Raw genomic sequence first — 57,671 nt, 5'->3', positions numbered from 1 at the left:
TCACTTATAGGAGTTGTTCAAATTTACGGATCCATCTCTGCTTGTCTATTAAGTCATGCTGCATTATGGCAAAAGGCAATCGATGAAAATTTGAGTCATATCGCAATTTTTGAAGACGATATTCATTTAGGAGAAGAAGCTACTATTTTCTTAACTAAAAGTGATTGGATTCCTGAGGGCTGCTCAATTATTAAGTTGGAAGCTTTTTATCCTAAAGTGGGGGTGGAGTCTTCTTTTAGAAGTTTGCCTTCAAAGCGTAAATTATCTTTATTAAAGACCGTACATATGGGGTGTGGTGGCTATATTCTATCGCAGCAAGCAGCTCGTGATTTACTCAATTTATTAGCAACTTATGAACAGTTGATTCCAGTTGATCATATTGTTTTTAAAGACTATATGACAAAGTTCCCTAATCAGATTTTCCAAATGCTACCAGCACTTTGTATTCAAGATCATCTTTTGGGGCAGCATGTTAACTTCCCAAGTTTTTTAGAAAAAGATAGGAACATTCGCAAAGGAGAGTACGAATATCAAATTAAGCCTAAGCTTAACTTTGTTCAAAAAATACAACGAGAGAGACTGAGACTCTCGGCGCAAATAATTAAATTGTTGAAAGAGTTTGTTTTAGTGTTGAAAGGAAAAAGGCTCACAAAAGTTAAGTTTAAATAATCACTTTGAAAAGATAAGATTATTTTTTATATAATTCATCTGAAGCATTCTCGCCCCTAAACCTTTTATATCCCCACATGTACTCTGTAGGAAAGCGGTTGATCATCTGTTCAACTGCTTTATTCAATGCTGTCGTTGCGACTTCAATATTTCGATCATAGAGTTGAAGATCGTTTAGATCGTCACAGTAGACATCAAAACCTTCATCATCTTCGCGACGAAAACAGCTTAGGCCCACTAAACGACACTGGGTTTTTTGTGCCATTTTACTTGCTAATGTGCTCGTAAGGCAGGGAATCCCGAAGAAAGGAACCACAACACCACCTGAAGGTTGGGGCACATGGTCGGGCAAAATTACACTAAATCCACCTTGTTTAAGGTTTTTAAATAAAGCCTTTACACCATTGGCATCAGTTGGAACCAATGTTGCATTGAGTCGCTGACGAGCATGGAGAGCAAAGCTATTAAAGCCACTATCTTTCATCGGTTTGTACATGATGGTGGGGATACCGTATTGGTGTACCCAAGCATTCATCATTTCCCAAGTTCCAAGATGAGGGGTAATAATTAAAGCGCCTTTAGGATCATTGAGTGCATCAGTTAAGACTTCTAAATTATGCACAGTATGAATTTGCTGGATGCTCCACTCAGGAGGCATTGCCCAGCATTTCCCAGATTCGATATAACTGAGACATTGCTTGGTGACGCTTTCCCGAGCCAATTGTTCTTTTTGTTCTGGGTTAAGTTCTGGATAGGCGAGACCAATATTGACGCGGGTTTTCCACAGCATACTTTTATTAGGATTTTGATTGATAAAGTAGGCTGCCACTTTTGCGATACTACGCAAAAATGTTAAAGGTAGAATACGTAGTAGGGTAATGTAAAACGACATGACCATCAGTCTTGCTTATCGGTATTGCCCTTGAGCACCATATAGATCAGTGCCACAAAAATCAGGAGTGCACCCACAAGGCTACTGACACAGAAGTATAAAATGCGCTGGTTGGTGGTCATATTGAAAAGTTCATTGGCGAGGATGTAACGCATAAAGAACCACTGAGCCAGTGAAAACACAATAATTACAATCGTGTGTCGACGTACATCAGGACGCATTGCCATAAGACTGACCTCTCAATAAAAAGCAGCCTATTATGCCACTAGCAGGCATGATCGCAAAGTAAAACTCGAATATAAAAAACTGCATATTTCTGTATAAATATCCCCATTATTTTGGCTCAAAACAGATAAAGTCACTGTTGACTAGATTGAATGATTGATAGTATTGTACTAAAATAAGTACAATTAATTGTACTCAATTAAAAAGGTGCAAAATGAAAGTTGTAACTTATTCCGATCTCCGCAAGAACTTGGCAACTGTACTTGATGGTGTCATAGATGATCACTCTCCTGTACTTGTGACTCGACAGAATAACCAAACAGCTGTATTGATTAGCTTGGATGACTTCAATGCCTATGAAGAAACAGCACATCTACTTAAAAACCCAGCAAATGCAAAGCGATTACGTGATTCTATTGCCCAGATTGAAGCAGGTAAAACCATCAACCGTGAGCTGATTGAAGAATGATTTTAAGCTGGAGTGATGAAGCTTGGGATGATTGCCTCTATTGGCAAGCGACAGATAAACAAACACTAAAAAGAATCAATACCTTGATTAAAGACATTAAGCGATCACCATTTGATGGAATTGGTAAACCTGAGCCACTTAAACACGATCTAGCAGGGTATTGGTCAAGGCGGATTGATAAAGAAAACCGTATCGTTTATAAGGTGACATCTGAATCAATTATCATTGCGATGTGTCGCTATCATTATAATTAACTGAAAAAAATCATAAAAAACCCTGCATTAAGCAGGGTTTTATTCAGCAATCAATTGAAAAAATTACTTTTCTTCAGCTTTTGCTTTTTCGCGTAAACGAATACCAAGGTCACGCAATTGATTTGCTTCAACTGGTGCTGGTGCTTGAGTCAATGGACATTCAGCCGTCTTGGTTTTCGGGAATGCAATCACGTCACGAATCGAAGATGCACCTGTCATCAACATAATCAAACGATCAAGACCGAATGCTAAACCACCGTGTGGAGGCGCACCGTAACGTAATGCATTCAATAAGAAGCTGAATTTCTCTTCTGCTTCTTCTTCACCAATACCTAACGCTTCAAAAATTGCTTTTTGCATTTCTAAAGTATAGATACGAAGTGATCCACCACCGATCTCAGTACCATTAAGTACCATATCGTATGCAACAGACAATGCCGCACCTGGATTTCTCTTCACTTCTTCAACACTTGATTTTGGTAGTGTGAATGGGTGATGCACAGAAGTCCATTTGCCATCATCAGTTTCTTCGAACATTGGGAAATCAACAACCCAAAGTGGTGCCCACTCGCACGTTGCAAGATTCAAGTCATGACCGATTTTCACACGAAGTGCGCCCATCGCGTCATTTACGATCTTCGCTTTGTCTGCACCAAAGAATACGATGTCGCCATTTTCAGCGCCAACACGTTTTAATAAATCGAGTACGATTGGTTCGATGAATTTCACGATTGGAGATTGAAGACCTTCGATACCTTTTTCAAGCTCGTTAACTTTAATATAAGCCAAGCCTTTTGCACCGTAGATACCGACGAATTTGGTGTATTCGTCAATCGCACTACGTGGTAGCGAACCAGCACCTGGAACGCGTAACGCAACAATACGACCTTTAGGATCTTTCGCAGGGCCAGCGAATACTTTGAACTCAACGTCTTGCATTAAGTCTGCAACGTCAACCAATTTCAATGGAATACGCATATCTGGTTTGTCAGATGCATAGTCGCGCATTGCGTCAGCGTAAGTCATACGTTCGAATTTATCGAATTTTACATTCAATAATTCGTTGAACATTTTAACCGTTAAGCCTTCCATTAAATCCATGATGTCATCGTCACTCATGAACGATGTTTCAACGTCGATTTGGGTAAATTCAGGCTGACGATCCGCACGTAAATCTTCGTCACGGAAACATTTAGCGATTTGGTAATAACGATCGATACCACCGACCATCAACAACTGTTTGAACAATTGTGGTGATTGTGGAAGTGCATAGAAGCTACCATTTGAAACACGACTTGGGACTAAATAGTCACGTGCGCCCTCAGGTGTTGCACGAGTCAAGATCGGTGTTTCAACATCGAGGAAACCGTGATCTTCAAAGTAGTTACGAATCAAGTTAGTCACTTTAGAACGGAAGCGTAAGCGATCTAACATTTCTGGACGACGAATGTCCAAGAAACGGTATTTCAAACGAATTTCTTCAGAAATATTGGTGTTTTCGTCATTCAATGGGAATGGAGGTGTTTCAGAAGCAGCTAGAACTTCGATTTCTTTTGCTAAGACTTCAATTTGACCACTCACCATATTGGCATTTTCAGTACCTTCATAGCGACGACGTACACGACCTGTAATTTTTAACACAAATTCAGAGCGTGCTTTATCCGCAGTTGAGAAAGCTTCTGGGGTATCAGGATCAATAACCACCTGAACCAGACCATCACGGTCACGCATATCCAGGAAAATTACACCACCATGGTCACGGCGACGATGAACCCATCCGCATAAAGTCACTGTTTGATCGATTTGGGCTTCAGTTAAAGAGCCACAGTAATGAGTGCGCATCATATTGAATTATTTATCCAAACTATATTGGCTAGAAGGTGAATGCGTAAACAGCGCATCACCAATGAAGGGGAGATTATGCCTTGTTGAACATATTGTCTCAAGTCTTAATCATTTCAACAGAATTTTAAAGCGACGCTTTTTTAAAAAAATGATCTTGTTTGACCTTTTCGATCAAATAATAGTAGCAACAGACATGCTGCTGTAAAAATACAAAGTGCTGTTTGAGTAAATTCGTTAATTGATTTACCAATAAAAAAATATCGTTCGGTGTACCAGAGTTCTGATGAAATATGACGACTATAGTCCCAAATCGACAACAATCCAGCAACTGTTGAAATCATTAAGCTTGTCGTGATAAATGCTTTGATTTTAATCGGTACAGGTTGAGCTAGTTTATGTTTGATGTAATAGCGTTTGCACATCCATAAGATAAAAGGTAAGGCGAGAATAGATGAAGCAATCTGCAAAATAAAATGTAATGGATAATGCAAACCAAAGAGAGAAATATCTTGTGCGAGTAAATCTTTAAAAGCGAAGGTTCGAAAGTCCAGATGGGTTAATCCATCCCAGATTAAATGTGTCGCTGTACCCAAAATAATCGCAAACCAATTCATAAGAATAAAGCCCACTGCATCATCAAAATTGCTGATCTTTATGGGATCTTTTATACCCAGAAAGCGATAACTGACAGGTCGATAAATGAGATACCACAAGAGACAAAAGAATAATCCAATCGGAAGATTGGGGAATAATATGCCAGACCACTGATGTGTTAATGCAATTGTTTCTTGAGTAAATAAACGATGCAGGTCTGGGGTCATACAGCCGATTGCAAGCGCTGCGACAGGCAAATGACCCTTACTCAATTTTGTTAGAGGTGATGCAAGAACAGCGTGAGAAAGAGTAAATGGCATATTCTTGGAGCGTTATAAACATTGAATAATGGATCAGTAGTGTAGCAAATGTTTTTTGTGGTTATGTTTTTTATTGCAAAAATAATGAAATGTTATAATATAACAAAAATAAAGATTGACTGATTTGAGACACGGCATGTCATTTTCTAAAAATATTTTGACTTTATCTATTTTAGCAATAGCCAGTAGTACCACCTTTGCAGAAGAGGAAACAAAGGTTCAACAACTTGCTACGATTGAAATTAAAGCGCACCCTTTAGAGCGAAATGCGACCGATTTTGCTGTCGCAGATCATGTGGTTGAGCAAAAAGAGTTAACTGAAAAAAGTGTAACATTAGGTGATGCCTTGGCTGGTGAGATGGGTATACATACCAATCAGTTTGGCGCAGGTTCAAGTCGTCCAGTGATTCGAGGACAAGATGGTGCTCGAGTCAAAGTGTTGCAAAATGCCTCTGAAAATATTGATGTTTCAATGTTATCGCCTGACCATGCGGTCACGGTTGATCCATTATTAGCAAAGAAAATAGAAGTTATTCAAGGACCATCTACTTTACTGTACGGTGCTGGTACTGTAGGTGGTTTGGTCAATGTCACAGACAGCAAAATTCCGACACAGATGCCAGAAAATGGTTATGAGGGGAATGTTGGACTCCGTTATAACACGGGTAGTGATGAAAAATTAGCAAGCGCGGGTGTTACCGTTGGTTTAGGTGATCAAGTTGCCTTGCGTCTTGAAGGCCTCAAACGTGAAGCCAATGATTATATTGCACCTGATTATTTCCATGAAGGCGAAAAAGAACGCCGAGTCGATAATACTTTTGCCAAAGGGCAAACTATAAATGTGGGTCTATCGTGGATTTATGATCGTGGCTTTACGGGTATTTCATATAGCAATCGTCAGGATCAATACGGCTTGCCAGGACATAGCCATGAGTATGAAACTTGTCATGCACATCTTTCAGGCAAGCCGCACTTACACTGTGGAGACCATAATCATGGTGATGAGGATGATCATGACCATGAAGAACACGCACACGATGCAGGTCCGTGGATTGACCTGAAATCTGAACGTTATGATGTGCGTACCGAACTGAATGATCCGTTTGTGGGCTTTAAAAAATTACGCGCACAAGCGAGCTATACAGATTATCAACATGATGAAATCGAGGAAGATGCCATTGCGACCCATTTTAAAAACAAAGGCTATGATGGACGTTTAGAGTTGGTACACAACCCACTGGGTGCATGGGAGGGTGTGATTGGTACACAGTACGGACAACAAAAGCTGGAACTGACAGGTGAAGAAGCCTTTTTGGCACCAAACACCACCAAAAAATGGAGTGTATTCGCTTTGGAACATGCCCAGTTGAATGATGTGCATGTTGAGCTGGCGGCACGTGCAGACCAGCAAAAAATTAATATTGATGATGCAACGAAAAAAGATTTCGACGGTTCAGCCTTTTCTGTTTCTGGTGCCGCTAATTGGGAGTTTGCACCAAACTATAAACTTTCTTTGGTTACCTCACATCAAGAGCGTTTACCTTTAGCACAAGAGTTATATGCTAATGGTGGGCATTTCGCCACCAATACCTATGAACTGGGCAATGATCAACTTGGCAAAGAGAAGTCGAATAATGTGGAACTGGGTTTCCATTATGATGATCAGGCCTTTGATTACCATGTCCATGTGTATCATAACTGGTTCGATGACTATATCTATGCCCAAACCTTAGACCGTTATAAGGACTTCCGTCTGGTGCAATATGCACAGGACAAAGCCAGGTTCTATGGTGCGGAAGCGGAAGCAGGCTATCAAATTTCACCGATCTATAAACTCGGTGTATTTGGTGATTATGTGCGTGGCAAGATCGACAATAAAAATGCACCATGTGTACCCGCAGGTCGTTTAGGTACAAAAGTGAATGCAGACTTTGATGATGGTTTTAGCGGTTCAGTTGAGTATTACCATGTATTCCAACAAGATAAGATCGCAGCTTATGAAACCGATACACGAAGTTATAACATGCTCAATCTGGGTGTGGCGTATTCAGGTAATTATGGCAATGTCAGCGATTATCGGGTGTTCCTGAATGCCAATAACCTGCTGGATGATCAGGTTTATCAACATGCATCATTCTTATCAACCATTCCACAGGTGGGACGTAATTTTAGCGTTGGTGTGAATTTTAGTTTCTAATTTGTCACTTAAATCTTATTGAAAAATCAAAGCATAAGCTCTAGCCTTAACCCATTAGGCTAGGGCTTTTTCTGTTTATATGCGTATCTTCCAACGAATTCATCAAAAATTAAACTGGTCAGGTCGACGTTACATGGCAGTCATATTGAGTATTTTTGCGATTGGGTATATTGCTTCGGCAATTTACCACACAGTAAAACCACTCCCAAAAGGGCTGGATTTTACGGGACAACTGCGCCATGCCAATGTGAAATTTCTGGCAGATCAAACCTATATGGATACGAAGGGTCAGCAACAGGTAGACCAGCATATTTTTAAAGAAATTTTTCAACTGATTGATCAGGCACACACCACAATTGTGCTGGATATGTTCCTGTTTAATCAGGAAGTTGGAAAATCTAAAGTTAAACAGATTCCTTTAACGCAGCAACTGACTAATGCATTGATCGCAAAGCGTCGTCAAGACCCAAATATTCAGGTGGTTGTCATTACTGATCCAATTAACTCGGTTTATGGTGGAATAACGCCTCAACACTATCGTCAGCTTCGTCAAGCAGGCGTAGATGTGATAGAAACAGATTTAAAACCTTTGCGTGCTTCAAATCCATTGTGGTCGGGTTTTTGGTATATCTGTTGTCAAAATTTAGGCAATAATCCTGAAGGTGGTTGGTTAAGTAATCCCTTTGGGAAGGATAAAGTGACCTTACGTAGTTATTTGGAGTTGCTCAATTTTAAAGCCAATCATCGTAAAACCTTAGTGGTCGATACGGCTCAAGGCTGGAAGAGTTTAGTGACCTCAGCGAATCCTCATGATGGAAGTTCACATCATAGTAATGTCGCACTGGTCGTGGATGGCCCAACCGCGATTGATGTATTACAAACTGAGCAAACCGTTGCGAATATGTCACAAGGTTCAAGCCCTTTTGTGATTATGGGTGGGCTGGTGGAAGATAAGCGCTTGCCACAGGTGCAGCTACTGACTGAAAAAGCGATTTATGATGCAGTACTTAAAATGATTCATGAGGCCAAGCCGAAAGAACATCTGGATATGGCCATGTTCTATCTGTCTGAACGAAATATTATTGAGGCGTTAAAAGAGGCTAAACAGCGTGGTGTAAATATCCGTATCATGCTTGATCCAAATAAAGATGCATTTGGTCGTCAAAAGAATGGTATTCCAAATCGCCAAGTGGCTTCAGAACTGAATGCGGTAGGCATTCCAATTCGTTGGTGTGATACCCATGGTGAACAATGCCACAGCAAAATGCTGGTCAAATACAATGCCCAGCAAGCTGAGTTGATGCTAGGTTCAGCGAACTTCACCGCACGTAACCTGAAAAATTATAACCTTGAGACAGACATGCGCGTTTTAGGTTCAGCACAAGCACAAGTGTTTAAAGATGCAGGACAGTATTTTGATGCTGCTTGGAATAATGCAAATGGTCGCCAGATCACGGTTGATTATGCGAAATATGCAGATGAATCGAAAACCAAGTATTGGCTATATCGTTTTATGGAATGGTCGGGATTGTCGACTTTTTAGATCTAAACACGCTCTAATTGACAATTAGAGCGTTTTATATTGTTATTTAGACTCACTATCATGATGAGGAAAAAAGTCATCTACAAGGATTTGTTGCGTTGTCCAGATGGGTTGTTCTGGGAAGATTTTAATATCTAGTCCAGTTTCACTCACAGCTTGATATAGCGCAGATTGCCAGATGTCATTAAACCACTCAGTATCATTGAGTGAATTTTTTAAGCTTGGAGAATCTTTAATCACACGACCAATTCTTCTTCGTTGCTCATTGATGGTATTTGCCCAGCTTCGGCTTTGATAATTGGGTTGGAATGTCCATTTGAGCAAGTGCATCACAAGAATAATCATGCGACTTTCAAGTTCCCGTTTTTCACTTCTGCCCATGGCCTCAATTTCCTCAACCAGATTTTTAATATCTAATTCGTTTACTTTACCTGTTTTGAGTAATTCAGCCTGAGTATTCAGCCAGCCAACAAAGTCTTGTTCGTAAGTATATGCGGTTGTCATGACAATACCTCATAACGAGCTTCTGGGAAGATTTGATCTTAACATGCTTTTAAGAATTCGGTGGAATCAACTGATCTAAATCTTTATCTGCCAGCTGATCGAGTTCACTAAGATCCGTTTTGATTTTCCACTGGCTTTCATCTTCCACAGGCGTTGGAAGTCGTGCTTCCAGCCAGTCACACACTACATCAGGACTAAACTCAGCATGATTACATTGAATCACCCAAGCTAAAAAGTCTTTGGCTTCACCATTCATATAAGGAGGAGGAGAGACAGGAAAGAACTGGGTCGGCAGGCGTTCATTGGTGGATAAATAATTCAGTACATGCCCAAGTTCCTGAACGGTCTGCCATGCCAGAGGATGCTCAACATTAATATTAAATTTAAACCACCATGCATGTTGACCATCTGTGCCATGTGCAACGATGCGAGCTTCCTGCACACTTGGAACCTTACAGAAAAATTGATAGAGACGATCAAAATTCATTTCAGACACTGACATTGCCTCAAAATTGAAAAATGGATTCTAGCATATTCTTAATCTGAGCAAGAAAATCCCTCCTTATTTCATCCTTGATTTGCCCTGAATGGTATCGAATGGTAACAGTCATTGCTGGTTTTTTACTCTAAAATAGAAATTAGGATTTGATGATGGGAGAGGGTAATGTTGCGATCTAAATACGATGTTTATGCTTTTATCAGTGTGTTGAGCTGTCTCCCCGTAATGGTCTACGCCGATAATGCCTGGAGCGGCTATAGTGGGGTGGAGCGCCGTTCCTCGCATCAAGCTTCGCCATCTTACCAGCAGCCTGCACAGGACCCATTTGCCTTTTCAAATCAGCGCTATACCCCCACTGCGCCACCAAAAGGCTATTATTATCAGCCCTATCAAAATAATAACCACTCTTACCCCAACCATCGCCCAAGCGTTCGGATTGAATATTATCCAGATACCCAATATCAGGGCAGTTATCGCCGTGAGTCTTTTGTAGTAGGGAATGAGCTGCCTGGTGAGTTTCGTAGTGAGCGTTATGTGGTTCGTGACTGGGATTATTATTCCTTGCGTGAGCCGCCACGCGGTCGACACTGGGTTATGGTGGATGGACGTTATCTCTTGGTAACCGATGATAATTTCACCATTGAAATTATTCGCTGATTTTTGGGTATTTTTGAAATTGTTCCTTGATGATGGCCTCCATAATTTCTTGGATTTCATTACAAAGCTTTGCAATGTCGCTGGATTTGTTCATGGTTTCTCCTTGAGTTTCTCTTAATCTGGATTCAGGTCAAACAGAGGATCAAACAATGAAAAAGACAGCAATATTACTTGTATCAACCTTAATGCTTGGTGTTTCTGCATCTGCGATGGCAGATTCAAATCGTTGGAACAATCATCACGATTATAAAGATCGTTACGATCATCGCTATGACCGCCATGATCATCGTGAAGCCCGCTGGTCAAATGGTGATCGTGGCAACCACTATGGTCAACGCATAAATCTTAAACGTGGTGAACGTTTACCTTCAGAGTTCCGTAGCAACCGATATATGATTTCCAACTATCGTATGCACCGTTTATATGAACCACCACGTGGTTATAACTGGATGCAGGTACAGGGCAAATATGTACTCGTGGATTCAAAATACCGTGTCTATCGGGTTGCATAACATGAGTGATCAAACCAGGCATCAAGCCTGCTTTTTTTATTTATGCAAGTTCGTCATCTTGTGGTCGTGGTGTCTTATTTGCAGGAAGTTGTTGTTCCTGCTCTTTGCCTCGGATCACAGAGGGGTAGTTCCATGAAGCAAAACGCACCACTAAAATAGCCAAAGCCAGAATTAAAATAGAACCCGTAATAATCACCTGATCCATTGAGGCCTTATGATTATGCTGAATATCAGCAATCAGTAAACGGGTCAGTGCGGTAATTGCCACGTAAATCAAAAAGCGCACGGGCATGTGATTGGTCTTGAAATAAATCCCAACCATCGCCCCCAGTTCAAGATAGATAAATAACAGCAGAATATCGTCAATGCTTGCATATTGCTTAACGGTCAGGATTTCAATCACCGTATGCACGGCTGACCATGCGATCATACAGCCGATAATAAACAGCGCCAAATAATGAAAGGCTTCGACCGCATAGTGACCTAAACGGTCGAATAGACGTTGTAGGTCTTCAAGTTTCTCTTTTGAACTAGACATGGAAATTTAATGTACTCAACATGATCATAAAAATGGATGCAATTTTTATGCTGATTTTACAACGGTCATAAAAAAACTGCCTAAACCAATTGGTCTAGGCAGTTTGCATAACCAGACTAAAATTAAGCCTGATTAGTGAAGTAATCTTCGCTGAAGTTCATGATCAAGTCAGAACCTGCTTTAATCTTCGCAAGGCGAGAATCAAGTTCTGGCAAAATACGGTCAACAAAGTACTGTGCCAAAGCAAGTTTGTTTTGGTAGAAATCACCAGACTTGTCTTTTGCAGCAGCAGCAATCTTAGCAAACATATAAGCAAAGCTAAGTAGACCAACTGCATGTAGATAATCCACCGCAGCAGCATTCGGGAAATCTACATTTTCAGCTGCTTGCTCAATAATGAACTGAGTAATTGCTTCGATTTCAGTTGCAGCATCTAAGGTTGCATCTTTAATGAAGTTCAAGTCTGTGTCCAGTGCATTGGCAAAGTCACGGATTTCAGCGATATATTCAGCGATGAAAGCACCGCCACACTTAATCGTTTTACGACCAATTAAGTCCTGAGATTGAACGCCGTTTGTCCCTTCATAAATTTGAGAAATACGAAGATCACGGATGCACTGTTCCATACCCCATTCACGAATATAACCGTGACCACCAAATACCATTTGCGCATCTAAAGTTGCTTGGAATGCAGTATCTGTGAGGTAAGCTTTTGCAATTGGTGTTAACAGCGCGACACGGTCATTGGCTTTTTTCACTGCTTCTGCATCAGTAGAGAATTTAGTGATATCAAGCTGTTGACCTACATATACTGCAAATGCACGAGATGCTTCATTATTTGCACGTACATTCAATAACATACGACGAACATCACCATGAACTAAGATGCTATCCGCAGGTTTGCTTGGAGATTTAACACCAGAAGCACTGCGACCTTGTAAACGATCAGTCGCATATTGAGCTGCATTTTGGTAAGCAAATTCAGAAGCGCCAAGACCTTGGATACCCATTGATAAACGTTCATAGTTCATCATCACGAACATGGCTGCAAGACCTTCGTTTTCTTTACCAACCAGATAACCTTTTGCCGCATCAAAATTCATCACGCAGGTTGCAGATGCCTTGATTCCCATTTTATGTTCGATTGAACCAGAACCAACAGGGTTACGCTCACCTAAAGAACCATCTGCATTTACAATGTATTTCGGCACGATGAATAAAGAAATACCACGAGAACCCGCAGGTGCATCAGGTGTTTTTGCAAGAACTAAGTGAATGATATTTTCAGCGAGGTCGTGATCACCACCTGTGATGAAAATCTTAGTACCTGTAATGTTATAAGTACCATCTTCGTTGCGTTCAGCTTTAGTTTTAATAATCCCTAAATCTGTACCAGCATGCGGTTCAGTTAAGCACATCGTACCTGACCATTCGCCAGAGTAGATTTTAGGTAAATACGTTTCTTTCTGTTCTTGTGATGCATAACTGCTTAACGCCATGCCTGCACCGACAGACAGTAGTGGATACAACAAGAATGATGGGTTGGTGGCAAAGAGCATTTCATCTGACAATACTGTCAGCATTTTTGGCATGCCTTGACCGCCCCATTCCTCATCAGCACCTAGGCCAATCCAACCACCTTCAGCGTATTGACGGAATGCTTCTTTAAATCCTGCTGGTGTGAATACTTCACCATTAACCCAACGTGCACCTTCTTCATCACCAGTACGGTTTAACGGATGCGTCACGTTTTGGGCAAACTTTGCCATTTCTTCTAAAATTGCTTCGGCGGTTGCAGCATCTACATGAGCAAGATTCTCATTAGACTGCCAGAATTGTTCTGCTTTAAATACATCATTTAAGATGAATTTCATGTCTGCTAAAGGTGCATTGTAAATTGGCATAATCATTCCTTTTTACGCACAGGTCATGTGCAAAGTGATCAAATAAAACGAACAAATAAATTGAATAATGTAAATTTAGCATTGATTAAACAAAAAAAGGACGGTCAAAACTGACCAGTCCTTTTTCTGTGATGAACGTTGCATCTCACTCTAATCTATGATTAGAACGCGAAGTGTTCCGCATCAAGTTCAAACAATGGCGCAACACCAGTTGAAAGTACATCTACATGTGAGCGAACACGTGGCAAAATCTTCTTGAAGTAGAAGCGAGCAGTCGTTACTTTTGCATTGTAGAAGTCAACGTCAGTGGTGCCTTCAGCCAGTTTCTCCTGAGCAACAAGTGCCATACGTGCCCATAGGTAAGCAAGTGTGACATAACCAGAGAAGTACATGTAGTCAACCGCAGCTGCGCCAACTTCATCAGGGTTTTGCATTGCGCGCATACCGATTTGCATGGTGATATCGCCCCATTCTTTGTTTGCAGCAGCCAATGGCGCAATGAATTCCTGCATTGCAGCATTGTCTTTGTTTGCTTCAACAAATTTATGGATGATCTTGGTGAAATCTTTTAACATTGCACCTTGAGTTTGCAATACTTTACGACCTAACAAGTCAAGTGCTTGAATTTCAGTAGTACCTTCGTATAAGCAAGCAATACGTGTATCACGTACGATTTGCTCCATACCGTGCTCAGAAATAAAGCCATGACCACCAAATACTTGCACACCGTGGTTTGCAGATTCATAACCAGTTTCAGTCAAGAACGCTTTAGCAATAGGTGTTAACACAGACAAGATGTTGTCAGCAAACTTACGCTCTTCTTCAGTTTCGCCTTTTTCAACGACATCTGCATATTGAGCCAATAAGTAAACCAGCGCACGACCACCTTCAGCAAATGCTTTTTGAGTTAAAAGCATGTTACGAACAGCAGGGTGAACAATAATTGGATCTGCTTCTTTTTCAGGCGCTTTAGGACCAGAAAGTGAACGCATTGCTAAACGATCTTTCGCATATGCTAAAGCACCTTGGAAAGAACCTTCAGATGCAGCAAGACCTTGAACGGCTGTACCAATACGTGCAGTGTTCATGAATGTGAACATGCAGTTTAGGCCGCGGTTTTCTGGTCCGATCAAGTAACCTTTTGCTTTATCAAAGTTGATCACACAAGTTGCGTTACCATGGATACCCATTTTGTGTTCGATCGAACCACAACGTACAGCATTGCGCTCGCCAACTGAACCGTCTGCATTTACAAGGAACTTAGGTACGATGAAGAGCGAAATACCTTTAGTGCCTTTAGGTGCACCTGGTAAACGTGCAAGAACAATGTGAACAATATTGTCAGCCATGTCATGTTCACCAGCAGAGATAAAGATTTTCTCGCCAGAAATTGCATAGCTACCATCATCATTTGGTTCTGCTTTAGTACGAATAATACCTAAGTCTGAACCAGCATGAGATTCTGTTAAGCACATTGTACCTGTCCAAACACCTGATACAAGGTTTGGCATATACGTCGCTTTTTGTTCATCAGAACCATGGTGTTCAATTGTACGAACAGCACCATGAGAAAGACCTGGGTACATACCCCAAGACCAGTTTGCTGTACCCACCATCTCAGAAATTGTGATTCCTAGAGAGTTTGGTAATCCCTGACCGCCAAACTCTTCATCAGCAGAAAGAGATGGGAAGCCAAGTTCGATGTATTTTTGATACGCTTCTTTGAAACCAGTAGGAGTCGTTACAACACCATCATTCCAGGTACAACCTTCACGGTCGCCTGATTGGTTGATAGGAGAAAGTTCATTCTCACAGAAATCAGCTGCTGCTTCTAAATATTGATCAACCAATTCACGGCTTACGGTGCCTTGAAATGCAGGAAGTTTTGCGTAATGTGCTTCAGCATTTAATAATTCGTGCAATACGAACTGCATATCACGTAAGGGTGCTTTGTATTGTGGCATAGCATTTTCCTCAATACTGGTTAAACCAGAGTTATAATCTTAGTCAATGATAAATGTGCCCAATGGCAGCATTTTGTACCGCTAATCGTGCAGCAAGTCATCGTTCGGTACAAGCTTTTACAGGTCATTTCTGAGTGACTGCTAAGTCAAAGTTTGTGGTTCAACCTGTTTAAACATATAGATTGTAGGTGATTTTTTAGGTTTTAACTCGAACTGCATGTCGAAAATCGTAAGCAGCTGTGTAGACAAAAAAAGGGCGCTTAATGCGCCCTTGAGGAAGAGGAGGGAGAGGTAATTAAGCCTGACGTTTAAAGTTGGCCTGATCTGGGGTAAAGCGCACTTCGCATGTCCCCTCAATGGTACGGTTGTTCCATTGGATGTTGACACGGTCACCAATACGTTTGCCCTGACAGGCTTTCTCGATCTGTGCTCTCTGTAGTCGATGTTCTTCACGCATTTGTTCTCGCTGTTCTTGACGTTGTTCGCGTTTAGCTTGCAGTTCCGCACGCTGTTCAGGGGTTGGCGCTTGACGTTGCATTTCGTGGCGGTGGCGATCATGATTCATTCCCTGTTCTGAAGGTGTTACTTGGCAGGCAGCCAAACCTAAAACAGAACCGAGAAGAGTTGTCATTAATACAATTTTTGTCTTGTTCATTATTTTATCCTGCGTAGTCAGTTAAGATTCGATTGTTAAAGATTAGATAATAAAGATGAAGAAAGAATGGAGAGTTTTTTTGAACCATGTTGGTTACAATCCATAAATAGAACACTATTGAGATTTCGCTTTTGAATGTTCGTCGCATGCCTTTAGCCATACGTTTATTTTTAACGGTATTACTCACTACCTTAGTGATTGCAACAATCAGTTTAGGGGTATTGCATTGGACCATGCAAAAGAACTTTGCACGTTATGTTGCTGATGTGGAAATGCAAAAATTAGATCGTTTGATTGCGAATCTAGGTAATGTTTATACGGTTTATCATGACTGGGGGAATGCCATTCAGGCGCAGATTTTACAAATTGAAGGGAACGCAGCACCTGATGATTATGATCGCTTGTCTCAGTGGTGGTTGCGCCGTCAGTATGATATTGCTTTACAGCAACGTTATTTTAATGACCATACCTTATTATCGCTTTCACCCACTTTAGCTCAAAACAACACCGAATTAAAAAATCGTCAGATTTTTAATGATGAAGAATTAAAGATTCTTAAACAAAATTTACCATCAGAATATCAACCCTTTGAAGGCTTACGTTTTCCTTTGAGTCCGAGCCAATTTCGAGTAAAGAAAGATGCGAAAGATGACGAGCAAGAGAGCAAATCTAGTTCATCATCTGAACACGTTAAAAAGCGTTTTGTATCAATTCCAGATCGTTTAGGTTTAAGTTCAAGACTGTCTTTATATGATGAAAAACACCAATTTATTGTGGGCGAACCTGCAACTGATCAAATAGCCTACCGTCCAATTTTGGTCGATCAAAAAGTTGTGGGTTATCTCGGCTTAAAACCCGTATTGGACCAGGATGATGCATCAAGTATCAATTTCTTTAGTAATCAAAAGCGTTATTTGCTTTTAGTTTATGCCTTAACGGTGCTTTCCAGTTTGGTGGCTGCATTATTGATGGCAACTTATTTTAAAAAGCCAATTCAACGTTTGCTCAATGCGACGTTGGAATTAACGCGTGGAAATTACCAACATCAGGTTGTGATTAAGCGAAATGATGAGTTGGGAGATTTATCTAATCAACTGAATCATTTGGCTGATATTTTGCATCAACATGAGGAATCGCGCCGTCAATGGGTCGCAGATACTTCTCATGAATTAAAAACACCTTTGGCTGTGTTACAAGCACAGATTGAAGCGATGCAGGATGGAATTCGTAAAGCAACCCCCGAGCACCTTGATGCAATGATGCGTCAAGTGAGTAGTTTAAAGAAGCTAACACAAGATTTGGCGGATTTGGCACAGGCAGATGCGCAGCAGTTGAAATGCTATTTTGCTGAAGTCAACCCTTGGGATGTGGTGTTGCAGGAGGTTGACAACTTTAAATCGACTTTTGAGCAGAATCAGTTGGAAGTTTCACTGTCAGGTGAGGGTGCGTTGTTATCTTTAGACCGTGACCGCTTTAAACAGATTATCGTCAATTTGTTAGGGAACTGTGTGCGTTACACGGAACAGGGTGGAAAAATACAGATTCACACTCAACAAAATGAGCATGAATGGGTACTGTATGTGGATGATAGCCCATTTGGGGTAAGTGATGAGCAGTTGGCGCGTTTAGGCGAGCGTTTTTATCGTGTGGATGACTCCCGTACCCGTAGCACTGGCGGAACAGGTTTAGGTTTGGCTTTGTCTTGTAAACTTGCGCAGGCTTTAGGTGGTTCACTTGCTTTTAATCATTCACCTTTAGGTGGATTGCGTTGTGTGCTGACTTTCCCAAAACAGATCAAATAACTTTTTAGCTCCTCTTTGCTTGAGGATAATGGATAGGATGAAGACCATGAAACACATTATGGTGGTTGAGGATGAGGTTGAACTGGCAGAGCTGGTTCGGGATTATTTGGAGGCGGCTGGTTTTGAGGTCAGTATGTTTCATGATGGTCAGGATGCTTATACCCAGTTTCAACAACGTAAACCCAGTCTCATGATTTTAGACTTGATGGTTCCTCGTATGGATGGTTTAACCATTTGCCGTAAAGTACGTGAACAGTCTGATTTGCCGATTATCATGGTAACAGCACGGACTGAAGAAATTGATCGTGTTTTAGGCTTAAATATGGGTGCAGATGACTATATTTGTAAACCATTTAGCCCGAAAGAGCTGGTTGCGCGCGTACAGGCGGTGTTGCGCCGTTTGGAGCGTAACGCTGAACCTGAACAAGATGATTTATTCCGTATTGATAAGGCGCAGCAACGCATCTGGTATCAGCAAAAAACACTCACTTTAACACCGACAGAATTCCGTTTATTGGAATTGTTTTTGGAGCATTTAGGGCAGGTGTATTCACGGGCGCAACTATTGGATCATATTAACCCTGACAGCTTTGATGTGGCGGATCGGGTGATAGACAGCCATATTAAAAACCTGCGTCGCAAGATCACTGAGGCGGCTGAAACGGGAAATCGTCATGAATGGATTCAGGCGGTGTATGGAGTGGGTTACCGCTTTGAATATCCTGATGAGTGAGTAACTTTGTTTTTATCCTGTGGATAACCACAACATCATCCACAGAAAATGTGGATAGTTTTAAAAAATTATGGATGAATATTGATCTTTGTATGATTGGAGACGAGTGCCCATATTTCATCCATATCTGAATTAGTGACAGCAATGCAGCCCAAAGTCCAATCTTTACGAGGCATATATGTTGCACTTAAAGGTAATGAAGCTGCCCGTGTAGGCACTGTTCCATGAATCATAACGTCTCCACCTGTAGATTGATGCTGCTGTTTGGCGAAAGCAAGATCATTTTGATTTGGATAGGAAATATGCAAGGATTTATAGTAAGCACTTTTGGGATTACGCCAGTCGATTGAATACGTCCCTTCGGGTGTTTTGCCATCACCTTCAAATTGTTTATGCCCGATTGGGTTAAAGCCTAAACGAATCGGATAACTTCGAATCACTTCATCTTGATGTTTCAATTGTAGAAATCGTTGGCTTTTAAATACTTCAATTGAAGTCACGGGTTTAGTTTGATTGAGCTGTTGTATCACTTGTGCTGAAAGAGGTTTGTGTGTTGGTGTGAATGTAGGCAGAAACTTTCCATAATGATAAAAAGCCAGTCCACTGAAAAGAGTTGGTATTATAAATCCAACTACAAACCTGAGTTTCATCATTGATTTTCTACGATGAACAACTTACTGAAATTTCAGGCACATTACTTGGTAAAGGTGCAGTATCTTGTTCAGTTTCCAACTCAGGCTGTTTTTGATAAGGCTGATTGAGTAGCTTAAATAAACGTTCAACCTCACTAAAATCACCACGTTCGGCTAGTTCAATCGCTTTTTGTGCCATGTGGTTGCGTAAGATATAATGAGGGTTAGCACTTTGCATAACTCGATCTAACTCGTCTCTCTCTTGAGTTTTGCGAATCTCCTGATATTGATGGAGAAAAGCATCAAACTGACGTAGATCTAAACAATCATCACGGAGGGCTTTATATTCCTTGTTCTGTAGGCGAATAAAACTTTGCGTATAGTCGAGTTGTTCCGTTTGTAAAATCCGTAAGAATGCAAAACTACAATCTAAACTGTCTTTATGAAAATGAGGAAGTCCCATTTTTTGGCTTAAACCCTGACCATAATGTTCTAAAAAGATTGGTTCAAATTGTTCTAAGCAAGTTGCTAAATCTTGTTTGAATTGTTCTTTATGCTCAGGCGTAGCTAAAGGAATAAGATTGTTCAACCATGTCCACAAATTCCAATGTCCAATACTCGGTTGGTTTTGATAGGTATAACGACCTTGATAATCCGAGTGGTTATTAATCCAGTTCGGGCGGAAACGCTCCATAAAGCCATACGGACCAAAATCTAAGGTTGAGCCTGTAATATTTAAATTATCGGTATTCATGACTCCATGCGCAAAACCGACCAATTGCCATTTGGCAATCATAATGGCAGTTCTTTCAACCACCGCCTCAGTGAACGCCAAAATAGGATTCTCTGCTTCTAAACATTCTGGATAATGCCATTCAATACATTTTTGCGTAAATTCAGTTAAAAGTTCAGGGGCATATTGGTTGATCCACTCAAAATGACCTAAACGAATATGACATTCAGATGTGCGTAATAACATTGCACCAAGTTCAAGAGTTTCACGTTGTACACCTTGTGTCGATGTAGTAAAACCGACTGCATGACTTGAAGCGACACCAAGTGCATTCAGTGCATGTCCAGCCAGATATTCACGAATCACCGAACGCAATACCGCACGACCATCACCCATACGTGAATAGGGGGTTGAACCCGCACCCTTAAGATGAAGATCAATAGTTTGTCCCTGCCGATTGAGAATTTGTCCAATCAACAAACCACGACCATCACCCAACTGTCCAGCCCATTGTCCAAATTGATGTCCTGCATAGACCATTGCCAAAGGAGGAAATTCAGCAAAGGTTTTTTGTCCGCTACAAATCTCAACCCAATTGGCTTTATCCTCTACATTCCATTGCAACTCATTTGCCAAAGCCTCATTGAAATGACCTGCTTTTGCACCACGTAAAGGACTTGGTTGTTGCTGATGATAGAGTTTTGAATTAAGAGATGGATAGCGAGGATTGAAATGCATAGGTCAATATCATGGCAAGAAGCTGAATGATGACTATAACAAAGATAGGTCTAAAATAGTGAATTGTGGTTATGAACTGAATATTTAAATAAGCATAAAAAATGGCCTCTAAAGAGACCATTTTATTGAGTATTTTTTATTCTGAAACAGGCGCTTTTTTGATGTTACGCATCAATGTTTCCAAACATTCACGATGGTGAGCAAGACGATGTTCAAGCAACTGGAAATCAACCTTAAGCTTATGATCCATTTGATGGATTTTTTCGGCCATTGCTGCTTTTTTTGCTTGTAGCTCTTGCTCTTTTAACTTCGCCCAATCGTTTAGAGTTAATGTAAAAGCTTCATATTCTTGAGCAATACGTTGTTTCATTTGCAAGATGTCAGTATTGACATCATGACCATAAATCGCGAGATCTTGTTCAGCATATTTAAACTTCATCGCAAGTTCAGCTTTCTGGATATTAAAGCTTGGAATACGACGTAAATTTTTAGCCAGACCAAGTTTAGAGCTGGTCCAGATCAACCATTTGGTTGGGTCGTATTGCCACCATTTTACCCCATTACGGTAGTCGTACTGGAAAATGTGATGGTAGTTATGATATCCCTCACCCCAAGTGAGAATCGCTAGGATAAAATTATCACGTGCGGTATTTTCATCAGTATAAGGACGTTTACCCCACATATGGCACAGTGAGTTGATGAAGAATGTCACATGATGGCTAATGATCAGACGTAGTAAACCACCCAGCAGAACGACACCCCAAACATCGCCGACTGCCCAGCCAACACCACCCAATAAGCCCACATGAACTGCAATGACCATTGGCACATAGTATTTATGCTGGAACATCACCAGCTTGTCATTAATTAAGTCAGGTGCATTTTTGTAATCAGGTTCAGAGGGTGAATGGTCGCGAATCATCCAGCCCAGATGTGCATACCAGAAACCACGTTTGATTGAATACGGATCCTGATCGACATCATCAACATGACGGTGATGGGTGCGGTGGCCTGAAGCCCAAAACAGGATACTGTTCTGGACAGCGAAAGTACCGCCAATCATCAACAGGATTTTAAGTGGTAAAGCGGCCTCATAGGCACGGTGTGCCCAAAGACGGTGATAACCTGCTGTAATTCCCAGGCTGCTTAATGCCAAAAGAAAAAATAAACTGACCCAGGCACTTACACTAAAATCATAATAATAAGCGTATAAAGGGATTAGAATAATCGCAAGAATTGGTGTTCCAATTAAGGTAATGCTAGCAGTCCAGTTAATGGGTGCTTTTTTGAGTGGGGCGGAAGTCATATCCGTCAGCGCTCCTAGTAACCTTGTTTGTACAAGATAATAAAACTAAACGAGATAGCAAAACCAATCACAACGATATATTGCTATTTTATTATTGATATTAGCACGCCCAGATAAATGAACACTAGCATTATTCTACAGTTGTACTGAAAGAACCGTAATAGAATTCCGCTTGCCTAACTGGTATATTGATTAAAAGGTGAAACAAATCAATGTGTGAGCAAATTACCATGAAAAATCCGATTTTTTCCATGAAATCTTTTTTTCATAAAACTTTGATTCTGTCGGCTGTTGTGATGGTGGCTGCCTGCCAGAGTCAACCCAAAACAGTGCAGAAAACCACCTTGCAACCGAAACGTGTGGTTCAGCCTCCTGCAATGCAGGTTCGTAAAAGTAGCGATGGTGTGCAGGATATTAAATGGCAAATTATGACCGTTCAGAATAGGCGTGCATTGTTTTTTAACCAGTATCCGAGTTTCCTGCTTAACTCGGTGACAAAGACTGTCTCTGGTCATACAGGCTGTAACGCTATTTATGGTCGTTATACATATGACTTTGCTCAGCAGAAACTTGATTTTGATGTTATGGCTGGACACGATAGTTGCCCTAAGGCTTTGGCGCAGGAAGCAGATTTGATGGATCTCATTCAGCGGGTTGAGCGTTTCCAGTTTGATGGTGCAAATTTATATCTGCTTGATGCTAAAGGGCAGCGTCTGATTCAGGCACAACCTAAAAGATGAATCGTAGAAAAAGGGGGGTGTATTCGCCCCAATCCCATATTTTAATTGTTGATACAGCGATTTTTACAAGCACAAAGATCTGAGCATGGTGCTTGGTACATCGGTGATTAAGCCTTGTATTCCTAACTGCTGTAAATATTTTGCCCGTTCCACATCATTCACAGTCCAGACGCTAATATCAAGTTTTGCTTGGTGAGTAAGTTTAATGATTTCATCGGTTGCCAGTTGGTCTTTCCAGCCAATCTGGCAGCATCCATATTGCTGGGCCAGTTCAATCGCATATTCACCAAGTGGAATTTCAACCAGCAAGCCACGTTTAAAATGGCTGTGATGTTGCTGTAAGGCGGTTAAAATCTTCACATCAAAGCTGGTAATGGTTGCGTTCTTTTTAAAGCCCTTGAGTTCATTATGCAGGCTTAAGATCAGGCGTTCAGCCGCTGCTTCATCTGCAACGGCCTTGATTTCAACTTCAATGTGTTCAAACTCGGTTAAACATGCCATTACATCGGTTAAATGTGGGGTGTATTCTTCATTTTCCCAAGCCTGCCATTGATGACGATGATCAAACTGCTGTGCTGTGGCCAAATCACAACTTTCAACATGCTGTGAACGGCCTGTGGTACGCTGAAAATTATCATCATGGATGACAATTAACTGACCATCCTGTAGTTGCCGCACGTCAAACTCGACAGCTCGTACCCCTAGATCATGCAAATAACGAAAACCACCCAGCGTATTTTCAGGCGCTTCTCCACGTGCCCCACGATGACCAATAATTCGCATTTATTTTCTACCTAAACCATCTTTATGCTGGATCAATACTGTCATTGATATTCTTCTGCCACAGCACTTCGCTACCACCCTCGGCACGCTGTAAACTGCGTGAAGCCACAAACAGCCAGTCTGATAAACGATTGAGTAATTGTAAAGCGGTTGCCTGAATATTTTGATCGCGTGTATGCACCGACATCAGGGCACGCTCAGCACGACGGCAGACAGCACGCGCCTGATGCGCATAACTACAGGCCAAAGTGCCTGATGGGAGGATAAAATCTTTCAGCATTGGCAGACTTTCATTCATACGGTCAATTTCTTTTTCAAGAAATTCAATACAAACGGGTTGGAGTAAATGGTAGTTGGGAATGCATACCTCACCGCCTAAATCGAACAGCCAGTGCTGAATCAGGCTCAGACTTTTGTCCCAGTGGTCTTTATCTGCAATTTGGCTGGCAGTGATTTGTGCGCGGAGTACACCAACGGTCGCGTTCAGTTCATCCACATCACCCAGTGCAGTGATGCGTAAATCGTCCTTGGCAATCCGTGAACCATCTCCTAAACCCGTTGTACCTGAATCGCCAGTGCGTGTATAAATCTTGCTTAAACGATGTCCCATAGTTCTGTTGCTCTTGTCCTAAAATAAAAAGGGGATAATGTCGGTCAGAACATTATCCCGAAACTGGAGTTAAGAAAATATTTTTATTATCTAGATTGCACGATTAATAACGAAGAGTGACACCCACAGAAGCTTGGCGACCACCGTTTACATACCAACCATCACCAAAATTATCAGCAGTTCTGTACTCAACATCACCCATATTCTCAATATTACTGAAAACTTTAATATTAGGGTTGATATTCCAGTACATGTTTAAATCAACGGTTGCATAACCAGGAGCTTTAACTTTATTGGCATTATCTGCATAAATATCTGAGCGTGCGATAATTGAGGCGCTTATTCCATAAATTGAATTTTCAAGTCCAGTCGTTAAAGTGAGGGTCTGTTTAGGCTTATATGCAACTATCAGATCAGTCTTTTTATCTTTTGAATCAACATAAGCGTATTCTGTGTTTAGGAATAGGTCATCTTTTTTCCATTTAAGACCTAGCTCACCACCATTGATTTCAGCTTTATCTATGTTGATATACGTTGAGTTCGGGCTTGAGTATTTATAGCTGATTAAATTTTTTATTTCAGTATGGTAAGCAGATAAAAAGGCATTTAGGTTTTGCCCAATTCTTTGATCTACACCAATTTCATAGGAAATACTTTCTTCTGGTTTTAGATCAGGATTACCATAGGTATTTCCATAGGACTTTTCTGAAAAATAATAGAGTTCTGTTAGGGATGGGGCTTTAAAAGCTGATCCGACATTGGCATAAATACTTGTTTCTGGTAATACTTGATAACGAACAGCTCCTTGACCGATTGTATGTGTACCGAATAGTTCATTATCTTCAGTACGAACACCAACCTGCGTATTTAGCTTATCTGTCTTATACTGATGTTGAACATAATAACCGATAGAATCGATACTTTGCTTTTTATCTTTTACATCATTACTTTTAAAATCTGATTTTAGATAAGTTACACCTGCGAGTAAATTATTCTTAGAGTCTATATTCCAGTTTAAGTTTAGATCACCTTCATTGTTTTCTGTATCAAAATGGTCTGGATCACTATCTTTTATTTGTTGGTTATCAATAAAGTTTGAATAACGTGCAGATAATGTAAGATTTTCAGCAAAACCATATTGAATGCTTGAATTAATCAGGCGGTTCTCAAATATACGCTCTGCATTATTTTTGATAGTCATGTAATTGTAGAATTGACTCAGCCCTTCATTCTGACTGATTGACAGGTCAGTTTTAATGTTCTTTTTATTGTCGTAACCTACTTTTGCACTGTAACCTTTCTGATCGTAAGCAGCTTTTTGATCTTTGCTTTGATTATCTAGTATTCGTGTTCCATCACTTTCTAGACGTTGTCCTCTAATTTGTGCATAAAAACCATCTTGAATAAGGTCAGCTCCCGCAATGGCTTTATAGGTATTATTTTCCCCATAGATACCTGTAATAAAACCGCTATTTTTTGTTGGAGTTGAGGTTATCATTTGAGCCACTCCACCAATTGCATCTGTTCCATATTGTACAGATGCTGGACCTTTAAGAATTTCTATCTGTTCAAGATCAGATGAATCAAGAAATGATGGATAAATTGCAGCAAGGTGGTTTTGGCTATTTAGACGAGCGCCATCTTTTAATATGAGAGTGTGATTTGGTCGAGTTCCACGAATTGAGATTTCCGTGATCTGACCTATTCCGCCACTTTGTTTGACAAAAACAGAAGGATCACGCTGAATTAAATCTGATAAGTTGAGAGCAGGATTCTTTTCAATCGTTTTTTGATCAATCACAGTCAGACGTGCAGGAACATTCTTTAACTTTTCTTCAGAACGAGATGCCGTCACAACAATCGTATCTAGCGTCGCAGTTTTCGCGCTTGATTGATCTTGAGCAAAAGTAGTTGAAGAAAACCCCATCGCAATAGCGATAGCACCAACTAAACTTGTCGGTTGAAAAATAGTAGACATGATGTCGCTCCATACATTCACCCGTCGTGAATGTTAAAGTGGAAATAAACAACAAGCAGGTCTCCGGACTTCACTATATCATCACAATGACGATGCTATTAATCATCTTCCCACATCATTCAGATGCAGTGATTTGGCGTTGAGCTTGATTAATAATTCGGTGTTACCGTTGCGAGGGCAGTGTTGGATTTTCACCAACTTCCCTATAAGCAAAAGAATTTGCTTTAGACTTGTTGCGATATTGGGCGAAGTATAAAGTGTTAAAGTTTTTTAAACAATCGTATTTCGAAATGAACTTTGCCCCAAGTGAGTCAAATTGCATTACAATGCGATGGTTTCAAAATATTCATTTTAAATTGGACACATCATGCGCCAATCTCAAATGCGAACTCGCGCCAAGATTTGTGGAATAACTCGAGCACAAGATATTCAATCTGTGGTGCAGGCAGGCGCAGATGCAATCGGTTTTGTATTTTTCCCGCCTAGTCCTCGCTATGTGACTATTGAGCAAGCGCAATCGTTGGCAAAACTTATTCCACCTTATGTGCAACTGGTTGGCCTGTTTGTAAATGCGAGTGCAGAAGAAATACAAAGCGTACTTGATTCAGTTCCTTTAGATGTATTACAACTACATGGTGATGAAAGTCCTGAACAATGCCAGCAGATTGCGGCACAATGCAAACGCCGTTGGTATAAGGCCATACAGGTTCAACCAGATATGGATGTGGTGGCTGAAATTCAGCGCTATCAAGCTGTTGGAGCCAGTGCGGTTCTACTTGATGCGTGGCATCCTGAGCTGAAAGGTGGCACGGGACACAGTTTCGACTGGAACCAATTTCCCCAACTCGATATTCCACTGATTTTGGCAGGCGGATTAACCCCTGAAAATGTGAGTGACGCTATTGATACTACAGCAGCTTTTGCTGTGGATGTCAGCGGAGGCGTAGAGTCCGCAAAAGGTATAAAAGACCAACAACTCATTGAAAAATTTATGCAAGGAGTCCAACGTGGATCAGCAAAACCTTAGTCAACAAAATCAGGCGATTGACTACACCCAGTTTCCAGATGCTCAGGGGCATTTCGGGATTCATGGTGGGCGTTTTGTATCAGAAACGCTGATGGCTGCACTTGAAGACTTGGAAAGTCTTTATGGTCGTATGAAAAATGATGCTCAGTTTCTGGCTGAGTTTGACCGTGATCTTGCGTACTATGTTGGTCGTCCTAGCCCACTTTATCATGCTGAAAGATGGTCACAGCATCTCGGCGGTGCGCAGATTTACCTCAAGCGTGAAGACCTGAACCATACGGGTTCACACAAGGTCAACAACACCATTGGTCAGGCACTCTTGGCAAAGTTGTCTGGTAAAAAACGTATTATTGCTGAAACAGGCGCAGGGCAGCATGGCGTTGCGACCGCAACCATTGCAGCGCGTTTGGGTATGGAATGTGTAGTGTACATGGGTGCTGAAGACGTAAAACGTCAGGCAATGAATGTATATCGCATGCGTTTGCTTGGCGCGACTGTTGTGCCTGTGCAAAGTGGTTCAAAAACATTGAAAGATGCCATGAACGAAGCAATGCGTGACTGGGTCACCAATGTTGATAGCACTTACTATGTGATTGGTACGGTTGCTGGTCCACATCCATATCCGCAGTTGGTGCGTGATTTCCAGTCGATTATTGGCCGTGAAGCGCGCCGCCAGATTCAGGAGCAGGCAGGACGTTTACCTGATGCCTTGGTGGCTTGTGTTGGCGGTGGCTCAAATGCGATGGGTCTGTTCTATCCATTCCTGAATGATCAGGATGTGAAAATGTACGGTGTTGAAGCCGCAGGCTATGGTATTGAAACAGGCAAGCACTCTGCACCATTGAATGCAGGTCATGTGGGTGTATTACATGGTAACCGTACTTACCTCATGTCGGATGAGCAAGGTCAAATTATTGAAACCCATAGTATTTCAGCAGGTTTGGATTATCCAGGTGTTGGTCCAGAGCATAGCTTCTTAAAAGATATGCATCGTGTTAAATATGTGCCAATTAAAGATGATGAAGCACTACAAGGCTTCCGTGATTTAACACAGATTGAAGGGATTATTCCTGCACTTGAAAGTTCACATGCGATGGCCTATGTCAGCAAGCTTGCCCCAACCATGTCGAAAGACCAGATCATTATTGCCACAGTTTCAGGTCGTGGTGATAAAGACTTGATGACTGTCGCGAAAATTGATGGTATTCCGATGGTCGACTTATAAAACTAAAAAATTATATGCTAGGATTAAGGTAAATTTATGTCTAATGACATTATATGGTCATTAGGTTTTTACATGGATGTAATCACATAGGATTACGGGGGATGAAATATTCCTTACCTAGATATATTAGTAAAGCTTTTCTAGTTATTCTGGACTGGGATTTAGTCAAAAAATCCCAATCAATACTGTGGTATGCCAGTTTTACCGCAGTCGTGATCTATTTTATCCAAATAAAATACATGTATCATCCATTGGCAAATACTGAATTGCTTATTCGGTTCCAATGGCTGTTTCCTGGCATCATTATATTAAATATATTTTTTATTTTATTGGGTTATTTTATTAAAAAAAAGCCAGACCTGCATATTTACTATGTGATGTTTTTATCTGTTTATTATCCATTCTCATTGTTGGGACTGCCAATTGGGGTAGGTTTGCTGAACCTTCTGAATGGTATTATCTTTATGGGGATTGCCTTTACCGCATTATTATTATATCCCCGATTTGTGGTCTATTTTGGTCTGGCCTTTTATGTCTTTGCATACTATATTTTAGCTGGTCTTACGGTGACTGGCTATCTGGATTATGCGCTGGCCTATAAACCTTATACCTTGTTGCATAAGGATGTTCAAAATCCCCAGATTATTTACTCCATGTTTTATACCACCTTATATGCTGCATTCACCATCACCTTGTTTGATATTAGTGTGGAACGTTGGCGGCGCTATAATTCAAAAATAGAAAAACTCAGTTCTACTGATGAGTTAACAGGGCTGTTGAATCGCCGTGGAGTGAATCAAATTATTGATTTACAGATGCAGCAGGCACAAATTACCCATCGAGAAACATCATTGATTATGGTGGATATTGATAATTTTAAAAATATTAATGATCAATATGGACATCATCAGGGTGATCTGGTGTTGAAACACGTTGCCAGTATATTGCGGAAAAACCTGCGAACCAGTGATGTGATTGGGCGCTATGGAGGTGAGGAATTTGTGATTCTGCTGCCATTTACCTCGATTGAAAATGCGGTGCTGGTGGCAGAGACATGCCGTAAGGCATTGGAGCAAACGGCAATTGAAGTTAAGGAAAATGAACCACTCTCTATCAAGGCCTGTTTTGGGGTAAGTAGTACAGCTTTTAGTGGTTTTGATTATACAGGCTTGTTTGAGCAGGCGGATAAGGCGATGTACCAAGCCAAGCACAATGGTAAGAATCAGGTCAGAACGGCATTTACGTTATAATTGAGTTGGGGAAAATCTTGTGAAATTGATACAGAAAAATGGTCAGCCTCGTTATGGGCGTTTTGATCAGATACCTTCACAGATCAATTTGGACGACTATATTTATAAAACGCCTTATGGCCAAGTACTAAAAGGCTGGCGCAAGCAGCTTAAATATAAGAAATTTAAATTCTGTGGTTTACAACATGAGCATTACAGCATTGGTATTGCGATTGTCGATCTATCATGGGCAGGGCATGGCTTTTTCTATGTTTATGACCATCTTTCAGGAAAGGTGATTGAATGGAATGCGATCCAGCCACTGGCGTTGAAAACCCATCTGGATGAACAACCGTTATTTAGTCAAAGTTATTTTAAGAAATCTGCCTATCAATTCGATATGCAGCATGCCAATGGTGTGCGTTACATTCAGGTGACCAGACATGGGGAAGTGCAGTTGAAAGCCCGTATCTTCTGTGCGGGTACGGATGCACTCAGTTTATGTAGCCCAACAGGAATTAATGGTTGGACATATACACAAAAACAAACCTCTTTAGCTGTAGAAGGCTTTTTCATTAGTCCAGATCAACAGCAGATCGAATTTAATTCTCACAGCCTAGCTGCACTGGATGATACCTGTGGTTTTCTACGCCCTGAAACAGCATGGTTCTGGCTCTCCTGCCAGTTCCGCGATGAAAATGGCTGCCGAATTGGTTTGAACCTTGCATCAGGTGTCAATGAAAGTTTTGGCAATGAAAATGCATTGTGGGTGGATGGGCGCTTATATCCACTTACCGATATCTTATTTGAGCAACAAAATGAGAATTGTTGGTCAGTTCGTTCTTTAGATGAGCGATTGAATTTACTAGTTGAAACAGGTTGGTGTCGTTTTGAAAATATTAACTTACGTTTGATCGGTAGCCAGTTTAATCAGTGGCAAGCGAAAATCGGCGGTACGATTGAACATGAAAATGTTGAACTGGTGATTTTGAACAATGAATATGGATTATTAGAACAGCATTACGCCAAATGGTAATCCTCATCAAAAAAATCCCTCTTTTTAAAGAGGGATGACGGGAGTTTTATAGACCAGCTTGCCAAAAAGCCTCGCCCGCAGCGATTGGGTCATTGGTTTTAGCCAATGTATCAATCCAGACATCATACTGGCGAATAATCGGATGTTGGTTTGGATGAAAATCTTTTTTAAACCAGTCGCTATACTGTTCTCTTTTTGCCGTCAAAATACCTCTGCGCCCAAAGAACCACGGCAAGCCCTTGCGTGCCATGTCAAGACGCTGCCTAAAGCTAAAACCATCAGTCTTAAGCATGACATCGGTACGGTAAAGTGTGAAGCCAAACATTAACAAGGTCGTAATGACAAGGGCGGAACGGCGAGTCAATTCTGGTACTTCACCGACCTGTTGCATGACATCAAAAGCCACATCACGATGTTCCATTTCCTCAATTGCATGCCATGCGAACAGCGCGCGAACAAAAGGATCAGCCTCTGCCAATGTTTCTTTCTTACTATAGAATGTATCTGCCATCAGGGCGGTTAAATGTTCAGCCGCGGCCGTCATGGCAATATTGTATTGTGGTGAGCGATTCTTCAACTCAAATCTAAATATTTTTTTCAAACGGTTGGTGAACTGATCCACAGGCATGCCTTGTTCTTTCATGATCTGGTTCATTTTGTCATGGGCAATGCCGTGCTGGGCTTCTTGACGAATAAAGTCTGCCACACGTTCCTGTAGCTCAGGATCATTGATCTTGTCGCGGAATAAACGTACACATTCAATGAAGTAGCGTTCGCCATCAGGAAATGTCAGGCTTAATGCATCAAATATGCGGGTACGGAATGGATCGCCACCAAACCAGAAACGTGGAGCCTCATTGAGGTGAAAGTCTAGGTTTGTTCTTACAATTGGATCAGCCTGATAGGAAACATGTGCATTCATTTTTGCTATTCCTTGTCTTTTGCATAAACTCAGTATGGAAAAAGTCCGATGAAATGTTTTGACAGTTACAGCCAAGTTTTATACAAATAACGACAGATCAGGATGAGATCGGCATATGTCAGTTAAAATTATTATTGGATACCTACGGTTGTTGAATCGTGTCCTACAGCAGGAACACATTGATTTGTCTAAAGTTGTTGCACCTGAACTTTGGCAAGCTTTTCATGCCTGTTTAGAAAATCCAGATGAGCATGATTTTGATGTCGAACGTTATGCATTGCTTTTGCAATCTGCACAAGCTTATTTCCCTCGACCGATTACATTAGTATTGGCTGAACATGCCAATTTGCAAGATTTGGGTTTAATGGGATATTTGGCTTCAACCAGTTTAGATCTGCAACAGGCGTTACAGCTTTTACAACGTTATTATTCTTTAGTCTTTAAACAGACCAATTTAGAACAACTGAATGTTCAGCAGTTTTCTGATTATATTCAAATTGTTTGGAGTGCGTCTTATAGTGATTATCGGGAAATGTATGAGCTAAATTTGGCGTTGATTTTTAAAATTGCCCAGTCAATTGTTCAGGATGCCCTGGTGCCACCGCAAATGATTCAATTTGGTTATGCGCCGAATACTGCGTTATATCATTTTGAAAAATTTTATGGCTGTGCCATTCAGGTACAGGCTGGACAATATGCAATTCGTTTTTCCAATCAGATTTTGCAGGCGAAAAGTATTGCCGCGGATCAACAGTTGAATCATGTGCTCTCTCATCAGGCTCAGCAATCGTTAAATAGCATGAGTTCCTTTGAGGCACAGCAACAACAATTTCGGCAGAAAATCCAGAGCTATATTGAGCAGGGCTTGTTGCAGCAAGAGGAAGTTTTACAGAGTTATGTCGCCAAACGTTTGTACTGCTCTGAACGTACCTTGCAGCGTCAGCTCAAGAGCTATCAATTGAACTTTCAGGATATTCTGGATCAATACCGTCTGGAGCAAAGCAAGCTTTATCTGCAACAGGGCAAGTCATTTTCCGAAATTGCCGAGCGTTTAAACTATGCGGATCAGAGTGCCTTTGGACGTGCTTTTAAACGCTGGACAGGTGTCACACCGAAACAGTTTTTAAAATTGTAATGTATAGAAATTAGGAAGCTTTGATCATTGAGAAAAAAACAAAAATAGAGATAAATGTATGCGGGCTGTTGTAAGTAGCAACATTCGCTGTTGAATCGCGCCAAACCCTGTTCAATGAACAAAAAATAGCGGTACAATGCAGTGTTTCTGTATGACTACAAACAACTCCTCAATTTATATAAATCAAGGAAAGCATAATCCCATGTCACGTCTTGCCACTCGTTTTGAACAGCTTAAATCTCAGCAACGTAAAGCGCTTGTTTCTTATGTTATGGCAGGTGACCCGCATCCACAAGTCACTGTTCCATTGCTGCACCAGATGGTTGAGGCGGGTGTTGATGTCATTGAGCTGGGGCTGCCGTTCTCAGACCCAATGGCGGATGGCCCTGTAATTGCCTTAGCTGCTGAGCGTGCTCTGGCAGGTGGAACCAATACCCTTAATGCACTGGATATGGTCAAGGCCTTTCGTGAGCAGGATCAAACCACACCAGTGGTATTGATGGGATATTTAAACCCCGTTGAGGTGATTGGCTATGAAAAGTTCGTTGCCTATGCCAAAGACTGTGGTGTGGATGGCGTGCTTCTGGTGGACTTACCACCTGAAGCATCTCAGCAATTAGGTGAAGTTCTTAAAAAAAATGGAATGGATCAGATTTTCCTGCTTGCGCCAACCTCAACTGATCAGCGTATTCAGCATGTGGTCAATCAGGCAAGTGGCTTTGTTTACTACGTGTCACTTAAAGGCGTGACAGGTGCGGCAACACTGGATACTGCTGAAGCAGCAGCACGTATTGCAAAAATCAAGTCTAAGACCAGTGTGCCAGTCGGTGTCGGTTTCGGAATCAGTGATGCAGCGTCTGCAAAAGCGATGGGACAGGTTGCCGATGCCGTGATTGTGGGAAGTGCTTTCGTTAAATCTTTTGCGACATTGCCAGCGGATGAGGCTGTGCAACAGACGGTGAATAAAGTGAAGGAGCTTCGAGCCGCGCTCGATGAGTTAGTATGAGTCAAGAACGATTGAGTCCAGAATCAGCAACAGGGAAAGTGCTTGGTCCCACAACACCCTGGACAGAACGTCAAGTGCCAGGGATTCAGGTTGCGGATGAACAGCAGACCTTTAAGTCAACTTTTACCGAGCCAACCATTGAATGTCCTGAATGTCATGCCTTGGTGACGCGTACAGCCATGTCATTCAACGCCTATGTGTGTCCGCAATGCGATGAACATTTGCGTATGAAAGCACGTGATCGCCTGACCTGGTTCTTTGATCAGGTCAACTCAGAACTGGGTCAGGAATTTAGTGCCAAAGACCCGCTAAAGTTTGTGGATAGCAAGCCTTATCCAGAACGTATGCGGGAGGCGCAGGATAAAACAGGTGAATCAGAAGCACTGGTGGTGATGCAGGGCTCGCTCAAAGGCTTGGATTTGGTGGCATGCGCCTTTGAGTTTGATTTCATGGGCGGTTCAATGGGTACTGTGGTCGGTGACCGCTTTGTACAGGCAGCTGAACGGGCAATCCAGCTACACCAGCCTTTGGTGTGTTTTGCGGCTTCAGGCGGCGCACGTATGCAGGAAGGCATGCTGTCTCTGATGCAAATGGCACGTACTTCTGCGGCAATCCAGAAAATGAAAGAAGCACGTGTGCCTTATCTGGTGGTATTGACCCATCCAGTTTATGGGGGTGTAACCGCTTCCTTGGCAATGCTGGGGGATGTTCATCTGGCTGAACCGAAAGCCATGATTGGTTTCGCGGGTAAACGGGTGATTGAGCAAACGGTACGTGAAAAACTGGAAGAGCCATTCCAGCGTGCGGAATATCTGCTTGATCATGGTGTGGTCGATCAGATTGTTCATCGTCATGCGTTACGTGATACTGTATATAGACTAGTGGCTAAACTGATGAACTTACCTTGAAACTAGACGCTCCCCATTCAACAGATACACTCACAACATGGCTCGATTATTGGGGCCATGTTCATGTTACAGGCATTGATTTAGGGCTGGAGCGGGTGATTCCCGTTGCTGAAAGGCTGGGCGTGATGCAGCCAAAAGCCAAGGTGTTTACAGTTGCGGGCACCAATGGTAAAGGCTCAACCACAACCACATTGGCGACGATTCTAAACGCACAGGGTTACAAGGTTGGGCTATATCAGTCACCCCATATTTATCGTTTTAATGAACGGGTAAAGCTGGCGGGTCATGAGGTGGATGACCAGAGTTTGGTTGATGCCTTTGTGTGTGTTGATCAGGCGCGTCGTGAGTGTGGTCTAAGTCTTTCTTTCTTTGAAGCCACCACATTGGCGGCCTTTGTTATTTTTAAGCAGCAGCAATGTGATGTCTGGGTGCTTGAGGTTGGGCTGGGTGGTCGCCTTGATGTGGTCAACGTGATTGACCCTGATATAGCGGTGATCACCAATATTGGCCTGGATCATGTGGACTGGCTGGGTGATACCATTGAAAAAATTGCCTTTGAAAAGGCGGGTATTATCCGTCCAGACATTCCCGTTGTTTTTGCAGGGCAACAGCAACTTCCACAGGCCATTCAACATAAGGTGGATGAGACAAACGCCAGCCTGTATACACTGAATCGGGATTATTTCTATCAACTGAATAATGATGGACAGAGCTGGTCATTTGCATCGTCTGGCGCAACCTTAAAGCTTCCCGTGGGACAGTTGGCCTTGGACAACATCTCCACTGCCGTGGCCGCGGTACTGGTGAGTGGGATTGAAATTTCACAGCAGGCCATTGCAACAGGTATTCAGCAGGCACGTTTGCAGGGGCGTTTTGAAATTCGCCAAATACAGGATAAAACCGTTATTTTTGATGCAGGACATAACCCACACGGTGTCGAATTTTTATTGAATCAGTTGCGAAAATTTTTAAAATACAATAAACAGTACACAGAAGTGGTCGCAGTATTTTCGATGCTGGCAGATAAGGACATCGCGTCTGTCACCGATTTACTAAAAACAACAGTAAAAGACTGGTTTATTGCTACTTTAGATGTGCCGAGGGCCGCAGCAATGCGACAGTTGCATGAGGCATTGCAGGGCCAGCAGGTCCATGAGTTTGGCAGTATCCAGCAAGCATTTGAAACTGTGCTGAAACAATGTCATAACAATCAGCTAATTTTAGTCTGTGGTTCGTTTCATACCTTGGAAGCGATCTGGGAGTATTTAGAACAATGTCAATGAATAACAAGCAACGCTGGATGGGTGGCGTTGTTCTACTTGGAGGGGGTGTTTTGTTGGCAGCATTACTTTTCAAGGGTAATGAAGAAATAGAGCAGGATAAGACCCAGACTACAGTTACTCACCCTATTCCCAAAACCGAAACCCAGCCTAAAATAGCCCAGCCAGCGCAGGAGGGGGAGATGGTCTCCTTGCAGCCTCTGGCCGTGGATGTTGAAACCGAAAAACGTTTGCTGGATGAACAGAAACGTGCACGTGAAAAGGCGGTTGCTGAACAGGAGGCCCGTGCTGCCGAGTTCCTGAAAATGCAGCAGGAGGCTGAGGCTGCGGCTGCACGTAAAGCTGCTGAAGAGTACGCTGCAATCAATGCCCGTAGAACTGCGGCGCAGGAAAGTTCAGATAATATTCCACCAGAACTGGTTGAGGACGAGCAGGCTAAGGCTCAACGACATGCTGAAGAAAAACGTAAGCTGGAAGAAAAGAAGAAAGCCGAACAGCAGAAAGTAGAGCAGCAGAAAACTGACGCTGAAAAGAAGCTAGCTGAAGACAAGCGTAAGGCGGAAGCAGATAAGAAAGCTGAGGAAGACAAGCGTAAGGCTGAGGCCGACAAGAAAGCGGTCGAAGAAAAGAAACGTAAAGCTGAAGCAGAGAAGAAAGCGGCTGGAGAAAAACGCAAGGCTGAAGCGGATAAAAAAGCTGAGGAAGACAAGCGCAAGGCTGAAGCCGACAAGAAAGCAGCGGCTGAAGAAAAGAAACGTAAAACTGAGGAAGATGCCAAGAAAAAGGCTGAGGCTGAAAAAGCCCGTCAGCTTCTGGAAAATGGTGACAAAAACTGGATGGTACAGGTGGCGCTGGCGGCAAATCAGGCCAACGCCGATACAGTGGTGTCCAAGTTGCGCGCCAAAGGTTATAAAGTCACCACCAGCCCGACTTCCAAGGGAATTCGGATTATGGTGGGGCCATCCAAAGATCGTGAGACTGCTGATGCCGCACGTAAGAGAATTACCTCAGATGAGAGTCTGGGCATGAAGTCCGCTTGGGTGATTGACTGGGTTCCACTTGATCAGCGATAACAAAAGATAAACGACTAGATCAAAGCTGGAAAGCGTCTGGTTTTGACCTTGTTACAAGTGTTCTATTTCTGCGGGCAGTGAGTACAATATGAGTAGCGGCTTTAAGATATTAGAACACTTTATATTTTCAGAGGATTCGAGTGTTAGTGCGCTTTCTGGCGCGGCTTGTGTGGGAGATGATCTCTACTTGGTTGGAGATGATGTGGGGTACTTACTCAAAACCGATCGAAAAAATAACATCAATCGTGCGACTAATTTTGAAAAAATTCCATTATTTGAACATTCTGAATATACGACTCTGAGGATGTTTAGTAAAAAAACTAAACCAGACTTTGAAGCGCTTAGCTGTATTCGCTTCGATGGACAACCTCAGTTACTAGTGATGGGTTCAGGTTCTACAGAAAATCGAAAAAAAGCATTATTGTATAATCCAGTTAATAATCAGGTTCATGTTTTACTTGATACCTCGGATTATGATTTTTTAGAACATTGTTTGGCGTTGACTGGTGGCGCTGATCTCAATATAGAAGCAGTTTGTTCAGATCAAAACAATTTATACATCTTTCAACGTGGCAATATTAATCGTTTTCATGGTGTTTTAGTCTTTGATTTAATAAAACTTCAAAATGGAAAATCATTAGAAAGTTCGCTGAAAAATTCATTTAATCTGACATTACCAGAGCTTGAAGGGGCAGCAAGTGGTATTTCTGATGCTTATTTTCTGGTGGAGAAAAATCTAATTATCGCCACCGCTGCGGTTGAGCAAACATTAAATACTTATGATGATGGCGCAGTGCTAGGCAGTTTTATCCATTGGAGCGTAAAACCTCGGGGTTTAGCCCGACGATATAAGCGACTGGCGTAAGCCATACGACATGAAATGTCGTTTTAAATACTTTTGCTATAATCACTATTAAGAAAAATACGGTTAAAATAATTGTATGAAGACACTCAAATTACGAATAAAAGACAAACATTGCAAGATGCTAGACCAACTAGCGTTGGAGGTAAACTTTGTTTGGAATTATGTCAATGATTTGTGTTTCAAGCATCTACAACGCAAACAACAATTCTTTTCAGCATACGATATTGCTAAATACACAAAAGGCACATCGAAAGAATGTAATTTGCATAGCCAAACGATTCAGGCGGTCACAGAAGAATTAGTGACAAGACGCAAGCAATTCAAAAAAGCAAAACTGAAATGGCGAGTCAGCAATAAAAAATCAGCTAGGCGTTCATTGGGCTGGATACCATTCAAAAAAGTTGCAATCAAATATGCTGATGGATATGTTCAATACGGCAAGCATCAATTCAAACTATGGGACAGCTACGGACTAAGCAAATACAATGTTAAAACAGGCTCGTTTGTAGAGGATAGTCGTGGGCGTTGGTATGTCTGTCTTGTAGTTGATTCAATTAAAACAGAGAAAACCAGCGCTAAAACCTCAATTGGCATAGACTTGGGTTTAAAGGATTTAGCCACTTGTTCAGATGGAGTAAAGCTCAAAGCTTCTAAAATCTATCGACAATACGAACAAAAACTTGGCATAGCCCAACGAGCTAGAAATAAGAAACGCGTCAAAGCGATTCACGCCAAGATTAAAAATATACGTCAAAACATGCTGCATCAATTCAGCCATAAACTGGTGAATGAACATGCAGCAATCTTCATTGGCAATGTGAATGCCAAAGCACTCGCACAAACTAAATTAGCTAAATCAGTGCTAGATGCAAGTTGGACAACACTAAGAACCATGCTCAAGTATAAATGCGAGAACGCAGGGGTATGGTATGAAGAAGTCAATGAAGCGTATACCACCCAAACGTGTTCGTGCTGTGGCTCACGCTGTAGTAGTCCGAAAGGTAGGACAGGTCTTGGAATAAGAGAATGGCAGTGTATGGAGTGCGGTACGCTCCATGATCGGGATGTAAATTCCGCACTGAATATTCTTGCGCTCGGACATGAGCGTCTCGCAGGAGGAATCCCCGTCCTTTAGGTCGGGGAGGATGTCAATTTAATTTTCTCACCAGAGGGTAAAATTTTATATACACATTTGATTCAGGATTCGAAAGAACAAACACTTGCTATTAAAGTAGAAGGAATTACATGGCTAGAGTCGACATCTGATGGTGAGGTATTTTTATTGGTCACGGATAGCGATGGTGGTGATTCTGAAGTTTTTAAACTATTACTTAGTAACTCTGTTTTTGCCAATTCTTCAAGTTAGTTCGTATTTCTTAGCTTACCATTCAACTTATAAAATTAGGTTTTTTAAAGCCCAATAAAAAATGCATAAAATCCAAAATTAAAGAAACAAATCTTACACCCCCAACATCTATCTCTCTAAAAATTGGATTTAATCTAAAGTGCATCTCGCAATCTAAATAGGTGCTGGATTTGAATGTTGTTGTTGAATCCATTTTACATTTTCAGGGGTGAAAAGATGGTCAATATTTTTCCAAATGATATGATAGCCGTATCCTCCTTGTTTCATTTCTTTAACCGCATCTTCAATTGCCCAATGCTCAAAAATAATTCGATACATGGCAATGGTCGCGCCTGTGCGGTCAGAACCATGATAGCAATGCACTAAGATTTTCTGGTTTTGTTGTTTAGCAGTTTGAATAACACGCATTGCTTCTAACAAGTCATTTCGATCAATTGACCATGTATTGATTGGAATGTGTACCAGATTAAAAGGCTGATCTCTTAAAACTTTGGCATCTTCATTTCTTGCGCGCAGGTTGAGGACAGTGCCAATTTGATGTTTTTTCAGGAAAGGGATTAACTGGTTGCTGGGTTGTTCACTGCGAAAAACATCAGGACTGATCTGGTAAAAATTATGTGTATCTGAAATCAGTGCTCCCCAATGCTGGGGCCTTTGATGCTCCTCCAGACTTGAATGTTTCATACAACCACCTAAGCTTAGGGATGATATGAAAGTAATAGTAATCAGTATCTTATGCATATTATTGGTAACGATTGAATTCAACTGGGTCATGTGCACAAATTAACTCAATACTCGGTTCATGTTGAGCCAGATATTGTAAGTGCTTCAGATTGTGTAAACGTTGTTGGTTATCCTCAGCCAGTAATCGTTCTGTAAAGTCCAATGCTCTTAACCTGTTTTTAGGGTTGAGTTCCAAATGGGAAAAATAGGCATCTCCACAGAATAAAATCCAGCCATCCTGTTTTTTGACTGCAATCGCACTATGTCCAAGCGTATGACCGATCAGGGGAACCATCAGGATTTCATCCTGAAATAAAGGTAATCCCTTGACTTTTTGCAGATTAAACCATGCTTCACCATCAGCCTGTTCAGCAAAGTTCCAGTAACGGTGATATTTAAACTGTTCTGTTTTGTAACGATTTTTCCCTTTGAGTGATAAAGATTGAGTGGCATTAAATTCAGAGGCCAATACATGCACGGTTGCATTTGGAAAATCCGAAATTCCGCCTGCATGGTCAAAGTCAAGATGTGAAACAAAAATGTGTTTTACATCATCCAGACTATAACCAAGCCGTTGAATCTGGTGGAAAGCACTCAAATGAATATCGGGCACAATCGCGCCGAATTTGGTCAGCAATGAGCCTAGACGTTGTTGAGTATGTAAATAATCTTGTGTACCCAAACCTGTATCAATCAGGACCAGCCCCCGATCAGTCTCAACCAGTAGACAGTGGCAGACTAAATGGGCTTTCCAGCCTTTTTGTCCAAACATAGGGGCGCAAACAGGGCAGAAGCTGCCACAAGTGAGATGATGGATATTGTAGATCATGGTGATTTTTGTTGTGTTTGGAGTTGAATTATTCTTATAGCCTATTGATTGGAAAATACCAAGTAGGGGACGATGGTAATCGTCCCGATAAAGAAATCATGAGATTTAAAAATAGTACCTCATCAAACGGTGGGATTGCCATCCCACCCTACTCAGGCTGTGGTGTCAGTCTTAAATAAGGTTTCACTGCTGTATAACCTTTAGGAAAGCGTTGCTTGATTTCCTCTTCATCTTTCAGGGATGGCACAATCACCACATCCTCACCCTGTTGCCAATTGGCAGGTGTTGCCACTTTATGCTTGTCAGTCAGTTGCAGTGAATCCACCACACGCAACACTTCATTAAAGTTGCGACCTGTTGAGGCAGGGTAGGTGATGATCAGGCGAACTTTCTTGTTCGGGTCAATAATCACCAGGGAACGTACCGTTAAGGTTTCGCTGGCATTTGGATGGATAAAACCATAAAGCTCAGACACCTTGCGGTCTTTATCTGCAATAATCGGGAAATTCACTGTAGTGTTCTGGGTCTCGTTAATGTCCTGAATCCAGCCCTTATGTGATTCAACATCATCCACAGACAGTGCAATTGCCCTGACGCCACGTTTTGCAAACTCATCTTTCAGCTTGGCGGTATAACCTAATTCAGTAGTACAGACAGGTGTGTAGTCTGCTGGGTGTGAAAACAGGATTCCCCAGCCATCCCCTAGAAACTCATAAAAATCAATAATGCCCTCGCTTGATTCTTGTTGGAAATTTGGGGCTATATCACCTAAACGTAAGCTCATTCTTGGTCTCCTCATTCTGCTTATCTGATGCTGTGTCTTCTTACTATGCGCCAATTTATATATGAATCAAATCATTGTTTTTTTATTTGTTTATAAGTTTTTTATATATAGGTGAGGTGTTGAGGATAAAAAATGATCAGAATTTCATAGGCAAATCGATGTAACTTAAATGCAAATTTGCTACATTAACGCTCTTTGGTTATGCCTGTCAGAATCGCCTCGCAGATTTTTTTACCTGTTTGGATGCAAAGCACTTGTAGTTCTTATTTCTGGCTCCATAATAACAACCAAGAAAAAATTAACCGACCTAGAGTTTGTTGATCTTTACGACAAACCCTATAACAAACAGGATTAGAGAGTTTATTCATGTTGGCAAGTCTGATCGGAGGTATCTTCGGTACAAAAAATGAGCGTGAGCTCAAACGCATGCGCAAAATTGTTGAACAAATCAATGCGCTGGAACCGACGATATCTGCTCTTAGCGATGCAGACCTCTCTGCAAAAACTCCAGAATTCAAACAACGTTTTCAGAACGGTGAAAGTTTAGATAAATTATTGCCTGAAGCCTTTGCGGTGTGCCGTGAGGCGGCAAAGCGTGTCATGGGCATGCGCCATTATGATGTGCAGTTGATTGGTGGTATCACCCTGCACGAAGGCAAGATTGCCGAAATGCGTACAGGTGAAGGTAAAACCCTGATGGGTACACTGGCCTGTTACCTCAATGCCTTGAGTGGTCAGGGTGTTCACGTCATTACCGTGAACGACTACTTGGCACAACGTGATGCTGAGTTAAACCGTCCTTTATTCGAATTTTTAGGTTTAAGCATTGGGGTAATTTACTCCATGCAAATGCCTGCCGAAAAGGCGCAGGCCTATAATTCAGACATTACCTACGGGACCAACAACGAATTTGGTTTTGACTATCTTCGTGACAACATGGTGTTTTCTCTTCAGGAGAAAAAACAACGTGGTCTCAGCTATGCCATCATTGACGAAGTGGATTCAATCCTGATTGATGAGGCACGTACGCCGTTGATCATTTCAGGGCAGAGTGAAGACTCTTCCCATCTGTACCAGTTGATCAACAGTATTCCTCCGCAACTACGTCCACAGAAAGAAGAAAAAGTGGCTGATGGCGGACATTTCTGGGTTGATGAAAAACAGCGTTCAGTTGAAATGACTGAAATCGGTTATGAAACCGTTGAACAGGAATTGATTCGTATGGGGCTGCTGGCTGAAGGTGAAAGCCTGTATTCAGCAGCCAACCTGAATCTGGTGCACCATGTGACTGCGGCGATTCGTGCACATTACCTTTATCAAAAGAATGTGCATTACATCATTGGCATTAATCCACAGTCACAAAAAGAAGAAGTCATCATTGTGGATGAGAGCACGGGCCGTACCATGCCTGGCCGTCGTTGGTCTGAGGGTTTGCACCAAGCAGTTGAAGCCAAAGAGAACATGGAAATCCAGCCTGAGAACCAGACGCTGGCAACCACAACATTCCAGAACTATTTCCGTCTGTATAAAAAGCTTTCAGGGATGACGGGTACTGCCGATACTGAAGCAGCGGAAATGAAAGAAATCTATGGTCTGGATGTGGTGATTATTCCAACACACCGTCCAATGGTGCGCCAGGACCACAATGACCTGATTTATTTAAACCGTAATGGTAAATACAGTGCCATTATTGAGGAAATCACCAATATCCGTCAGCAGGGTGTTGCGCCAATCCTGATTGGTACAGCCACCATTGAGGCCAGTGAAATCCTGTCTGCCAAACTGTTGCAGGCTGGGATTCACCATGAAGTATTGAACGCCAAACAGCACGAACGTGAAGCAGATATTATTGCACAGGCGGGTAGTCCAAATGCGGTGACCATTGCCACCAACATGGCGGGTCGTGGTACGGATATCTTGCTCGGCGGTAACTGGAAAGCCAAGCTGGCGAAAATTGAAAACCCAACCCCTGAAGATGAAGCACGTTTGCAGGCACAGTGGGAAAAAGACCATGAAGATGTTCTGGCATCGGGTGGTCTGCACATCATTGGTTCTGAACGTCATGAATCACGCCGTATTGATAACCAGCTACGTGGTCGTGCGGGCCGTCAGGGTGACCCTGGTGTGTCGCGTTTCTATCTGTCGCTTGAAGATGACCTGATGCGTATCTTCGCGGGTGATCGTGTGGTGGCGATGATGCGTGCAATGGGCTTACAGGAAAATGAAGCCATTGAGCACAAGATGGTGAGCCGTTCCATTGAAAATGCACAGCGCAAGGTTGAGGCACGTAACTTCGATATTCGTAAGAACCTGTTGAAGTATGATGATGTCAATAATGAACAGCGTAAGATTATCTATTCGCAGCGTGATGAGATTCTGGCGGAAAGCACACTACAGGCCTACATTGAGGAAATGCACCATGAAGTGGTGAAAGGCGTGATTGCGAACTTTATTCCACCAGAGTCAATTCATGACCAGTGGGACATAGCTGGTCTGGAAAATGCCCTGCGTACCGATTTAGGCATTGAGCTTCCTGTTCAGCAGTGGCTGGACCAAGACCGTCGTCTGGATGAAGAGGGGTTGATTGAGCGTATCTCTGATGAGGTGATCAGCCGTTACCGTCAGCGCCGTGAACAGATGGGTGATGAGTCGGCGGCGATGCTTGAGCGTCACTTTATGCTGAACTCACTGGATCGTCACTGGAAAGATCACCTGGCGGCGATGGACTACTTGCGTCAGGGTATCCATTTACGTGGCTATGCACAGAAAAACCCTGAACAGGAATACAAGAAAGAGGCATTCAACCTGTTTGTGAATATGCTGGCTATTATCAAGTCTGACGTGGTGACGGATTTATCCCGTGTCCATGTTCCGACCGCTGAAGAACTGGCTGAGTTAGAGGCTCAACAGCAACGTCAGGCCGAATCAATGCGTCTTTCTTTTGAACATGATGATGTTGATGGCTTAACAGGTGAAGTGACCATTTCTGAAGAACCAGACCGTTCATTGGCAAATGCCCAGTTCGAAGTTCCAGAAAGCCGTAACGCACCATGTCCATGTGGTTCTGGTTTAAAATATAAGCAATGTCACGGTAAAATCTAGTTTTAGGCTGATTTTTAGCTGTTATGAAGAGCAGGACTTAAGTCCTGCTTTTTTTACGAGAAGTAACTTGAGTCACAACTGGCTTTATAGTTAGATTATTGGGATTAATATTCTTGATTGAATGTGTATGAAAAGCGGGAAAGCAATGAAAAAAACATTAAAATTTTTGATTTTGGCAAGTGTGGCAGTGTCTGGTTTTGCAGTTGCGGCAGATGCACCACAAACAACCACTGTGGACAAGGTACTTGCCGCACAGGGCAACACCACAGCAGAGGCACAGGTAAAGCGTGATGTCACCACCATTATCAGCCCACGCACAGGAATTCGTTATACCTTGGGTGATACAGGCAATCGTCCAATCGTTTTACAAACTGCGGCGATTGCGCCTGCAAACTCTGCCAATATCAACCGCATCGTGGCATCAAATCCTGCTTTGTCTGCCAAGAGTCAGGAAAAAGCCAAGATTGCCCTAATTGGTGAGGCAGCTGTTCAGGCGGCAGATATGGCAGCGCAAACCACCAGTGCCCAAACAGCTCAAACAAATCAATAACGATTGATTTTGCAATAAAAAAGAGATGCGATGACATCTCTTTTTTATTAGTTGAAACTTTATTATAAAAAGCTTGGCAGCAAGATGAGCCCGATAATCATGCCAAACAGCAGCCATTTAGATACATAGTATAGACGACGGTTACGTTGCTTTAAGCCACGACCATAATGGTGTACCGCATAGCCGTATTTAAAGATGCGGTTGATAAAGCCAGTCTTGTCCTGATCATCATTGGGCGAGCTTGCCGCAGACATGACATTGCGTCCAAACCAGTGGTTGAAACGTTGTGCCCAGCCCCATTTCATCGGACGTTCGATGTCACAGAACAGGATAATACGGGTTTGATCAGTCTGGTTATGCGCCCAATGCACATAGGTTTCATCAAAAACGGTGGCTTCACCATCTCTCCAGCTATAACGTTGCTGATCGACCTCAATGAAGCAATCATCGCTATTTGGTGTGACTAAACCTAAATGATAACGAACTGAACCTGCATAAGGGTCGCGGTGTTTGCCTAAATAACTTCCTGATGGTAGCTCAGTAAACATGGCAGCTTTGACAGAGGGAATACTTTCCAGTAATGCCACTGTTTTAGGACAAAGTTGCTGCGCCGATGGGTGGCTGTCCTGATACCATTTTAAGTAGAAACGTTTCCAGCCACGTTTAAAGAATGTGTTAAAACCCGCATCATTATTTTTTTCCGCCGCCTTAATCTGGCTTTGGAGTTGAATGGCTTCCTCACGAATCACCTGCCAGTTATCCTGCAATGGCTTGAGCTCTGGGAACTGTGCCACATCAAAGAATGGTTGATTTGGGAGCTTTGAGAAGCCAGTCATAAACATATTGACGGGTGCCAAAAACGTGGAATGATCAAATAATTGTCTAGAGGCTTTTAAGCGTTCTTTACCACGATAATAGGTATATAAGAAGCTGAGCAAAAATACGGCAACGATAATCACTGCGTACATAACACAATCGTCTAAAAAAATGGAAGCGGTAATTTTACCATAAAAAATATTTTGGAAAATGTTGTGATCTATTTAACGGGGAGGGCTTGGGTATTGCCCGATAAATGGTATTCCAGATGATCCAGGTTTTTTTATTTTTGGATCATCTGGAAAATGAGGTTTAAATCTGGTTATTTACATCATCATGCTTGGTTTCACGAATCAGTAAAAACGCGATTAAAGAGAGAATGGATGCCAAACTTAGATATAAACCAACAGCACCAAGACCATAATTTTCCGCTAGTTTGGTGGCGATATAAGGCGCAAAAGACGCACCAAAAATACCTGCCAAATTGAATGTCAAAGCTGAACCTGTATAGCGCACTGAGGTTGGGAAAATTTCAGAAAGTACCGTGCCAATCGGGCCATAAGTCAATCCCATGATGGAAAGGCCAATACAGAGGAACAGGAACACCAGTATTGGGTTGCCTGAACCCAGTAGTGGCGCAAAGCATAATCCGAACAGTGCTGAAAGTACGCAGACAGCAATCGAGGTATTTTTGCGGCCAAACTTCTCTGCAAAAATCGCAGACAGCGGAATAAATGCTGCAAAGCATAGCGTGGCGATCAACTGCAAGCCAAGAAAATCACCGCGTGCATAACCCAGCTTGGAGGTTCCCCAGTTCAACGCAAACACGGTGGTGAGATAGAACACCACAAATGTACAGATTGCGGCAATGGTGCCCAGTACCAACATGGGGAAATGCTTGGTCATAACTTCCTTGAAAGGGACATTGATCTCTTTCTGCTTATTCAACACTTTCTGGAAAGCAGGGGTTTCATGCAGTTTTAAACGAATATACAAACCGACCAACACCAGAATTGCACTGGAGATAAATGGAATCCGCCAGCCCCATGTCATAAAGGCCTGTTCCGACATAAAGGCATTCAGCAGGAGGAATGAACCTGTTGCCAGAATAAAGCCAATCGGTGCGCCAAGCTGTGGGAACATGCCATACCATGCACGTTTACCCTCTGGGGCATTTTCAGTGGCAAGTAGAACCGCGCCACTCCATTCACCGCCCAAGCCTAAACCTTGTCCTAAACGACATAAGGCAAGTAGCAATGGGGCAACAATCCCAATCTGGGCATAGGTCGGCAGTAGACCAATACAGACAGTGGAAATTCCCATGGTGAGTAGGGCGGCAACCAGTGTGGCTTTACGTCCAATTCGGTCACCCAGATGTCCAAAAATCGCCGCACCAATCGGGCGGGCAATAAAAGCGATGGCAAAGGTTGCCAGTGATTTGAGTACCGCAGCACCATCACTGCTTTCAGGAAAAAATAAATGGGGGAAAATTAGGACTGCCGCTGTGGCGTAGATATAAAAGTCGAAAAACTCAATCGTAGTACCGACCAGACTGGCAAATAATACCCGTACCTTTGAATTACTGGCCACTTCAGTGGTGACAGTCGTAGCGTTTGACGACATACAAAACCTTAATGTGATTTATTCAGGAAACAGTAAAACCTGTCCTGAAATTTCTTTTGAATGCGGAATTTACCCAGCAAGCTGCCTGCGATGCATGGATTTATAATACATAGCAATAGATCGCTAAAAAGTGTAAACCTGCCCCTAATAGCACAAAAACATGCCAAATTGTGTGGGTATATCTTACATTTTTTAAAGCATAAAACAATGTGCCGACCGTATAGGCCAGTCCACCTGCAATCAGGAGCTGTATTGCATCCTTGGAAAGATAGCGCTGCATGTCATCCATCACCAAAACCGCCAACCAGCCCATCACCAGATAGGCTGCCAGGGACACTCTCTGGAAACGGTGAATAAACACCAGCTTAAACAATGTTCCAATCAATGCAATGACCCAGAGAGCAATCAGTAGGTGGTGTGCCTTTGCCGTTGGAATGGCAATGCTGAGAAAGGGGGTGTAAGTCCCTGCGATTAAATAATAAATAGCAGTATGATCAAGTTTTTTATACCAATAACGTTTACGTTCGTCCTGAGCAAAGTGATACAGCATGGAACTGCTGAGCAATAACACCAGACTCAGCCCATAGACCCATAAGCTGATCCATTGTCCCAAAGGTAAACCATAGCCTTTCACAATCAGAAAAATGGTAGCAATCAATGCCAGTACGGCACCCAGGCCATGACTATAGGCATTGATGAGTTCTTCTTTGGGATCATAATCGAGTGGGGAGGTTGAAGCCATTCATAGCTCATCTGAATAAAAATACAACTGTATCGTAATGCAATTTCCCTTTTAAAGTAAGACGCTTTAGAATTTAGTTTCCATTTGTCAGGTTTTCACTATGTTTGCGCCGAAATTTTCTTTTGAACAGGAACAGCAGTTTTTCTTGGATATCCAGCAATCTATTGAAAATAAAAGCTTTGAACGACTTGTTCTTAGTCAGTACAAAGGTGAACTGGCAGATCTGGAAAAGATGACGTTTCGCATGATTGAGTTGCAGGGGCAGCCAACCTTGTCTTGCCTGTATCACCACACCACTCAAGACATCACCAAAAACTATGCAATTGCTGAGGGGCTGGAGAAAATTGCTGAGCTATTGAACCTGTCTAAACAGGCAAATTTATTTACACTCAATCAGGATATTCAACTGAAAAAAAATAAAAAGAAAGCCATGCTGAATATCCAGAAAAAACAGGCTTCATCAGCAAAAGTGGAACAGCATCAGCATAACCGTGAAAAGCAGCGTTATGTTGATCAGCACAGCTCATTTTTAATGCATCTGGGCATTACCGATGAAAAAGGGCAGATCATTCCGAGCATGGCGCGTAAGTGGAAACAGATTAATAAGTTCATTGAAATCTTTTCCAATGCCTATGAACAGATTGATGCCTCACAGCAAGAGTTGAACATTGTCGATTTTGGTTCAGGTAAGGGCTATTTAACCTTTGCCTTGTATGACTATTTGTTGGCACAACATAAAACACCACTGATTACTGGTGTTGAACTTCGTTCCAATCTGGTGGAGTTCTGCCAAAATGTAGCTGATCAGGTCGGATTTCATCATCTCGATTTTTTTGAGGGGGATGTACGCAGTTATCAACCTGCAAAGCTGGACGTGATGATTGCCCTGCATGCCTGTGACATTGCAACTGACTTTGCCATCCATACAGGAATTCGCTTAAATGCTTCCATGATTATGTGCGCGCCGTGTTGCCATAAAGAATTAAGGCCGCAACTCAAGAGTCCAGAAGTGTTGCAACCGATGCTTCAGTTTGGCATTCATGCAGGCCAGCAGGCAGAAATGCTGACCGATACCCTACGGGCCTTATTGCTCAAGGCCTATGGTTATGAAACCAAGGTATTTGAATTTGTGGCATTGGCACATACCAGCAAAAACAAGATGATTCTGGCAACCAAACGCAAGGATATTCAACAGCCTGACCCAAACATCATGCAGCAGATTCAGGCCTTAAAAGCCATGTATGGCATTGAAAAACAATCTCTGGAATTGTTGTTGCAGGATCAAATGCCAGTCGAAAATCTGGGTTGCAAGTGTTAGGCGTGTTAAGATCGGTATGTTAAGCGTTGAAAATGGCGATTGGGATCAATTGCAGCAAGATGCCAGACTGATTCGGGAATTGGTGTTTATTGTTGAACAAAATATTCCTGAACAGGATGAGTGGGATGATCAGGATGCCATTTCACAGCATTTTGTGGTTTATGATCGTGATCAACCTGTAGCCACAGCGCGTCTATTGCAAAACAATAGTGTTGGGCGCGTGGCGGTCATCCAAAAATATCGGGGGCAGGGCATTGGACGAATGATTATGTTGGATATTATTCGCTATGCACAACAGCAACATCGTCCATTCCTCAAACTGTCATCACAGGTTCATGCCATTTCATTTTATGAAAAACTTGGTTTTGTCACGCAAGGCGATCCGTATGATGAATGTGGCATTCCCCATATTGAAATGATGATGCCACTTATACCATAAGTGTCATAGATTAATGGATTGAACTTAAACTCTATAATTTCTGGTATCAAATTTTAGGTATGCTAGCCCAATTCAATCATTCGTGGTGCTGATGTGTTTCAGTATTGCCTGTCTCAGTGGTCATGGAAGACTGTGACATTTCAGCTGCTGCCGCTGCTTTTTTTTGATTCATTGGCATATAGTCAGGCTCATTATTTATGGCTAAATAAAAAATCACCATAAAGATAAAGCTTAAAATGCAAGTGATGATCAGTGCTTTCCAACCCCACGGCGAGGTTTCAGGACATAATTTCTCAGACATAAGACAAATTTCCAAAGGACAAAAAGTAAAGCAGAATTGGTATATTTATAGCACAATTTGTGATGGATTAGACGTAATTCGGTTTTCTATCAATAAATACAAAAAAGCTCATATCAGTTAAAGAAACTGATATGAGCGTAAAGTGAAGAGAGTGAAAAAATTATTGAATAATTTCTTTCTTCTGCGCTTTGTCTTTTAACAATTGTGGTGGATTGAAACGTTCACCATATTGAGCAGCCAATTCTTCTGAACGTTGTAGTGATTTTTCAATCCCATTTTGATTTAGGAATTGAATTGCACCACCAGTCCATGGAGCAAAACCGATTCCAAAAATTGAACCGACATTGGCATCAATTACTGATTCTAGAACACATTCTTCATAGCAGCGTAAAGTATCCAGCGCTTGAACAAACAAGAAACGATCAATCATATCTTGTTCAGAAATATCATTCGCTTTTGTCCAACGGCTGAGCCCATCCCACAAATGTTTTTTTCCATTTTCTGGATATTCATAGAAGCCTGCACCTGCTGCTTTACCTTTACGATTTAGCTCGTGAATCATGGTGTGAACCACTTCATCTACAGGGGTTTTCGGTAAGTCTTTCCCTTCAGCTTGCAATGCTTTACGCGTTTCGCTTGCTACATGCTCAGTCAGAGTTAAAGATACTTCATCCTGAATCGCAAGAGGACCAACAGGCATAGCAGCTTTGAGTGCTGCCATTTCGATTTTCGCTGGATGTACGCCCTCAGCAAGAAGACGCATACCTTCTTGAATGAACGTACCAAACACACGACTGGTAAAGAAACCACGACTGTCATTTACCACGATTGGTGTTTTAGCAATTTGTTGTACAAAGTCATAGGCTTTAGCTAATGTTGCAGCTGAAGTTTCTTTACCTTTGATGATTTCAACCAATTGCATTTTGTCGACTGGGCTAAAGAAATGTAAGCCAATAAAGTTTTTAGCATCTTTACTTGCTGTTGCTAGACCTGTGATCGGTAAGGTAGACGTGTTCGATGCAAAGATTCCATCTTCCGCTAAATACTGCTCAGCTTCTTGAGTCACCTTGGCTTTGAGTTCTTGATTTTCAAATACTGCTTCAATGATTAAGTCACAGCCTTGTAGATCAGCTGCATCAGCAGTTGCAGTAATAAGTCCCAACACTTGATCACGTTTTTCTGCGGTCATACGACCTTGTGAAACACGTTTATCAAGTAGCTTTTGCGAATAAGCTTTGCCTTTCTCCGCATTTTCTACAGAAACGTCTTTGAGCACAACTGGAATGCCTTTGATTGCGGTTGAATAGGCAATCCCTGCACCCATCATACCTGCACCTAAAACACCGACTTTTTTCGCTTGCCATTTAGCAACTTCAGCAGGACGACTCGCACCTGATTTAATTGCATTTAGACCATGCCAGAACGTACCAATCATGTTCTTCGACACTTGACCGACAGTCAGTTGTGTAAAGTAACGTGATTCAATACGAAGTGCAGTATCTACATCGACTTGTGCACCTTCAACTGCAGCCGCCATGATCGCTTCAGGAGCAGGGTAGCAACCTTTGGTTTTGTCACGTAGCATGGCAGGGGCAATTGCAAGCACTTGTGCAACCGCAGGCGTCTTAGGATCACCACCAGGGATTTTGTAGCCTTTCACATCAAATGGTTGCTGTGATTTTGGATTAGCTTTCACCCAAGCAATTGCTTTTTCTAAAAGCTCTTGTTCATTCTCAGCCGTGTCATGTACCAAACCAAGAGATTTTGCTTTATCGACACCAAATTGCTTACCTTCCATGAGGAACGGGAATGCATTTTGTAAGCCGAGCAGACGCACCATACGGACGATGCCACCACCACCAGGAAGTAGTCCTAAAGTCACTTCAGGTAAACCAAATTTAGTTTTTGGATCATTAATAGCAATACGATAATGACAACCTAAAGCGATTTCCCAGCCACCACCAAGCGCAGTGCCGTTTAAAGCTGCAACAACAGGCACACCTAAAGTTTCGATTGTGCGTAAGTCACCTTTGAGTTTTTCAATCATCTTGAAAAATTCAGTAGCGTGTTCAGGTTGTACCTGAATCAGCTCATCTAGGTCACCACCAGCAAAGAAGGTTTTCTTAGCTGAACGGAAAATAATACCTTTCAGATCAGTTTCAGCTTTAAGCTTTTGACTGACTTCATCTAAAGCATCACGGAACTCTGCATTCATGGTGTTTGCAGATTGACCAGATGAATCTAGTGTAAGAATTACAATATTGTCAGCGTTTTTTTCGTATTTAATAGCGCTCATGTTGTTCTCCTTACACCAACTCGATAATGGTAGCAATCCCCATACCACCACCGACACACAACGTTGCTAGACCACGTTTTTTACCTTGACGCTCTAATTCATCTAACAAAGTTCCTAGAATCATGGCACCAGTTGCCCCTAATGGATGTCCCATCGCAATCGCACCACCATTGACGTTGACTTTCTCAGCAGGAACTTTCAGTTCTGTAATAAAACGCATTACCACAGCTGCAAAAGCTTCATTCACTTCAAATAAATCAATATCGTTGATGCTCAAGCCTGCTTTTTCTAATGCTTTACGTGCAGCAGGGGCAGGACCAGTCAACATAATGGTTGGATCTGTACCGACTAATGCAGTTGCAAGCACCTTGGCACGAGGTTTTAAGCCTTGCTCTTTAACTGCTTTCTCAGAAGCCAATAACACCACCGCAGCACCATCGACGATACCTGATGAGTTACCTGCATGATGAACGTGATTAATTTTTTGCGCTTCAGGATACTTCTGTAAAGCAACAGCATCGAAGCCCATTTGACCCATCATTTCAAAGCTAGCATTCAGTTTTGCTAGACCTTCAACTGTGGTATTTCCTTTGATAAATTCATCTTTTTCTAAGATTGTTACACCTGCATGATCTTTCACAGGTACAACTGATTTATCGAAATAACCATTTGCCTGAGCAGCAGCAGCCTTTTGTTGCGAACCGACCGCAAATGCATCTACATCTGCGCGGCTATAACCATCTAAAGTGGCAATCAGGTCAGCACCAACACCTTGTGGGACAAAGGAGGACTTCAAGTTGGTTTCTGGATCAAGCGCCCATGGACCACCATCAGAACCCATTGGAATGCGTGACATGGATTCCACACCGCCAGCAACCACAACATCTTCCCAACCTGAACGAACTTTTTGTGCTGCCAAGTTCACGGCTTCTAAACCAGAAGCACAGAAACGGTTGATTTGTACGCCTGCGACATCATCATTCCAACCTGCAGCAATCGCAGCAGTTTTGGCAATATCCCCACCTTGATCACCAATTGGTGTCACACAACCGAGAACGATATCATCGACTTTAGATGTGTCGAGTTGATGGCGTTGTTGTAATTCATTCAATAATGTTGTGAGTAAAGTAATTGGTTTTACTTCATGTAATGAGCCGTCTTTTTTTCCTTTTCCGCGTGGTGTGCGAATGGCATCAATAATATAGGCCTCGCTCATAGCTGTTCCTTGTATTGCCTTAAATTAAAATCATTGTGCTTCGAGTGTACTCAATTTAAGTGGCAGTGCAATGATGATAAACGTTGGCAAGCTTGATGTTTTTCGCCAATTTTAATCGTTAAAATGGCATGCATAAATAAAATAAGGAAAACAGCATGAGTCAAATCCAGTTTTTTAGCAGTCAGGATGGGGAAATAAAGTTAGAGGTTAATCTGGAACGGGAAACTGTTTGGTTAAGTCAGGCATAGATGGCAGAGTTGTTTGGCACAAAACGCCCTGCAATTACCAAACATTTGGGAAACATCTTTAAAGTTTTTGAACTTGAACAAAGTTCAGTATGTTCCATTTTGGAACATACTGCGAGTGATGGCAAAATTTATAAATGCTGCCCATGCAACTGACGATATAAACCAGGAGTAACACCTGTCCATTTCTTGAAGGCACGGTGGAAGGTACTGGTTTCACTAAAGCCGACCTGTTGAGCAACGTCTTCAAGGGTAAGGTTTGGCGTTAACAATAAATGAATGGCGGCATCACGGCGCAGCGCATCTTTGACACCTTGATAGCTCTTACCTTCCGCAGCCAAACGGCGACGCAAAGTTTGCGGAGAAAGATACAGCATGGAGGCCACATTATTCAGTGTCGGCATTTCATCACCGATCTGACTTTTTAACACATCACGAATGCGCGATGTGAGCGAGTTGGTGTTCTTGAATTTTACCAGCAGTTGCGCTGGTGCAGCTTTTAAAAATTCCTCTAAGGTCTTTTCATCTTGACGGATCGGAAGATCAAGATAGTCCGCAGCAAATGTGATTTCCGTACGTGGTGCATCGAATTGCATCACAGGCGCAAAAAATAGCGCATCATATTCATCGGCGTGGTTAGGGCGTTCATAACCAAAATGGACGCGCTCCAAAGGTAAGCGACGTTCAATTAGCCATGAAGCCAGACCATGCCAGATCATCAGCATGCTTTCAGTAATGAAGTGATCGGGATCCAGAGCTTTGGGAATATGCGGCACTAAACGTGCTTCATGCTTGTCACGTTCCAGACTCACCGACCATTCATCTCCAAACAATTTATAGAATTGAGATGAGAGTTCGAGTGCCTGTCCAAGTGTTTTCGAATGTATGATCAATTGGCACATGATAGCAAACGTACCCAGACGGCGTGGCTGGACATCAAAGCCCACATGCTCGTCCTGCGTCACCATCCACAACATTTTAACGAAACGGGTGTATTGCTCTGGGGAGATTCGGGCCTTGGGTTGGCGCAGCAATTCTGCTTCAATACCGACATGTGAAAGTAATGTTTCCACGTCCATGCCGAGGCGTTTGACACCTGTTAAAGCCGCATTCACGAAGTGGATGCTGATCGTATCACGGCTCATATTGAATCCTTCAGTTTCTTTACTATTCACGATAATTGACCTAAATAACCGTCTAAAATATCTAATTGAGCAATTGACAAGAAAAATAATTGCTCATTCAGTACATGTTAAATTGCCGAAACGATCAAGGTAAATGGCTGAACATGACATTGTTTTTGTGTTTATCCAAACCTAATATAAAAGAAAATTTAAACAAACTGAGTAGAAATTATTATGCCAACCGCTTTAAAGGGATTGAAAGTTCTGGATTTTTCAACGTTATTGCCTGGACCATTTGCCAGCATGTACCTTGCCGACATGGGTGCAGAAGTGATCCATGTAGAATCTCCGAGTCGTCCAGATTTGGTTCGAATCATGCCACCTTATGCCAATGGACAGGCGACAGCGCATAGTTATTTAAACCGTAACAAGCAGTCGATTGCACTCGATTTAAAAGATGCAGCCAATATTGAAATGATCAGGAACAAGATTTCCGAGTTTGACATCCTGCTGGAACAGTTCCGTCCAGATGTGATGCGCCGTTTGGGCTTGGACTATGAAACCCTGGCAGAGATCAATCCACGTTTAATCTACTGTTCAATTACAGGCTACGGTCAAACAGGTACTTATAAAGACCGTGCAGGGCATGACATTAACTATCTGGCACTGGCAGGTGTTTCTGGTCATAGTGGTCGTCAGGATGGTGGCCCACCGCCATTGGGCATCCAGATTGCCGATGTTGCGGGTGGTTCACTGCATGCGGTGATTGGTATTCTCGCAGCTGTGGTCGAACGTCAGCGCAGTGGCATGGGGCAATACATAGATATTTCTATGACGGACTGTGTGGCTAGTTTAAATAGTATGGCCGCCTCAGCAAGTTTGGCTGGTCAGACACCGCAAGGTCCTGAGCAAGGGATGCTGAATGGTGCTATTTTCTATGACTATTATGAAACCAAAGATGGTCGTTATTTCTCTGTAGGAAGTTTAGAACCACAGTTTATGACTGGGTTAGCTGCTGCATTAGATTTACCTATATTGATGGCAAAAGGTAGTTCTTTTGACCCTGAAGACCGTCAAGCGATTAAACAAGCCTTAAAGGAAAAGTTTAGCTCCAAAGATTTTGCTGAGTGGCAATCAATTTTTTCGCAATTAGATATTTGTGTTGAGCCAGTGTTGAGCTTGGATGAAGCTTTGACTTCACCGATTGCAAAACAACGTGGTTGGGTGGTCGATGTGCCTTTATCTGAAAATACAGATCAAACTGAGCCTCAATTAGCATGCCCAATCAAATTTTCACGTTCTCAAATGCGATATCAATTTATGGGGCAAGGATTAGGTCAAGGAAAATGGTAGAAAAAATGTGCATACAATCACAACTTGGTGAGCTATCGCACAGTTAATCAAGTGATTAACATTTTGAATAAATTAATCAATTAAAAATGGGCGTAACCTTTTATATACAAAAGCATAAAAGAGAGGTGGTCCTACGTGTTTGAACAACTAAAAGCTTATTTATAAGTGATATTCTGCTCTAGTTAAGCTACCTTATTTTGTTGTGGTAGCTGGTCTCTTGTAGCTTATGCATTGCCAAATAAGAACTAATTTCATTTAGAAAATGATTGTAAAAGCTCAGATTCGTCTGAGTTTTTTCTTTTTGGGGCAATTAGATAGGCTTATCAATAAAATCGTTATTAAATATGCAAAAAAAGCATTTTGTTGATGAATAAAAGCTCGCTATGCTAGTTGCCTTTATAATGAATGACTAGCCATACGCCATGTATTTATATACGGATTTCGATCAACAACTGATTAACCAACGTGTTGCTCAGTTCCGCGATCAAACAGAACGCTATTTAGCAGGAAAATTGACCGAAGACGAATATCGTCCATTACGTTTGCAAAATGGTCTGTACGTGCAACGTTATGCACCTATGCTCCGTATCGCTGTGCCGTATGGCTTGATGAATACTAAACAACTCAGAAAAATTGCTGAAATCGCGACTGAATATGATCGTGGTTATGCCCACGTTTCAACTCGTCAAAATATTCAGTTGAACTGGCCTGCTTTAGAAAATGTACCTGATATTCTTGCAGAGCTAGCAACAGTACAAATGCATGCAGTACAAACATCAGGTAACTGTATTCGTAATACCACCACTGATCAGTTTGCGGGTGTTGTTGCAGGTGAAATTGCA

General features: G+C 42.0%; 54 protein-coding genes, 1 pseudogene and 1 riboswitch (2 of these 56 cut by a window edge). Of the genes and pseudogenes, 28 read left to right on the top strand and 27 right to left on the bottom strand.

The annotated features are described in order from the left end of the window. On the top strand, nucleotides 1–669 hold the 3' portion of the coding sequence (locus F967_RS11500; protein ID WP_004683142.1) for a glycosyltransferase family 25 protein. It extends 15 nt beyond the left edge of the window; the window shows 669 of its 684 coding nt (coding positions 16–684); the start codon falls outside the window, past its left edge; its stop codon occupies nucleotides 667–669. A gap of 19 nt (nucleotides 670–688) precedes the next feature. On the opposite strand, the gene F967_RS11495 is transcribed toward F967_RS11500, so the two are convergent. Together F967_RS11495 and F967_RS11490 are read right to left on the bottom strand one after the other, a co-directional pair. Next, nucleotides 689–1,561 (bottom strand): lysophospholipid acyltransferase family protein, encoded by an 873-nt coding sequence (locus F967_RS11495; protein WP_034423063.1) that lies wholly within the window; start codon nucleotides 1,559–1,561, stop codon nucleotides 689–691. Between the two features lie 5 nt (nucleotides 1,562–1,566). After that, nucleotides 1,567–1,788, bottom strand: a complete 222-nt coding sequence (locus tag F967_RS11490) for a hypothetical protein (protein WP_004664817.1) — start codon at nucleotides 1,786–1,788, stop codon at nucleotides 1,567–1,569. Nucleotides 1,789–2,000: 212 nt separating this feature from the next. On the opposite strand from F967_RS11490, the gene F967_RS11485 reads away from it, so the two are divergent. Together F967_RS11485 and F967_RS11480 are read left to right on the top strand one after the other, a co-directional pair. Beyond that, nucleotides 2,001–2,255: a type II toxin-antitoxin system Phd/YefM family antitoxin gene (locus F967_RS11485; protein WP_004683137.1), complete on the top strand. Its 255-nt coding sequence runs from the start codon at nucleotides 2,001–2,003 to the stop codon at nucleotides 2,253–2,255. Further along, nucleotides 2,252–2,509 (top strand): Txe/YoeB family addiction module toxin, encoded by a 258-nt coding sequence (locus tag F967_RS11480; RefSeq protein ID WP_004757184.1) that lies wholly within the window; start codon nucleotides 2,252–2,254, stop codon nucleotides 2,507–2,509. The genes F967_RS11485 and F967_RS11480 overlap by 4 nt, the downstream gene beginning before the upstream one ends. Nucleotides 2,510–2,572: 63 nt before the next feature. Here the strand turns inward: F967_RS11480 and aspS are convergent, their stop codons facing one another. Next, nucleotides 2,573–4,354 carry an aspartate--tRNA ligase gene (aspS, locus tag F967_RS11475; RefSeq protein WP_004800025.1) on the bottom strand — a complete coding sequence of 594 codons (1,782 nt, stop codon included), beginning with the start codon at nucleotides 4,352–4,354 and terminating at the stop codon, nucleotides 2,573–2,575. Nucleotides 4,355–4,494: 140 nt separating this feature from the next. After that, nucleotides 4,495–5,268 (bottom strand): DUF4184 family protein, encoded by a 774-nt coding sequence (locus F967_RS11470; RefSeq protein ID WP_004800023.1) that lies wholly within the window; start codon nucleotides 5,266–5,268, stop codon nucleotides 4,495–4,497. A gap of 136 nt (nucleotides 5,269–5,404) precedes the next feature. Between F967_RS11470 and znuD the strand changes: the two genes are divergently transcribed. Both znuD and F967_RS11460 read left to right on the top strand, forming a co-directional pair. Beyond that, nucleotides 5,405–7,465, top strand: coding sequence for a zinc piracy TonB-dependent receptor ZnuD (gene znuD / locus F967_RS11465; protein ID WP_004800020.1), 2,061 nt, complete (start codon nucleotides 5,405–5,407; stop codon nucleotides 7,463–7,465). A 79-nt stretch (nucleotides 7,466–7,544) separates the two neighbouring features. Further along, the gene (locus tag F967_RS11460) at nucleotides 7,545–9,008 is read left to right on the top strand and encodes a phospholipase D family protein (protein ID WP_155756411.1); all 1,464 of its coding nucleotides are present in this window, start codon (nucleotides 7,545–7,547) and stop codon (nucleotides 9,006–9,008) included. 42 nt (nucleotides 9,009–9,050) lie between these two features. Here the strand turns inward: F967_RS11460 and F967_RS11455 are convergent, their stop codons facing one another. Both F967_RS11455 and F967_RS11450 read right to left on the bottom strand, forming a co-directional pair. Continuing rightward, nucleotides 9,051–9,512: a DUF29 domain-containing protein gene (locus F967_RS11455; RefSeq protein WP_004800017.1), complete on the bottom strand. Its 462-nt coding sequence runs from the start codon at nucleotides 9,510–9,512 to the stop codon at nucleotides 9,051–9,053. A gap of 49 nt (nucleotides 9,513–9,561) precedes the next feature. Further along, nucleotides 9,562–10,008, bottom strand: a complete 447-nt coding sequence (locus tag F967_RS11450) for a hypothetical protein (protein ID WP_004800016.1) — start codon at nucleotides 10,006–10,008, stop codon at nucleotides 9,562–9,564. A 168-nt stretch (nucleotides 10,009–10,176) separates the two neighbouring features. Here F967_RS11450 and F967_RS11445 point away from each other — a divergent pair, with 168 nt between their 5' ends. Both F967_RS11445 and F967_RS11440 read left to right on the top strand, forming a co-directional pair. After that, a complete protein-coding gene (locus F967_RS11445) occupies nucleotides 10,177–10,668 on the top strand; it encodes an RcnB family protein (RefSeq protein WP_004800014.1) in 492 nt (163 codons plus the stop codon). 149 nt (nucleotides 10,669–10,817) lie between these two features. Further along, nucleotides 10,818–11,180 (top strand): RcnB family protein, encoded by a 363-nt coding sequence (locus F967_RS11440; RefSeq protein ID WP_004800010.1) that lies wholly within the window; start codon nucleotides 10,818–10,820, stop codon nucleotides 11,178–11,180. Nucleotides 11,181–11,220: 40 nt separating this feature from the next. On the opposite strand, the gene F967_RS11435 is transcribed toward F967_RS11440, so the two are convergent. The 4 genes from F967_RS11435 to F967_RS11420 form a co-directional block, all read right to left on the bottom strand. Next, on the bottom strand, nucleotides 11,221–11,718 hold the full coding sequence (locus F967_RS11435; RefSeq protein WP_004762051.1) for a phosphate-starvation-inducible protein PsiE: 498 nt from the start codon (nucleotides 11,716–11,718) through the stop codon (nucleotides 11,221–11,223). Between the two features lie 122 nt (nucleotides 11,719–11,840). Continuing rightward, nucleotides 11,841–13,622 carry an acyl-CoA dehydrogenase C-terminal domain-containing protein gene (locus tag F967_RS11430; protein WP_004800008.1) on the bottom strand — a complete coding sequence of 594 codons (1,782 nt, stop codon included), beginning with the start codon at nucleotides 13,620–13,622 and terminating at the stop codon, nucleotides 11,841–11,843. Nucleotides 13,623–13,783: 161 nt separating this feature from the next. Further along, nucleotides 13,784–15,586 (bottom strand): acyl-CoA dehydrogenase C-terminal domain-containing protein, encoded by a 1,803-nt coding sequence (locus tag F967_RS11425; protein ID WP_004800006.1) that lies wholly within the window; start codon nucleotides 15,584–15,586, stop codon nucleotides 13,784–13,786. A 295-nt stretch (nucleotides 15,587–15,881) separates the two neighbouring features. Then, nucleotides 15,882–16,241, bottom strand: coding sequence for a hypothetical protein (locus F967_RS11420; protein WP_004800003.1), 360 nt, complete (start codon nucleotides 16,239–16,241; stop codon nucleotides 15,882–15,884). Nucleotides 16,242–16,372: 131 nt separating this feature from the next. Between F967_RS11420 and baeS the strand changes: the two genes are divergently transcribed. Beyond that, nucleotides 16,373–18,043: a sensor histidine kinase efflux regulator BaeS gene (baeS, locus tag F967_RS11415; protein WP_034431150.1), complete on the top strand. Its 1,671-nt coding sequence runs from the start codon at nucleotides 16,373–16,375 to the stop codon at nucleotides 18,041–18,043. Nucleotides 18,044–18,089: 46 nt separating this feature from the next. Continuing rightward, the gene (locus tag F967_RS11410; protein WP_004799999.1) at nucleotides 18,090–18,776 is read left to right on the top strand and encodes a response regulator transcription factor; all 687 of its coding nucleotides are present in this window, start codon (nucleotides 18,090–18,092) and stop codon (nucleotides 18,774–18,776) included. A 68-nt stretch (nucleotides 18,777–18,844) separates the two neighbouring features. On the opposite strand, the gene F967_RS11405 is transcribed toward F967_RS11410, so the two are convergent. The 3 genes from F967_RS11405 to F967_RS11395 form a co-directional block, all read right to left on the bottom strand. Further along, a complete protein-coding gene (locus F967_RS11405; RefSeq protein WP_034431268.1) occupies nucleotides 18,845–19,426 on the bottom strand; it encodes a L,D-transpeptidase family protein in 582 nt (193 codons plus the stop codon). Nucleotides 19,427–19,436: 10 nt separating this feature from the next. Beyond that, on the bottom strand, nucleotides 19,437–20,879 hold the full coding sequence (locus F967_RS11400; RefSeq protein ID WP_004799995.1) for a protein adenylyltransferase SelO: 1,443 nt from the start codon (nucleotides 20,877–20,879) through the stop codon (nucleotides 19,437–19,439). A gap of 136 nt (nucleotides 20,880–21,015) precedes the next feature. Continuing rightward, the gene (locus tag F967_RS11395; protein WP_004799988.1) at nucleotides 21,016–22,185 is read right to left on the bottom strand and encodes an acyl-CoA desaturase; all 1,170 of its coding nucleotides are present in this window, start codon (nucleotides 22,183–22,185) and stop codon (nucleotides 21,016–21,018) included. A gap of 212 nt (nucleotides 22,186–22,397) precedes the next feature. Here F967_RS11395 and F967_RS11390 point away from each other — a divergent pair, with 212 nt between their 5' ends. Beyond that, entirely contained in the window at nucleotides 22,398–22,925 is a 528-nt protein-coding gene (locus F967_RS11390; protein WP_004799986.1) for an META domain-containing protein, read from the top strand. 63 nt (nucleotides 22,926–22,988) lie between these two features. Here F967_RS11390 and F967_RS11385 read toward each other — a convergent pair whose 3' ends face one another. From F967_RS11385 to F967_RS11375, 3 genes are all read right to left on the bottom strand, one after another. Then, a complete protein-coding gene (locus tag F967_RS11385; protein WP_004799984.1) occupies nucleotides 22,989–23,708 on the bottom strand; it encodes a glycerophosphodiester phosphodiesterase in 720 nt (239 codons plus the stop codon). A gap of 22 nt (nucleotides 23,709–23,730) precedes the next feature. Further along, on the bottom strand, nucleotides 23,731–24,318 hold the full coding sequence (locus tag F967_RS11380; RefSeq protein WP_004799982.1) for a cob(I)yrinic acid a,c-diamide adenosyltransferase: 588 nt from the start codon (nucleotides 24,316–24,318) through the stop codon (nucleotides 23,731–23,733). A 103-nt stretch (nucleotides 24,319–24,421) separates the two neighbouring features. Continuing rightward, nucleotides 24,422–26,296, bottom strand: a complete 1,875-nt coding sequence (locus F967_RS11375) for a TonB-dependent receptor plug domain-containing protein (RefSeq protein WP_004799980.1) — start codon at nucleotides 26,294–26,296, stop codon at nucleotides 24,422–24,424. A gap of 36 nt (nucleotides 26,297–26,332) precedes the next feature. Next, nucleotides 26,333–26,545: riboswitch (cobalamin riboswitch) on the bottom strand. Between the two features lie 118 nt (nucleotides 26,546–26,663). On the opposite strand from F967_RS11375, the gene F967_RS11370 reads away from it, so the two are divergent. The 4 genes from F967_RS11370 (at nucleotide 26,664) to F967_RS11355 (ending at nucleotide 30,813) form a co-directional block, all read left to right on the top strand. Continuing rightward, nucleotides 26,664–27,323: a phosphoribosylanthranilate isomerase gene (locus F967_RS11370; RefSeq protein ID WP_004799979.1), complete on the top strand. Its 660-nt coding sequence runs from the start codon at nucleotides 26,664–26,666 to the stop codon at nucleotides 27,321–27,323. Beyond that, complete coding sequence (gene trpB / locus F967_RS11365; protein ID WP_004762028.1) at nucleotides 27,304–28,548, top strand: tryptophan synthase subunit beta; 1,245 nt, start codon at nucleotides 27,304–27,306, stop codon at nucleotides 28,546–28,548. Before F967_RS11370 ends, trpB begins: the two co-directional genes overlap by 20 nt. Nucleotides 28,549–28,649: 101 nt before the next feature. Continuing rightward, nucleotides 28,650–29,798 carry a GGDEF domain-containing protein gene (locus tag F967_RS11360; RefSeq protein WP_004799978.1) on the top strand — a complete coding sequence of 383 codons (1,149 nt, stop codon included), beginning with the start codon at nucleotides 28,650–28,652 and terminating at the stop codon, nucleotides 29,796–29,798. Between the two features lie 19 nt (nucleotides 29,799–29,817). After that, nucleotides 29,818–30,813, top strand: coding sequence for a DUF2804 domain-containing protein (locus F967_RS11355; RefSeq protein ID WP_004799976.1), 996 nt, complete (start codon nucleotides 29,818–29,820; stop codon nucleotides 30,811–30,813). A gap of 46 nt (nucleotides 30,814–30,859) precedes the next feature. Here F967_RS11355 and F967_RS11350 read toward each other — a convergent pair whose 3' ends face one another. Continuing rightward, nucleotides 30,860–31,735 carry a metal-dependent hydrolase gene (locus F967_RS11350; RefSeq protein WP_004762023.1) on the bottom strand — a complete coding sequence of 292 codons (876 nt, stop codon included), beginning with the start codon at nucleotides 31,733–31,735 and terminating at the stop codon, nucleotides 30,860–30,862. Nucleotides 31,736–31,850: 115 nt separating this feature from the next. On the opposite strand from F967_RS11350, the gene F967_RS11345 reads away from it, so the two are divergent. From F967_RS11345 to F967_RS14570, 8 genes and pseudogenes are all read left to right on the top strand, one after another. Continuing rightward, nucleotides 31,851–32,870, top strand: coding sequence for an AraC family transcriptional regulator (locus F967_RS11345; protein ID WP_004799974.1), 1,020 nt, complete (start codon nucleotides 31,851–31,853; stop codon nucleotides 32,868–32,870). Between the two features lie 202 nt (nucleotides 32,871–33,072). Further along, nucleotides 33,073–33,876: a tryptophan synthase subunit alpha gene (gene trpA, locus F967_RS11340; protein ID WP_004762020.1), complete on the top strand. Its 804-nt coding sequence runs from the start codon at nucleotides 33,073–33,075 to the stop codon at nucleotides 33,874–33,876. Next, a complete protein-coding gene (gene accD / locus F967_RS11335; RefSeq protein ID WP_004762017.1) occupies nucleotides 33,873–34,784 on the top strand; it encodes an acetyl-CoA carboxylase, carboxyltransferase subunit beta in 912 nt (303 codons plus the stop codon). Before trpA ends, accD begins: the two co-directional genes overlap by 4 nt. Next, nucleotides 34,781–36,067 (top strand): bifunctional tetrahydrofolate synthase/dihydrofolate synthase, encoded by a 1,287-nt coding sequence (gene folC, locus F967_RS11330; protein ID WP_004757223.1) that lies wholly within the window; start codon nucleotides 34,781–34,783, stop codon nucleotides 36,065–36,067. The genes accD and folC overlap by 4 nt, the downstream gene beginning before the upstream one ends. Continuing rightward, nucleotides 36,058–37,137 (top strand): SPOR domain-containing protein, encoded by a 1,080-nt coding sequence (locus tag F967_RS11325; RefSeq protein ID WP_004799972.1) that lies wholly within the window; start codon nucleotides 36,058–36,060, stop codon nucleotides 37,135–37,137. The genes folC and F967_RS11325 overlap by 10 nt, the downstream gene beginning before the upstream one ends. A gap of 88 nt (nucleotides 37,138–37,225) precedes the next feature. Beyond that, complete coding sequence (locus tag F967_RS11320; protein ID WP_004799970.1) at nucleotides 37,226–38,002, top strand: DUF6929 family protein; 777 nt, start codon at nucleotides 37,226–37,228, stop codon at nucleotides 38,000–38,002. A gap of 76 nt (nucleotides 38,003–38,078) precedes the next feature. Continuing rightward, nucleotides 38,079–39,137, top strand: a complete 1,059-nt coding sequence (locus F967_RS11315) for an RNA-guided endonuclease InsQ/TnpB family protein (RefSeq protein ID WP_034431146.1) — start codon at nucleotides 38,079–38,081, stop codon at nucleotides 39,135–39,137. Between the two features lie 18 nt (nucleotides 39,138–39,155). After that, nucleotides 39,156–39,368, top strand: a pseudogene (locus F967_RS14570) (DUF6929 family protein); the annotation flags it as partial. A gap of 153 nt (nucleotides 39,369–39,521) precedes the next feature. Here the strand turns inward: F967_RS14570 and F967_RS11310 are convergent. From F967_RS11310 to F967_RS11300, 3 genes are all read right to left on the bottom strand, one after another. Next, complete coding sequence (locus tag F967_RS11310) at nucleotides 39,522–40,109, bottom strand: dual specificity protein phosphatase family protein (protein ID WP_171063113.1); 588 nt, start codon at nucleotides 40,107–40,109, stop codon at nucleotides 39,522–39,524. Nucleotide 40,110: 1 nt separating this feature from the next. Beyond that, the gene (locus tag F967_RS11305; protein ID WP_004799963.1) at nucleotides 40,111–40,920 is read right to left on the bottom strand and encodes an MBL fold metallo-hydrolase; all 810 of its coding nucleotides are present in this window, start codon (nucleotides 40,918–40,920) and stop codon (nucleotides 40,111–40,113) included. A gap of 148 nt (nucleotides 40,921–41,068) precedes the next feature. After that, the gene (locus F967_RS11300; protein ID WP_004799962.1) at nucleotides 41,069–41,704 is read right to left on the bottom strand and encodes a peroxiredoxin; all 636 of its coding nucleotides are present in this window, start codon (nucleotides 41,702–41,704) and stop codon (nucleotides 41,069–41,071) included. 366 nt (nucleotides 41,705–42,070) lie between these two features. Here F967_RS11300 and secA point away from each other — a divergent pair, with 366 nt between their 5' ends. After that, nucleotides 42,071–44,806: a preprotein translocase subunit SecA gene (secA, locus tag F967_RS11295; protein WP_004799961.1), complete on the top strand. Its 2,736-nt coding sequence runs from the start codon at nucleotides 42,071–42,073 to the stop codon at nucleotides 44,804–44,806. Between the two features lie 145 nt (nucleotides 44,807–44,951). Next, nucleotides 44,952–45,356, top strand: a complete 405-nt coding sequence (locus F967_RS11290) for a hypothetical protein (protein ID WP_004799960.1) — start codon at nucleotides 44,952–44,954, stop codon at nucleotides 45,354–45,356. A gap of 62 nt (nucleotides 45,357–45,418) precedes the next feature. Here the strand turns inward: F967_RS11290 and lpxO are convergent, their stop codons facing one another. The 3 genes from lpxO to trhA form a co-directional block, all read right to left on the bottom strand. Beyond that, entirely contained in the window at nucleotides 45,419–46,324 is a 906-nt protein-coding gene (gene lpxO, locus F967_RS11285) for a lipid A hydroxylase LpxO (protein ID WP_004683077.1), read from the bottom strand. Nucleotides 46,325–46,484: 160 nt separating this feature from the next. Then, nucleotides 46,485–47,795 (bottom strand): MFS transporter, encoded by a 1,311-nt coding sequence (locus F967_RS11280; protein WP_004799959.1) that lies wholly within the window; start codon nucleotides 47,793–47,795, stop codon nucleotides 46,485–46,487. A gap of 100 nt (nucleotides 47,796–47,895) precedes the next feature. Continuing rightward, nucleotides 47,896–48,537, bottom strand: coding sequence for a PAQR family membrane homeostasis protein TrhA (gene trhA / locus F967_RS11275; protein ID WP_004799957.1), 642 nt, complete (start codon nucleotides 48,535–48,537; stop codon nucleotides 47,896–47,898). Between the two features lie 100 nt (nucleotides 48,538–48,637). On the opposite strand from trhA, the gene F967_RS11270 reads away from it, so the two are divergent. Continuing rightward, nucleotides 48,638–49,855, top strand: coding sequence for a class I SAM-dependent methyltransferase (locus tag F967_RS11270; protein ID WP_004799956.1), 1,218 nt, complete (start codon nucleotides 48,638–48,640; stop codon nucleotides 49,853–49,855). 16 nt (nucleotides 49,856–49,871) lie between these two features. Next, a complete protein-coding gene (locus F967_RS11265; protein WP_004799955.1) occupies nucleotides 49,872–50,294 on the top strand; it encodes a GNAT family N-acetyltransferase in 423 nt (140 codons plus the stop codon). A 76-nt stretch (nucleotides 50,295–50,370) separates the two neighbouring features. Here the strand turns inward: F967_RS11265 and F967_RS11260 are convergent, their stop codons facing one another. From F967_RS11260 to F967_RS11245, 4 genes are all read right to left on the bottom strand, one after another. After that, on the bottom strand, nucleotides 50,371–50,595 hold the full coding sequence (locus tag F967_RS11260; RefSeq protein WP_004683067.1) for a hypothetical protein: 225 nt from the start codon (nucleotides 50,593–50,595) through the stop codon (nucleotides 50,371–50,373). A 160-nt stretch (nucleotides 50,596–50,755) separates the two neighbouring features. Beyond that, nucleotides 50,756–52,891 carry a 3-hydroxyacyl-CoA dehydrogenase NAD-binding domain-containing protein gene (locus F967_RS11255; RefSeq protein ID WP_004799952.1) on the bottom strand — a complete coding sequence of 712 codons (2,136 nt, stop codon included), beginning with the start codon at nucleotides 52,889–52,891 and terminating at the stop codon, nucleotides 50,756–50,758. Nucleotides 52,892–52,901: 10 nt separating this feature from the next. Further along, entirely contained in the window at nucleotides 52,902–54,107 is a 1,206-nt protein-coding gene (locus tag F967_RS11250) for an acetyl-CoA C-acetyltransferase (RefSeq protein WP_004799949.1), read from the bottom strand. A 376-nt stretch (nucleotides 54,108–54,483) separates the two neighbouring features. Continuing rightward, nucleotides 54,484–55,497, bottom strand: coding sequence for an AraC family transcriptional regulator (locus F967_RS11245; RefSeq protein WP_004799947.1), 1,014 nt, complete (start codon nucleotides 55,495–55,497; stop codon nucleotides 54,484–54,486). Nucleotides 55,498–55,710: 213 nt separating this feature from the next. On the opposite strand from F967_RS11245, the gene F967_RS11240 reads away from it, so the two are divergent. Both F967_RS11240 and F967_RS11235 read left to right on the top strand, forming a co-directional pair. Further along, complete coding sequence (locus F967_RS11240; protein WP_004799946.1) at nucleotides 55,711–56,829, top strand: CaiB/BaiF CoA transferase family protein; 1,119 nt, start codon at nucleotides 55,711–55,713, stop codon at nucleotides 56,827–56,829. A gap of 422 nt (nucleotides 56,830–57,251) precedes the next feature. Next, nucleotides 57,252–57,671, top strand: partial view of a nitrite/sulfite reductase gene (locus F967_RS11235; RefSeq protein ID WP_004799945.1) — the 5' end (the start) only. The gene runs 1,224 nt beyond the window's last position; the window shows 420 of its 1,644 coding nt (coding positions 1–420); its start codon is at nucleotides 57,252–57,254; its stop codon lies beyond the right edge, outside the window.

It is taken from the genome of Acinetobacter sp. CIP 102637 (assembly GCF_000368425.1).
Taxonomy (GTDB): domain Bacteria; phylum Pseudomonadota; class Gammaproteobacteria; order Pseudomonadales; family Moraxellaceae; genus Acinetobacter; species Acinetobacter parvus.
This window is presented reverse-complemented; position numbering and strand designations above follow the sequence as displayed.

What these genes read in the sequence shown, in the direction of transcription:
- F967_RS11490 (WP_004664817.1), bottom strand. Translation starts at nt 1,788, where the DNA reads ATGGCAATGCGTCCTGATGTACGTCGACACACGATTGTAATTATTGTG.
- F967_RS11480 (WP_004757184.1), top strand. Translation starts at nt 2,252, where the DNA reads ATGATTTTAAGCTGGAGTGATGAAGCTTGGGATGATTGCCTCTATTGG.
- znuD (WP_004800020.1), top strand. Translation starts at nt 5,405, where the DNA reads ATGTCATTTTCTAAAAATATTTTGACTTTATCTATTTTAGCAATAGCC.
- F967_RS11255 (WP_004799952.1), bottom strand. Translation starts at nt 52,891, where the DNA reads ATGAGCGCTATTAAATACGAAAAAAACGCTGACAATATTGTAATTCTT.
- aspS (WP_004800025.1), bottom strand. Translation starts at nt 4,354, where the DNA reads ATGATGCGCACTCATTACTGTGGCTCTTTAACTGAAGCCCAAATCGAT.
- F967_RS11345 (WP_004799974.1), top strand. Translation starts at nt 31,851, where the DNA reads ATGTCAGTTAAAATTATTATTGGATACCTACGGTTGTTGAATCGTGTC.
- F967_RS11420 (WP_004800003.1), bottom strand. Translation starts at nt 16,241, where the DNA reads ATGAACAAGACAAAAATTGTATTAATGACAACTCTTCTCGGTTCTGTT.
- F967_RS11375 (WP_004799980.1), bottom strand. Translation starts at nt 26,296, where the DNA reads ATGTCTACTATTTTTCAACCGACAAGTTTAGTTGGTGCTATCGCTATT.
- F967_RS11455 (WP_004800017.1), bottom strand. Translation starts at nt 9,512, where the DNA reads ATGACAACCGCATATACTTACGAACAAGACTTTGTTGGCTGGCTGAAT.
- F967_RS11380 (WP_004799982.1), bottom strand. Translation starts at nt 24,318, where the DNA reads ATGGGACATCGTTTAAGCAAGATTTATACACGCACTGGCGATTCAGGT.
- F967_RS11470 (WP_004800023.1), bottom strand. Translation starts at nt 5,268, where the DNA reads ATGCCATTTACTCTTTCTCACGCTGTTCTTGCATCACCTCTAACAAAA.
- F967_RS11300 (WP_004799962.1), bottom strand. Translation starts at nt 41,704, where the DNA reads ATGAGCTTACGTTTAGGTGATATAGCCCCAAATTTCCAACAAGAATCA.
- trpA (WP_004762020.1), top strand. Translation starts at nt 33,073, where the DNA reads ATGTCACGTCTTGCCACTCGTTTTGAACAGCTTAAATCTCAGCAACGT.
- trhA (WP_004799957.1), bottom strand. Translation starts at nt 48,537, where the DNA reads ATGGCTTCAACCTCCCCACTCGATTATGATCCCAAAGAAGAACTCATC.
- F967_RS11485 (WP_004683137.1), top strand. Translation starts at nt 2,001, where the DNA reads ATGAAAGTTGTAACTTATTCCGATCTCCGCAAGAACTTGGCAACTGTA.
- F967_RS11305 (WP_004799963.1), bottom strand. Translation starts at nt 40,920, where the DNA reads ATGATCTACAATATCCATCATCTCACTTGTGGCAGCTTCTGCCCTGTT.
- F967_RS11440 (WP_004800010.1), top strand. Translation starts at nt 10,818, where the DNA reads ATGAAAAAGACAGCAATATTACTTGTATCAACCTTAATGCTTGGTGTT.
- F967_RS11280 (WP_004799959.1), bottom strand. Translation starts at nt 47,795, where the DNA reads ATGTCGTCAAACGCTACGACTGTCACCACTGAAGTGGCCAGTAATTCA.
- F967_RS11405 (WP_034431268.1), bottom strand. Translation starts at nt 19,426, where the DNA reads ATGAAACTCAGGTTTGTAGTTGGATTTATAATACCAACTCTTTTCAGT.
- F967_RS11350 (WP_004762023.1), bottom strand. Translation starts at nt 31,735, where the DNA reads ATGAATGCACATGTTTCCTATCAGGCTGATCCAATTGTAAGAACAAAC.
- F967_RS11310 (WP_171063113.1), bottom strand. Translation starts at nt 40,109, where the DNA reads ATGCATAAGATACTGATTACTATTACTTTCATATCATCCCTAAGCTTA.
- F967_RS11410 (WP_004799999.1), top strand. Translation starts at nt 18,090, where the DNA reads ATGAAACACATTATGGTGGTTGAGGATGAGGTTGAACTGGCAGAGCTG.
- F967_RS11425 (WP_004800006.1), bottom strand. Translation starts at nt 15,586, where the DNA reads ATGCCACAATACAAAGCACCCTTACGTGATATGCAGTTCGTATTGCAC.
- F967_RS11385 (WP_004799984.1), bottom strand. Translation starts at nt 23,708, where the DNA reads ATGCGAATTATTGGTCATCGTGGGGCACGTGGAGAAGCGCCTGAAAAT.
- F967_RS11395 (WP_004799988.1), bottom strand. Translation starts at nt 22,185, where the DNA reads ATGACTTCCGCCCCACTCAAAAAAGCACCCATTAACTGGACTGCTAGC.
- F967_RS11315 (WP_034431146.1), top strand. Translation starts at nt 38,079, where the DNA reads ATGAAGACACTCAAATTACGAATAAAAGACAAACATTGCAAGATGCTA.
- F967_RS11495 (WP_034423063.1), bottom strand. Translation starts at nt 1,561, where the DNA reads ATGTCGTTTTACATTACCCTACTACGTATTCTACCTTTAACATTTTTG.
- F967_RS11270 (WP_004799956.1), top strand. Translation starts at nt 48,638, where the DNA reads ATGTTTGCGCCGAAATTTTCTTTTGAACAGGAACAGCAGTTTTTCTTG.
- F967_RS11325 (WP_004799972.1), top strand. Translation starts at nt 36,058, where the DNA reads ATGTCAATGAATAACAAGCAACGCTGGATGGGTGGCGTTGTTCTACTT.
- F967_RS11240 (WP_004799946.1), top strand. Translation starts at nt 55,711, where the DNA reads ATGCCAACCGCTTTAAAGGGATTGAAAGTTCTGGATTTTTCAACGTTA.
- F967_RS11260 (WP_004683067.1), bottom strand. Translation starts at nt 50,595, where the DNA reads ATGTCTGAGAAATTATGTCCTGAAACCTCGCCGTGGGGTTGGAAAGCA.
- secA (WP_004799961.1), top strand. Translation starts at nt 42,071, where the DNA reads ATGTTGGCAAGTCTGATCGGAGGTATCTTCGGTACAAAAAATGAGCGT.
- F967_RS11400 (WP_004799995.1), bottom strand. Translation starts at nt 20,879, where the DNA reads ATGCATTTCAATCCTCGCTATCCATCTCTTAATTCAAAACTCTATCAT.
- F967_RS11265 (WP_004799955.1), top strand. Translation starts at nt 49,872, where the DNA reads ATGTTAAGCGTTGAAAATGGCGATTGGGATCAATTGCAGCAAGATGCC.
- F967_RS11445 (WP_004800014.1), top strand. Translation starts at nt 10,177, where the DNA reads ATGTTGCGATCTAAATACGATGTTTATGCTTTTATCAGTGTGTTGAGC.
- F967_RS11430 (WP_004800008.1), bottom strand. Translation starts at nt 13,622, where the DNA reads ATGCCAATTTACAATGCACCTTTAGCAGACATGAAATTCATCTTAAAT.
- F967_RS11250 (WP_004799949.1), bottom strand. Translation starts at nt 54,107, where the DNA reads ATGAGCGAGGCCTATATTATTGATGCCATTCGCACACCACGCGGAAAA.
- accD (WP_004762017.1), top strand. Translation starts at nt 33,873, where the DNA reads ATGAGTCAAGAACGATTGAGTCCAGAATCAGCAACAGGGAAAGTGCTT.
- lpxO (WP_004683077.1), bottom strand. Translation starts at nt 46,324, where the DNA reads ATGTACGCAGTGATTATCGTTGCCGTATTTTTGCTCAGCTTCTTATAT.
- F967_RS11360 (WP_004799978.1), top strand. Translation starts at nt 28,650, where the DNA reads ATGAAATATTCCTTACCTAGATATATTAGTAAAGCTTTTCTAGTTATT.
- F967_RS11290 (WP_004799960.1), top strand. Translation starts at nt 44,952, where the DNA reads ATGAAAAAAACATTAAAATTTTTGATTTTGGCAAGTGTGGCAGTGTCT.
- F967_RS11370 (WP_004799979.1), top strand. Translation starts at nt 26,664, where the DNA reads ATGCGCCAATCTCAAATGCGAACTCGCGCCAAGATTTGTGGAATAACT.
- F967_RS11460 (WP_155756411.1), top strand. Translation starts at nt 7,545, where the DNA reads ATGCGTATCTTCCAACGAATTCATCAAAAATTAAACTGGTCAGGTCGA.
- F967_RS11245 (WP_004799947.1), bottom strand. Translation starts at nt 55,497, where the DNA reads ATGAGCCGTGATACGATCAGCATCCACTTCGTGAATGCGGCTTTAACA.
- F967_RS11320 (WP_004799970.1), top strand. Translation starts at nt 37,226, where the DNA reads ATGAGTAGCGGCTTTAAGATATTAGAACACTTTATATTTTCAGAGGAT.
- F967_RS11390 (WP_004799986.1), top strand. Translation starts at nt 22,398, where the DNA reads ATGTGTGAGCAAATTACCATGAAAAATCCGATTTTTTCCATGAAATCT.
- F967_RS11435 (WP_004762051.1), bottom strand. Translation starts at nt 11,718, where the DNA reads ATGTCTAGTTCAAAAGAGAAACTTGAAGACCTACAACGTCTATTCGAC.